Annotated in this window: 46 protein-coding genes (2 of these 46 only partly in view); 30 read left to right on the top strand and 16 right to left on the bottom strand. The window is 45.3% G+C overall.

The window, feature by feature from the left end; translation table 11 throughout:
- The 12 genes from M3636_RS10200 to M3636_RS10145 form a co-directional block, all read left to right on the top strand.
- Positions 1-41, top strand: partial view of an iron-containing alcohol dehydrogenase gene (locus tag M3636_RS10200; protein ID WP_251382380.1) — the end only. Its footprint begins 1,111 nt before the window's first position; only the last 41 of its 1,152 coding nucleotides appear in the window; its start codon lies off the left edge, out of view; it ends in the stop codon at positions 39-41.
- Between the two features lie 553 nt (positions 42-594).
- Positions 595-1,764, top strand: a complete 1,170-nt coding sequence (locus M3636_RS10195) for a glucose-1-phosphate adenylyltransferase (protein ID WP_285858651.1) — start codon at positions 595-597, stop codon at positions 1,762-1,764.
- A gap of 26 nt (positions 1,765-1,790) precedes the next feature.
- Positions 1,791-2,894 (top strand): glucose-1-phosphate adenylyltransferase subunit GlgD, encoded by a 1,104-nt coding sequence (glgD, locus tag M3636_RS10190; RefSeq protein ID WP_128101618.1) that lies wholly within the window; start codon positions 1,791-1,793, stop codon positions 2,892-2,894.
- Positions 2,895-3,368: 474 nt separating this feature from the next.
- Complete coding sequence (locus tag M3636_RS10185) at positions 3,369-5,801, top strand: glycogen/starch/alpha-glucan phosphorylase (RefSeq protein WP_251382379.1); 2,433 nt, start codon at positions 3,369-3,371, stop codon at positions 5,799-5,801.
- A 240-nt stretch (positions 5,802-6,041) separates the two neighbouring features.
- On the top strand, positions 6,042-6,908 hold the full coding sequence (locus tag M3636_RS10180; protein ID WP_251382378.1) for an AraC family transcriptional regulator: 867 nt from the start codon (positions 6,042-6,044) through the stop codon (positions 6,906-6,908).
- A gap of 44 nt (positions 6,909-6,952) precedes the next feature.
- Entirely contained in the window at positions 6,953-7,405 is a 453-nt protein-coding gene (locus M3636_RS10175; RefSeq protein ID WP_251382377.1) for a VanZ family protein, read from the top strand.
- A 283-nt stretch (positions 7,406-7,688) separates the two neighbouring features.
- Entirely contained in the window at positions 7,689-9,377 is a 1,689-nt protein-coding gene (locus M3636_RS10170) for a glycoside hydrolase family 13 protein (RefSeq protein WP_353056279.1), read from the top strand.
- Between the two features lie 121 nt (positions 9,378-9,498).
- The gene (locus M3636_RS10165) at positions 9,499-10,191 is read left to right on the top strand and encodes a metal-dependent hydrolase (protein WP_251382376.1); all 693 of its coding nucleotides are present in this window, start codon (positions 9,499-9,501) and stop codon (positions 10,189-10,191) included.
- Between the two features lie 701 nt (positions 10,192-10,892).
- A complete protein-coding gene (gene treC, locus M3636_RS10160) occupies positions 10,893-12,614 on the top strand; it encodes an alpha,alpha-phosphotrehalase (protein ID WP_251382375.1) in 1,722 nt (573 codons plus the stop codon).
- Between the two features lie 85 nt (positions 12,615-12,699).
- A complete protein-coding gene (gene treP / locus M3636_RS10155; RefSeq protein ID WP_251382374.1) occupies positions 12,700-14,721 on the top strand; it encodes a PTS system trehalose-specific EIIBC component in 2,022 nt (673 codons plus the stop codon).
- Between the two features lie 187 nt (positions 14,722-14,908).
- Entirely contained in the window at positions 14,909-15,763 is an 855-nt protein-coding gene (locus M3636_RS10150) for a chemotaxis protein (protein WP_251382373.1), read from the top strand.
- A 27-nt stretch (positions 15,764-15,790) separates the two neighbouring features.
- Complete coding sequence (locus M3636_RS10145; RefSeq protein ID WP_251382372.1) at positions 15,791-16,057, top strand: YkgJ family cysteine cluster protein; 267 nt, start codon at positions 15,791-15,793, stop codon at positions 16,055-16,057.
- 181 nt (positions 16,058-16,238) lie between these two features.
- On the opposite strand, the gene M3636_RS10140 is transcribed toward M3636_RS10145, so the two are convergent.
- From M3636_RS10140 to M3636_RS10130, 3 genes are all read right to left on the bottom strand, one after another.
- A complete protein-coding gene (locus tag M3636_RS10140) occupies positions 16,239-17,333 on the bottom strand; it encodes an AbrB family transcriptional regulator (protein WP_251382371.1) in 1,095 nt (364 codons plus the stop codon).
- Between the two features lie 166 nt (positions 17,334-17,499).
- Entirely contained in the window at positions 17,500-18,816 is a 1,317-nt protein-coding gene (locus tag M3636_RS10135) for an MFS transporter (RefSeq protein WP_251382370.1), read from the bottom strand.
- Between the two features lie 90 nt (positions 18,817-18,906).
- Entirely contained in the window at positions 18,907-19,596 is a 690-nt protein-coding gene (locus tag M3636_RS10130) for an O-methyltransferase (protein ID WP_251382368.1), read from the bottom strand.
- Between the two features lie 129 nt (positions 19,597-19,725).
- Between M3636_RS10130 and M3636_RS10125 the strand changes: the two genes are divergently transcribed.
- Positions 19,726-20,628 carry a LysR family transcriptional regulator gene (locus tag M3636_RS10125; protein WP_251382366.1) on the top strand — a complete coding sequence of 301 codons (903 nt, stop codon included), beginning with the start codon at positions 19,726-19,728 and terminating at the stop codon, positions 20,626-20,628.
- An 8-nt stretch (positions 20,629-20,636) separates the two neighbouring features.
- Here M3636_RS10125 and M3636_RS10120 read toward each other — a convergent pair whose 3' ends face one another.
- Entirely contained in the window at positions 20,637-21,359 is a 723-nt protein-coding gene (locus tag M3636_RS10120) for a YoaK family protein (protein WP_145409502.1), read from the bottom strand.
- An 83-nt stretch (positions 21,360-21,442) separates the two neighbouring features.
- Positions 21,443-22,255, bottom strand: a complete 813-nt coding sequence (locus tag M3636_RS10115; RefSeq protein ID WP_251382364.1) for an alpha/beta hydrolase family protein — start codon at positions 22,253-22,255, stop codon at positions 21,443-21,445.
- 307 nt (positions 22,256-22,562) lie between these two features.
- Between M3636_RS10115 and M3636_RS10110 the strand changes: the two genes are divergently transcribed.
- Positions 22,563-23,309: a GTP pyrophosphokinase gene (locus M3636_RS10110; protein WP_128104422.1), complete on the top strand. Its 747-nt coding sequence runs from the start codon at positions 22,563-22,565 to the stop codon at positions 23,307-23,309.
- 4 nt (positions 23,310-23,313) lie between these two features.
- A complete protein-coding gene (locus M3636_RS10105) occupies positions 23,314-24,546 on the top strand; it encodes a multidrug effflux MFS transporter (RefSeq protein ID WP_251382362.1) in 1,233 nt (410 codons plus the stop codon).
- Positions 24,547-24,663: 117 nt separating this feature from the next.
- Here M3636_RS10105 and M3636_RS10100 read toward each other — a convergent pair whose 3' ends face one another.
- Positions 24,664-25,269 (bottom strand): hypothetical protein, encoded by a 606-nt coding sequence (locus tag M3636_RS10100; RefSeq protein WP_251382360.1) that lies wholly within the window; start codon positions 25,267-25,269, stop codon positions 24,664-24,666.
- A gap of 273 nt (positions 25,270-25,542) precedes the next feature.
- On the opposite strand from M3636_RS10100, the gene M3636_RS10095 reads away from it, so the two are divergent.
- The 6 genes from M3636_RS10095 (at position 25,543) to M3636_RS10070 (ending at position 33,329) form a co-directional block, all read left to right on the top strand.
- Positions 25,543-26,538: an ABC transporter substrate-binding protein gene (locus M3636_RS10095; RefSeq protein ID WP_251382359.1), complete on the top strand. Its 996-nt coding sequence runs from the start codon at positions 25,543-25,545 to the stop codon at positions 26,536-26,538.
- A 166-nt stretch (positions 26,539-26,704) separates the two neighbouring features.
- A complete protein-coding gene (locus tag M3636_RS10090) occupies positions 26,705-27,322 on the top strand; it encodes a flavin reductase family protein (RefSeq protein ID WP_251382357.1) in 618 nt (205 codons plus the stop codon).
- A gap of 179 nt (positions 27,323-27,501) precedes the next feature.
- On the top strand, positions 27,502-29,667 hold the full coding sequence (locus M3636_RS10085; protein WP_251382355.1) for an MMPL family transporter: 2,166 nt from the start codon (positions 27,502-27,504) through the stop codon (positions 29,665-29,667).
- A 110-nt stretch (positions 29,668-29,777) separates the two neighbouring features.
- Complete coding sequence (locus M3636_RS10080; protein WP_251382353.1) at positions 29,778-30,803, top strand: alpha/beta hydrolase family protein; 1,026 nt, start codon at positions 29,778-29,780, stop codon at positions 30,801-30,803.
- Between the two features lie 69 nt (positions 30,804-30,872).
- Entirely contained in the window at positions 30,873-32,048 is a 1,176-nt protein-coding gene (locus M3636_RS10075; protein ID WP_251382351.1) for a rhamnogalacturonan acetylesterase, read from the top strand.
- A 366-nt stretch (positions 32,049-32,414) separates the two neighbouring features.
- Positions 32,415-33,329: a phosphotransferase gene (locus tag M3636_RS10070; RefSeq protein ID WP_251382349.1), complete on the top strand. Its 915-nt coding sequence runs from the start codon at positions 32,415-32,417 to the stop codon at positions 33,327-33,329.
- A 97-nt stretch (positions 33,330-33,426) separates the two neighbouring features.
- On the opposite strand, the gene mnhG is transcribed toward M3636_RS10070, so the two are convergent.
- From mnhG to M3636_RS10040, 6 genes are read right to left on the bottom strand one after another with little or no spacing between them, the layout of a single operon-like run.
- Complete coding sequence (mnhG, locus tag M3636_RS10065; RefSeq protein WP_145409494.1) at positions 33,427-33,819, bottom strand: monovalent cation/H(+) antiporter subunit G; 393 nt, start codon at positions 33,817-33,819, stop codon at positions 33,427-33,429.
- Entirely contained in the window at positions 33,803-34,087 is a 285-nt protein-coding gene (locus M3636_RS10060) for a Na(+)/H(+) antiporter subunit F1 (protein ID WP_056692373.1), read from the bottom strand. Before M3636_RS10060 ends, mnhG begins: the two co-directional genes overlap by 17 nt.
- On the bottom strand, positions 34,087-34,563 hold the full coding sequence (locus M3636_RS10055; RefSeq protein ID WP_251382348.1) for a Na+/H+ antiporter subunit E: 477 nt from the start codon (positions 34,561-34,563) through the stop codon (positions 34,087-34,089). The genes M3636_RS10060 and M3636_RS10055 overlap by 1 nt, the downstream gene beginning before the upstream one ends.
- Positions 34,564-34,569: 6 nt before the next feature.
- Positions 34,570-36,048 (bottom strand): Na+/H+ antiporter subunit D, encoded by a 1,479-nt coding sequence (locus M3636_RS10050; RefSeq protein WP_251382346.1) that lies wholly within the window; start codon positions 36,046-36,048, stop codon positions 34,570-34,572.
- Positions 36,041-36,379, bottom strand: coding sequence for a Na(+)/H(+) antiporter subunit C (locus M3636_RS10045; RefSeq protein ID WP_024631879.1), 339 nt, complete (start codon positions 36,377-36,379; stop codon positions 36,041-36,043). The genes M3636_RS10050 and M3636_RS10045 overlap by 8 nt, the downstream gene beginning before the upstream one ends.
- Position 36,380: 1 nt before the next feature.
- Positions 36,381-39,335 (bottom strand): Na+/H+ antiporter subunit A, encoded by a 2,955-nt coding sequence (locus M3636_RS10040; protein ID WP_251382343.1) that lies wholly within the window; start codon positions 39,333-39,335, stop codon positions 36,381-36,383.
- 298 nt (positions 39,336-39,633) lie between these two features.
- Between M3636_RS10040 and M3636_RS10035 the strand changes: the two genes are divergently transcribed.
- Together M3636_RS10035 and M3636_RS10030 are read left to right on the top strand one after the other, a co-directional pair.
- A complete protein-coding gene (locus M3636_RS10035; RefSeq protein WP_251382342.1) occupies positions 39,634-41,277 on the top strand; it encodes a diguanylate cyclase domain-containing protein in 1,644 nt (547 codons plus the stop codon).
- Between the two features lie 62 nt (positions 41,278-41,339).
- Positions 41,340-41,861, top strand: coding sequence for a hypothetical protein (locus M3636_RS10030; protein ID WP_251382339.1), 522 nt, complete (start codon positions 41,340-41,342; stop codon positions 41,859-41,861).
- 103 nt (positions 41,862-41,964) lie between these two features.
- Here M3636_RS10030 and M3636_RS10025 read toward each other — a convergent pair whose 3' ends face one another.
- Entirely contained in the window at positions 41,965-43,044 is a 1,080-nt protein-coding gene (locus tag M3636_RS10025) for a GGDEF domain-containing protein (protein WP_251382338.1), read from the bottom strand.
- 290 nt (positions 43,045-43,334) lie between these two features.
- Between M3636_RS10025 and M3636_RS10020 the strand changes: the two genes are divergently transcribed.
- The 4 genes from M3636_RS10020 (at position 43,335) to M3636_RS10005 (ending at position 52,420) form a co-directional block, all read left to right on the top strand.
- The gene (locus tag M3636_RS10020) at positions 43,335-50,060 is read left to right on the top strand and encodes a DUF7507 domain-containing protein (protein ID WP_251382336.1); all 6,726 of its coding nucleotides are present in this window, start codon (positions 43,335-43,337) and stop codon (positions 50,058-50,060) included.
- Complete coding sequence (locus M3636_RS10015; protein WP_251382334.1) at positions 50,057-51,751, top strand: DUF11 domain-containing protein; 1,695 nt, start codon at positions 50,057-50,059, stop codon at positions 51,749-51,751. Before M3636_RS10020 ends, M3636_RS10015 begins: the two co-directional genes overlap by 4 nt.
- Positions 51,752-51,944: 193 nt before the next feature.
- On the top strand, positions 51,945-52,205 hold the full coding sequence (locus M3636_RS10010) for a YolD-like family protein (RefSeq protein WP_128102472.1): 261 nt from the start codon (positions 51,945-51,947) through the stop codon (positions 52,203-52,205).
- A gap of 95 nt (positions 52,206-52,300) precedes the next feature.
- Positions 52,301-52,420 carry a hypothetical protein gene (locus M3636_RS10005; protein ID WP_056692350.1) on the top strand — a complete coding sequence of 40 codons (120 nt, stop codon included), beginning with the start codon at positions 52,301-52,303 and terminating at the stop codon, positions 52,418-52,420.
- A 58-nt stretch (positions 52,421-52,478) separates the two neighbouring features.
- Here M3636_RS10005 and M3636_RS10000 read toward each other — a convergent pair whose 3' ends face one another.
- Positions 52,479-53,738 carry an amino acid permease gene (locus M3636_RS10000; protein ID WP_251382333.1) on the bottom strand — a complete coding sequence of 420 codons (1,260 nt, stop codon included), beginning with the start codon at positions 53,736-53,738 and terminating at the stop codon, positions 52,479-52,481.
- A gap of 171 nt (positions 53,739-53,909) precedes the next feature.
- On the opposite strand from M3636_RS10000, the gene M3636_RS09995 reads away from it, so the two are divergent.
- The 3 genes from M3636_RS09995 (at position 53,910) to M3636_RS09985 (ending at position 56,525) form a co-directional block, all read left to right on the top strand.
- Positions 53,910-54,413, top strand: a complete 504-nt coding sequence (locus M3636_RS09995; protein WP_056692344.1) for a ferritin — start codon at positions 53,910-53,912, stop codon at positions 54,411-54,413.
- A 391-nt stretch (positions 54,414-54,804) separates the two neighbouring features.
- Positions 54,805-55,542, top strand: coding sequence for a polysaccharide deacetylase family protein (locus M3636_RS09990; protein ID WP_128102471.1), 738 nt, complete (start codon positions 54,805-54,807; stop codon positions 55,540-55,542).
- A gap of 56 nt (positions 55,543-55,598) precedes the next feature.
- Complete coding sequence (locus M3636_RS09985; RefSeq protein ID WP_128102470.1) at positions 55,599-56,525, top strand: hypothetical protein; 927 nt, start codon at positions 55,599-55,601, stop codon at positions 56,523-56,525.
- A 149-nt stretch (positions 56,526-56,674) separates the two neighbouring features.
- Here the strand turns inward: M3636_RS09985 and M3636_RS09980 are convergent, their stop codons facing one another.
- Together M3636_RS09980 and M3636_RS09975 are read right to left on the bottom strand one after the other, a co-directional pair.
- Positions 56,675-57,274: a response regulator transcription factor gene (locus M3636_RS09980; RefSeq protein WP_128102469.1), complete on the bottom strand. Its 600-nt coding sequence runs from the start codon at positions 57,272-57,274 to the stop codon at positions 56,675-56,677.
- Positions 57,274-57,671, bottom strand: the 3' portion of a protein-coding gene (locus M3636_RS09975) for a sensor histidine kinase (protein WP_128104498.1). 748 nt of this gene lie beyond the right edge of the window; only the last 398 of its 1,146 coding nucleotides appear in the window; its start codon lies beyond the right edge, outside the window; it ends in the stop codon at positions 57,274-57,276. Before M3636_RS09975 ends, M3636_RS09980 begins: the two co-directional genes overlap by 1 nt.

Below are 57,671 nucleotides of genomic sequence, written 5' to 3'. Positions count from 1 at the left end.
CCAAGGACGAAGTGATGGAGCTGTTCCGTAAAATTATATAATAAAATGTGCACACAAGCCGGGAATACAAGTTCTCGGCTTATTTGTGATTTAATTGTATTTTTAATTACTTTATTTTCCATATTATATTTCCTTACAAAACAAAAGGAGTTTGATTCCTTCTTAGCGAATACAATTCCTAAGTAATGACAAAGTGTATTGGAAGGAGTGAATGCCCGGAGAGAGGAGTAGTTGAGCTTTTAGGAAAAATGACTCAGTACGTTTCGTGTTTCTTGTTTGTGTTTAATGTTTAGTCAGGCAAGAGACTCATATTCTACGCAACAATAACGATTGCCACCCTGCAAAAACACCTCAGCTTAGCTAGTTAGATGACTCTTCACTTTTTATTTTTCATTTTAATTTCGTTTCTGACATGGCAGGGATGCCAGCTTATTTACAATGTGAGTTCTTCACCACTTTCGTATACGTAATGAACATGAACGCGGTTTATACAGCATGCTCCTGATCATGACAACAGTGTCCACTCATCCACAGAATAAGACATGGGCGACTGAATGAAAGAGAGAATGAATGCAAGTGGAGGAGGCTGTAATAATGGCGAAAAAAGAAGTTGTAGCAATGCTGCTAGCCGGAGGGCAAGGCAAACGATTGAAGGGACTTACCAAATCACTGGCTAAACCAGCTGTTTATTTCGGTGGTACGTATCGAATCATTGATTTTCCTCTTAGTAACTGCTCTAACTCTGGCATTGACACCGTTGGTGTGCTGACCCAATATGAACCTCTTGTGTTGCACTCCTATATTGGAATTGGCAGCGATTGGGATTTGGATCGCAAAAATGGTGGAGTGTATGTACTGCCCCCACATGAACGTGAGGATGGAAGCAACTGGTATCGTGGAACAGCCGACGCCATCTATCGGAATCTCAACTTTATCGAACAATTTGACCCTGAACATGTACTCGTTCTATCAGGGGATCATATTTATAAAATGAATTATGAGAAAATGCTTCAGTATCATAAGGAAAAGGACGCGGATTGCACGATTTCAGTCATTGATGTACCACTGGAAGAGGCAAGTCGGTTCGGGATACTGAACACTCATGATGACTACCGTATCTACGAATTCGAAGAAAAACCTTCTCAGCCTAAGAGTACACTCGCATCTATGGGCATCTATCTCTTCAAGTGGGATGTACTGAAACGTTTCCTGATCCATGACGAACAACAGGCATCCACCTCTTATGATTTTGGCAAAGACATCATCCCCTTATTGCTTGAACATGAAAAATCACTTTATGCATATCCATTTGAAGGCTATTGGAAAGACGTTGGTACAATTCGCAGTTTGTGGGAATCCAATATGGATCTGCTGAACGATGAGTCACCATTTAATCTGAATGATCCAGACTGGCGTATCTATACGCGCAATCCGAATCAGCCTGCACAGTATATTTCTCCAACGGCGAAGGTGCGCAATTGCATTATTAGTGAAGGCACGGTTGTGCACGGTGAGGTGAACCATTCGGTATTATTTTATGGCGTCGAGGTCGGTCAGCACAGTGAAGTCATTGACTCTGTTGTCATGCCAAAAGTGAAGATTGGGCACAATGTGCGCATTCATCGCGCTATTATATCGGAAGGACTCGTCATCCCTGATGGTGCACACATTGCCCCTATACCTGGAGACGAAAGTGATATTGTACTTATTGATCAAGAAGAATTGGAGCGCCAGCTCCGCGAGGGAATGACAAGCAAAGCCTAATCTAAGGGTAAAGGACGGTGCATGCGATGAAACCATTGATCGGAGTTATTAACCTTGACCATGAGCTTGAAGAATTGAAGGAATTGACGTACTTTCGCTGCGGAGCTGCGGTGCCCTATGCCGGACGTTACCGTCTAATTGATTTTGTTCTATCCAACATGATGAATGCAGGCATTGAAAGTATTGGTGTATTTGTAAGGCGTAAATATCGCTCACTCTTAGATCATCTGGGGGATGGAAAGCCATGGGATCTGGATCGTAAACACGGAGGTATGTTTATTTTGCCACCGGATTGGAATGATCCAACGGATACCTCACAGGGCGATTTACAGCATTTTCACAATAACCTGGATTTCTTCCACCGGGGTGCGGGACAATATGTTGTTCATGCCGGTAGTCGTCATGTGACCAAGGCGGATCTTCAGGATGTGTATAGGTACCATATAAGCACAGGAGCGGACGTTACGCTGGTCTGCAAAAAAGTAGATCAATTGTTACCTGAGCATAATGCATGTGTCAAAGTTGAACATGACGGGTACGGTAATGTGGTGGACATTCACCAAAGTGCCGATCATCCGAATATATATACAGAAATTTTTATCATGGAAAAAGAACTGTTCTTGCGCCAAGTACAGCGCTGCATCGATCACGGCGAGAGTCATTTTTTCCGTGATGTGATTCAGAAAAATCCGGATGGTTTGAAGATTGCCGCATATGCGTATGACGGATATCATGCAGTAATCAATTCAATCGACAGCTATTATCGGAACAGTCTGGATCTGTTGAACACAGGGCTATATGAACAGCTATTCAAAGAGGAACCTGTTCAGACGAAAATCAAATATGAAGCACCTGCCAAATACCTCGATACAGCCGATGTGAAACATTCCTTACTTGCGAATGGGTGCATCGTAGGTGGAGAAGTAGAGGATAGCATTCTATTTCGTGGGGTGCACGTAGCCAAAGGTGCCAAAATTAAGGGTTCCATTATTATGCAGAAGTGTTACATTGGTGAGGGAGCTGTACTGGAGAATGTGATCCTCGATAAAGATGTGAGGCTGACGGGTGGGCAAACGTTAATTGGAGATCCTTCGAACCCATATATTTTGGCAAAAAGCACTATTATTTAATCTGATGGCATAACCGATATCATCTATAAATGAATCTATTTCAGCCTGAATTTCCTTGTTTTAATCAGGAGTAGATATAGATCCAAGTGGCAATTCGCCGACAATCGTCTTTTAACTAGCTATAGCTACCATCATCCTCATTTATATGAGAGATGAAATTGTTTCTATAAATATATAAAATAAAAATCCTGTAGGATGGATTTAGGTTCATACATTAGCGGAAATTAAATTTTGCTCTATTTCTGAAGATTCTTGTTTATATGCAAACGTAGTGAAGGGGACGAAATCAATTCTGAAGAAGCGAAGCGTTCGCCTTTGTCTCCAAATTTCAACCTATTAAATAGGTTGAAATTTGGGAGACAACAGCGATCGAAAGAATGATTCGTCACCGTAACGACCACTTTGCAGAATGCTAGTCACTTCAGTGTATGAACCGTCACCACTCTACAGGATTTCACCGGGAGGAACCTACTTTTGTTTGACAACAAAGAAACGTTCAAGAGCATATTTCAACGGAATCTGGTCAGCAAATTGGGCAAACCGCTTGAAGAAGCAACGCAGGAAGATGTCTATCACGTACTTGGAAGTATGATTCGCGAATACGCGGGGCAAGATTGGGCGACCTCGAATCAAGGATTTAAGCAGCGGCAGGATAAACAGGTCTATTACTTCTCGCTCGAATTCCTGATTGGACGTCTGCTCGGCAATAACCTACTCAATGTCAATGAATTGGAACTCGTGCGCGACAGCTTGGCTGATCTAGGCTTCTCGTTAGAGGAAGTGGAGGAACAAGAAGCGGACGCTGGACTTGGTAACGGTGGATTAGGACGACTCGCAGCCTGTTTTCTGGATTCATTAGCATCCCTCGGTTACGCAGGTCATGGCTGTGGTATTCGTTATAAATATGGTCTGTTTGAACAAAAAATCATCAACGGCAACCAGGTAGAGCTACCGGATAATTGGCTGGAGAAGGGCAATGAGTGGGAAGTCCGCCGTCCAGACAAGAAGGTCGAAGTAAAGTTCTGGGGACGCGTAGAAACGCACGAAGAGAATGGACGGTATCAGTTTGTAACGAAGGATGCCGAATCCGTCGTGGCGGTTCCCTACGATGTGCCGATTATCGGATATGGTCACCCCCATGTAAATACACTTCGACTTTGGAGTGCTGAGCCGAAGCGCGAAAGTTCACTGGATACGCCTTCGAACTATTATGGATATCTCGATTACAGTCGTTCGGTTGAGTCCATCTCGGAGTTCCTGTATCCTGACGATTCTCAGTATGAAGGCAAGCTGCTTCGCTTGAAGCAACAGTATTTCATGTGTTCGTCTGGGGTGCAGAGCGCCTTGCGGACGTTTAATAAGCTTGGTCTGTCCTATGACCGATTGCCGGATAAGGTTGCTTTCCATATTAACGATACGCATCCAACTCTCGTCATTCCTGAATTGATGCGCATCTTAATGGACGATCAGGGGTATGGATGGGATGAAGCGTGGGACATCACGACCCGCACGGTTTCGTATACAAACCATACTACACTCAGTGAGGCACTTGAAAAATGGCCCGTCTCCATGATTAGCAAGCTGTTGCCACGGATCTACATGATTATTGAAGAGATTAACAAGCGCTTCTGTAGCATGCTTCTGGATCGATATCCTGGAGATCAGGAACGTATAACACATCTAGCCGTTATTGCACATGATCAGGTTAGAATGGCACATCTCGCTATCGTGGGCAGCCACAGCGTTAATGGTGTAGCGGCACTGCACACCGAAATTCTCAAAGAACGTGAGATGGCTCCGTTCTATGCACTTTATCCAGAGCGTTTCAACAACAAAACCAATGGAATAACGCATCGCCGCTGGTTAATGCATGCCAATCCCAAACTATCCAATCTCATAACAGAGACGATCGGCAATGCTTGGATAACCGAGCCTGGCAAGTTAAATGAGCTGTCAAAAGTTTCGCAAGATGCATCGTTCCAAGACCAATTCCGTGCCATTAAACGAGGCAATAAGGAACGACTTGCAGCTTATATTTTGGATCATACCGGAACACCGGTGAATCCCGATTCTATTTTTGATGTACAGGTGAAACGATTGCACGGCTACAAGCGGCAGTTGCTGAACATTCTGCATGTCATGCATTTATACAATAAACTCAAGAATGATCCGACGTTCGATATCGTACCGCGGACATTTATCTTTGGAGCCAAGGCTGCGCCGAGTTATTATTTTGCCAAAAAGATCATTAAGCTCATTAACAATGTAGCAAGCACAATCAATCAGGATAAAGCGGTCAATGATCGTCTGAAAGTATTTTTCCTTGAGAACTACTCTGTCTCATTGGCAGAGAAGATCATTCCGGCTGCAGATGTCAGTGAACAGATATCGACGGCGGGTAAGGAAGCTTCGGGTACGGGCAATATGAAATTCATGATGAACGGAGCGTTGACCATCGGAACGATGGACGGAGCCAATGTTGAGATGGCAGAGCAGGTTGGGGAGGATAACATGTTTATCTTCGGTCTACGGGCTGATGAGGTGTTAAACTACGTTCATTCCGGTTCCTATCGTCCTGGTGAGGTAGTTAGTCAGGATGGTCGAATCCGTGAAGTGGTAGAGCAACTCATTCATCCGGGAGCATTTTGCCATCGGGAAGGGGAGTTCTGGGATATCTATGATTCACTGGTTGCCCATGGCGATGAATATTTTGTACTGCGAGATTTTGCCGCGTATGCTGAGGCACATGCTGCAATTGATGTGGCATACCGTGATATACCGGATTGGACTCGCAAGGCTGTGCTGAATACAGCACAATCAGGCATATTCTCAAGTGATCGTACCATTAGCGAATATGCGACAGATATCTGGGGCATTGAACCGGTATCTGGATATTGGAAAGGGTAAACATGTAAAGAATCCCCTCGGTCAAACGAGGGGATTCTGTCTGTTATATAGATGCCCTTTGAGTTGTCTTCAGGATGTAATGTCATTTGCATACTTGGAGAAATGAGTTTTATACGATAAGTAGGCATGAACCACATGTCCGCACAGAAAATCAAAAAAAACCGTGTCAGCTCAGTCATAATGATGGAGAAATCGTTTATTTCATATCTGCAGCATAGCTTAGAAAGGAAAGGATGCACCATGGACCATTACACACGTATCCAACTTGCGATTACATACCTAGAGGAACATCTACAAGAAGAATTTAATGTGAAACAGACGGCCGCATGCGCCGGCTTCTCTGCGTTTCATTTCCAACGTTTATTTCAGGCTATTACAGGCTTAACCGTGTTGGAGTATGTACGCAGACGTAGGCTTAGTGAGGCGGCTCAACATGTAAGGAATACGAGCGAAGGTATACTCGACATCGCTTTGAACTGGGGGTACCAATCACAGGAAGCATTTACACGGGCATTTGCAACGTACTGGGGCGTGACACCTGCCAAATTCCGCAAGTTGGAGGATGAGTCCTATTCCTTGAAGCTCCAGCAGATGATTGATTTCAACGATTATCGAACTCAGCTTGGAGGAGAATTTTATATGAACACACCACGCATCATAACTCTTGATCCAATTCACATTATCGGGTATGAGTACAAGACGAATTTGAATGACAATCAGCATTATGGAGAAATTCCTGGCTTCTATCATCAGTTTGGAACAGAGCAGAAATTCATGGACATTCCAGACCGTTCACGTCCGGATTTAGCGTATGGCATTGCTTGCAACTTTCAGGAGGATGGTCAATTTTCTTTTATAGTAGGTGAGGAGAGCGCTAGTGTAACGCCATTGTTGAAGCCCGGTTATGTGGAGTTTGAAATTCCAGGCGGTGTGTATGCAGAGTTCAAGGTTGATGGTTCGGGTCAGGATATTCGCAAAATGATCTATGGTAGCTGGTTACCGCAATCCAATTATGAGCGAGGGGAAGGAGCAGACTTTGAAGTGACCGATGTATGGAAGTCGACTCCTGAGCAGTTGGACATGAAGATCTATATTCCGCTAAAATAAACAGAACCGCTTCGCGGTAATAAAGGCCGGAGGGCTTCAGGAATATGAGCGGAGATTCATGGATTAACGCCAAACAGTGTAGAATCATTGTGGTTGTACTCACCGTAATCTATGTGCTGTTTATGGGCAATTTACTTTTTTTCAAAGGCAGAACGGTAGGCTTAAGCTATCAATATAACTGGATTCCCTTTGATACGATCAGACCACTTCTTTTGGAGAGAGACAAGTACAGCACGGAGGCTTGGGTAAAAAATTTATTTGGCAATATTGTATTATTTATTCCCTTAGGTGTGTGCATCCCGGTGTTGTTTCGCAAATGTCGATCCTTCCTGAAGCTTACATTAGCTGTGATCCTTATTTTATTCGCGGTAGAGTTAACGCAGTTAGTGACTCGGGTTGGGGCATTTGATGTCGATGACATTATACTGAATACATTCGGGGCATGGATTGGATATGTAGGTTTGCAATTCTTGATGTATGTTGGAAGACTTCGTTAACCGTCTATATAGATTGAACAGCGATCGAAAGGTTATTCTTTCATTGGAGTGCTCAGTGTAAATATTTATAGTTCAATCTATGTAGTCCGCATAATTCAGAGTTTAAGTAAATCACAAGTTGAATAGCAGGATCGGGATAGAGTGTGTTTACCGAAAGGTTGTCACTTATACCGATCCTTTTTGCGTGTAATTGAATAGCGGGTGTTTATCGAGGGGACATTTCGGATAAAACATATTAACGGGTTATTGAACGACCTTTAGATAACAAGACCATGGAAATGAGGTGGCTGACATCGTTTGGTGGAAAGAGAGTGTAGTATATCAGATCTATCCGATCAGCTTCATGGACTCGGACGGAGACGGTCATGGGGATCTGCGTGGAATCTATGATAAGCTCGATTATCTCACGGATCTTGGAATTGATGTGATCTGGATCTGTCCGATCTACGAATCACCTGGTCATGATAATGGGTACGACATTAGCGATTATTACGCCATTATGCGTAAATATGGCACGATGGAAGACTTTGATCGATTGCTGGAAGAGGCACATAAGCGTGGACTTAAAATCATGATGGATCTAGTGTTGAATCATACTTCGGACGAACATCCGTGGTTTGTGGAATCACGTTCCATGAAAGACAATCCGAAACGGGACTATTATATCTGGCGATCAGGTAAACATGGTCAGCTTCCTAACAACTGGGAGTCTTATTTTGGCGGTTCGGTGTGGAAGCTTGATCCAGAGACGAATGAGTATTATTTACATCTGTACTCGGAACATCAGCCTGATCTCAACTGGGATAATCCTCAGATGGCAGAAGAGATGTATGAAATGGTTCATTGGTGGCTGGAAAAAGGGGTCGATGGTTTTCGTTTCGATGCAGTTGCTCATATTGCAAAGGCGGAGGGTCTGCCCAGTGCGCATAATCCTGATAATCTGCCTGTTGTGCCTGCATATCAGCTATTCTCGAACCTGCAACAGGTTCATTCCATCTTAAATAAGCTGAACGATATGATTCTTAAACCATACGGCCCCATGACAGTAGGTGAAACTTCGGGGCTTGGTCCTGAGCAGGCTCTTGCTTATGTGGGAACGGACCGTAATGAGCTTAATATGGTGTTCCAGTTCGAGCACATGTTTGTGGATGCTCAATCCTCAGGGATCGGGAAGTGGGATTACCGGAAGTGGAAGCTACCCGAACTGAAAGAAATTATGAGTCAATGGCAGACTGTCCTGCATGGGCGGGGGTGGAATGCGAATTATATGGGGAACCATGACCAGCCTCGTCCGGTATCCCGTTTTGGAGATGATGGCAAATATAGAGTGCGCTCAGCCCAGATGCTGGCGACATGGATGTTGACTCTTGAAGGTACACCCTACATTTATCAAGGCGAAGAGATTGGCATGACCAACATTGCTTTCTCGGACATTGAACAATATCGAGATATTGAAACGATGAACTATTACAGACATCATATCGGTCAGGGCAGATCCAAGCAGGATGTCATGGAAGCGATATGGCGGAAAAGTCGGGATAATGCACGAACACCCATGCAGTGGGATGATAGTGAGCAGGCTGGATTCACGAAGGGCGAACCTTGGATTCAGGTGAATGATAACTTCACAGAGATTAATGTCGCTGCTGCTGAGAGTGATCCACATTCTATTCTACATTATTATCGGAAGCTGATTGCGCTACGCAAAAAAAACAAAGTGCTAATCTATGGCGCGTATGAACTACTCCTTGCCGATGATCCTGATATTTATGCATACACACGGACATTAGATGACGAGAAAGTGCTAGTGATCCTAAACTTTAGTTCACATGAAACTGAGATGCATTGGCCGGAGGGATGGGCAGCAGAACAGGCTAAACTCATGATCTGTAATGTGAACAAACGTTACTCGACAGATGAAGGCACTATTCTATTGCAGCCTTATGAGGCGAGGGTTTATCGGATGCAATGAATTGTTTTAATTTTGATTTGTATGTTGGCTATGGACTATACTTATAAGCGTAACTTGTGAAATCATGGATGTGAAGCAAACTACATGGGTGTGTATATTAATTTGTCAGGAGGCTGCCGAGATGCTACAGATTACTTATCATGGACATTCCAGTGTTCAACTAGGCACAGAGGAGAAATCACTGATCATTGATCCTTTTCTACGTGGCAATGAGCTGGCCGTTACCAAACCGGAAGACATTAAGACAGATGCTGTATTATTGACTCATGCTCATATGGATCATATTTTGGACGCTGAACCGATCGCTAAAGCGAATAACGCCAAAGTGGTTGCGATTGTGGAGCTGGCTACATACATGTCTTGGAAAGGGTTGGATACGCTGGGCATGAACATGGGCGGAACCGTGGATCTTGATTTTGCACAGGCGAAAATGATCCAAGCCTTCCATACATCGGGAATTGTGCTGGAAGAGGAACAACGCATTATGTACGCAGGATTGCCTGCGGGATACATTATTAACATTGGTGGTAAAACGATATTGCATGCAGGGGATACAAGCTTATTTGGCGATATGAAAATGATTGGAGATCGTCATAAAATTGATGTTGCCTTCCTACCAATTGGTGGACATTTCACTATGGGGCCAGAAGATGCACTTCAAGCCGCAGAATGGTTTAATGCTAAACTGACCATCCCTGTGCATTACGATACATTCCCAGTGATCCGTCAGGATGCGGAGAAGTTCGTGCAGCAGCTAGCTTCCAAAGGATTGGAAGGTCGCGTAATGGCACCAGGTGACTCCTTTAACCTATAGCAATACGTATAGATGAGTCGCGCTATACTGGTATAGATTGCAAATATGTCTAACTCAATTCTTGATGTTGGAAGAAGCTGTAGTCTGAATAAAGGCTTGGAATATAAAAAAGAAGGCGAGTAACACGTTAGGGAAAATGACGTGAGGCTCGCCTTCTTTTTGCTGTGAAATTTGACGGAACGTTCGTAGTACGAAGATATTGTTGGCATATCGTTATAAGCCATAACGAAGTAATTGCTCTTTTCAATTCAAGTCACGGATATCATAGCGTTTTCGAACGTTAGTTTCAAAATAAATGTTACATAGTCAACATTTATGGGGAATGTGTAGAAAGGGTATATAGCGGTTTTCACGAAACTTTACCTCATGTCACTCAGGTTAGCAAATCGACGTTGTAAACACGAACTTATAGAGGTTGTTCAAAAAGTCCACTTTTGATTACGAAGGATGCCTCACGGCATCTCAGCGTCGAATATGGAATTCAGCCGAAATGTCCGTTGCTCACGTAGTTTTCCCTACGCTCCGCTACTCCATTCCTATCTTCATCCCATCTTCTCGGTACTGAAAATCGTCCTTTTTAAACACGAACTTATAAGAAAATTATAGTTTCAACTTGTATATACAGGTTTACTTATGTAATATATACATGAAGTTAACTGATGAGATAGACCAATACGTATTAAACTTTTGGAGGCGTTAACATGAGTTCAACCGACACAACTTCCTCATCGTGGTGGAAAACGTCCACGGTGTATCAGGTATATCCCAAGAGCTTCAATGATACGACGGGAACAGGCACAGGGGATATTCGAGGCCTGACAGAAAAACTGGACTATTTGCAGCATTTGGGTATCGATATCGTATGGTTACAGCCAGTATATGTTTCTCCTCAACATGACAATGGGTATGATGTGGCTGATTATTACAAAATTAATCCTGACTACGGCACGATGGAGGACTTCGACGAACTGTTGAAGGGGCTCAAGGCACGAGATATGAAATTAATGATTGATATTGTGGTGAATCATTCATCAACGGATCATGAGTGGTTCCAGCAGTCGAGGTCTTCCAAGGATAACCCGTACCGGGATTATTATATTTGGAAAGATCCAGCTCCAGATGGCTGTGTGCCGAACAACTGGCAGTCTAAATTTGGTGGGCCGGCGTGGCAATACGATGAGCATACAGGTCAGTACTTTCTCACCTTGTTTGACAAAACACAGGCTGATCTGAATTGGGAAAATGAGCAGGTACGCAAAGCTGTCCGCGATATGATTAAATTTTGGGCAGACAAAGGCGTAGACGGATTCCGGATGGATGTCATTAATCTGATCTCTAAGGATCAGCGCTTCCCGAATGATGACGGCAGTGTATCTCCGGGAGATGGTCGTAAGTTTTACACGGATGGGCCACGCGTACACGAATACATCACCGAGATGTATGAAGAAGTATTTGGTCCGTACAATATGGTCACGGTGGGGGAGATGTCTTCCACAACGTTAGAGCACTGCATCCAATATTCCAACCCGAATTCGCGAGAATTCTCGATGACCTTCAATTTCCACCACTTGAAAGTGGATTATCCGAATGGTCAGAAATGGGAACTGATGCCATATGATTTTGAAGCAATGAAGCAACTATTCAGTGATTGGCAGACTGGTATGCAAGCAGGTGGCGGCTGGAACGCCTTGTTCCTCAATAACCATGATCAGCCTCGGGCATTGTCCCGTTTCGCGGATGATGGTGATTATCGTGCCGAAAGTGCGAAAATGCTGGCAACCACGATTCATGGCATGCAGGGGACTCCATATGTGTATCAAGGCGAAGAAATTGGGATGCCGAATCCCGTATGGAACGATGTAAGTGAGTTCCGTGATATTGAATCGACCAATATGTATCGATTGCTGCAGGAGGAACGCGGCAAATCTGCTGAGGAAGCTTTTGAGATTGTGAAGCAGCGCTCACGTGATAACTCAAGAACGCCAATGCAATGGGATGCCAGTGAGAATGCAGGATTCACAACAGGTACACCATGGATTAAGGTCGATGAGCGTTATCCTTCCATTCATGTGGCTGAACAGCTTGCTGATCCTGATTCAATCTACTACCACTATCGCAAACTGATTGCTCTGCGTAAGCAAGTACCTGTGCTGATCGACGGATTGTATGAACGTCTCGATGATGCACATTCAGAAGTATTCGCATATGCACGCACGAATGGAAGCGATACGCTGATTGTGGTATCTAACTTCAGTGAGCGAAGTACGAACTTTACATTCTCTGATGCGATCTGGAAAGAGCATATTGCTGGCAAGTCACATGAATTATTAATCGGCAATACGGAAGAGGCGCCTGATCTGCAGCAAGAACTACCATTAAGCCCTTATGCATCTTATATGTGGCTAGTTCCACAAAAGAATTAGTAATCATTGTTCCAATAGTCCTTATTGGAAAACCAGGCTTTTGGAACATGAGTATATACACATTAACTAAGTGGGAAGTGACATTATGGCAATAGATCGAAAACAGGTAGAGGAGATTGTACGCGCAGTTGGCGGCAAAGAGAATATTGAAGCTGCAACGCACTGTGTTACACGTCTCCGGTTTGCCTTGGTGGATGAGAGCAAAGTTGATGCGGCAGCTTTGGACCAGAATGATTTGGTTAAAGGTCAATTCTCATCCCAAGGTCAATTTCAGGTCGTTATCGGGCCAGGGATAGTGGATAAAGTATATGATGAAATGATCCAGATTACGGGCGGTGACCGTTCTTCCAAGGATGATGTGAAGGCGGCAGCGGGTAAGAAACAAAACCCGATTCAACGTGCCATCAAAACCCTTTCGGATATTTTTATACCGATACTGCCAGCGATCATTACAGCAGGTCTACTGCTCGGGATCAATAACATCCTGACAGGGCCGGGCATATTCTTTGATAAACAATCATTAGTGGATGTGTATCCGGCATGGAAGGACTTAGCATCGATTATTAATACGATTGCAAGCACAGCCTTCACGTTCCTGCCAGCTCTAATTGGTTGGGCAGCTGTTAAACGATTCGGCGGCAGTCCGCTGCTCGGGATTGTGCTCGGGCTGATCCTTGTACATCCTGATCTGCTGAGTGCCTATGGTTACGCTGATGCAGTGAATGATGGTACTGTACCTACCTGGAATTTGTTTGGTTGGCATATTGAGAAGATCGGTTATCAAGGGCAGGTTCTGCCGGTATTGGTATCCGCTTATCTGCTCGCCAAGTTGGAAATTTTCTTAAACAAAAGGGTGCATGATTCCGTCAAATTGCTTGTTGTGGCACCCGTAACACTGCTTATTACTGGATTTCTGGCATTTACAATCATTGGACCGGTTACATTTGCGATTGCAAATGCCATTACATCGGGTCTAATTTATATCTATGAATCGTATGCAGCATTAGGTGGACTAATCTATGGTGGATTATATGCTTTGCTTGTTATTACGGGGATGCATCATACCTTCCTCGCTGTAGACGTACAATTAATTGGTAGCCAGGGCGGCACATTCCTGTGGCCGATGCTGGCGCTATCCAACATCGCTCAAGGTTCTGCTGCACTTGCGATGATGCTTGTACTGCGTGAACAGAAGATGCGCGGACTTGCGGCAACATCCTCCGTATCCGCCTTCTTGGGGGTAACGGAGCCAGCAATCTTTGGTGTTAACATTCGTTATCGTTATCCGTTTATCTTTGGTATGGTCGGTTCGGCTATTGGCGGTGTATTACTTACCATGAATAATGTTCAGGCTACCTCAATCGGGGTAGGTGGCGTACCTGGATTCTTATCCATTTTCCCGAACAAATGGGGCGTTTTCTTCATCGGTATGGCTATTGTACTCATCGTACCGTTCCTGTTAACCGTTATTTTCGGAAGAGCCAAAATGAGAAAGCAAGATCGTGAAACGGACAATGGTTCTGTGACAGCAGATCATGCAACTACGTCAACTTCTGCTTCCAAGGATAACCGCACTTCGGCAAGTCAAAAGACAGCTTCTAGCGATGCCTCTGCGGTGACTCCCAATGCGCAAGCTTCAATTAATATTCTTGAAGTGATGGCTCCGTTAACGGGTAAAGCTGTATCGTTGGAGCGAGTTCCTGATCCTGCCTTTGCAGAGAAACAAATGGGAGAAGGGATTGCCATTGTACCTTCTGGCAATAAGGTCGTTGCTCCGTTTGATGCACAGGTTGCCCATGTCATTAAGAGCAAACATGCTGTCATTTTGGAGCATGCGAGCGGTGTTCAGATCCTCATCCACGTCGGTATTAATACTGTGTCAATGAAAGGTGAAGGTTTCAACATGCATGTGCAAGCTGGGGAACATGTGCGAGCTGGGCAAACCTTGCTTGAATTCGATCGTCAGGCGATTGAAGCAGCGGGTCATCCACTCATTACGCCGATTATCGTTCCTGACGGTCAGGACATGGTAGACCGAGTTGAAGTGACAACAGGTGATGTTACATCGAATCGTAACGGCGTGTTGAAGGTACATCTGAAAGGGTAACTTGATGTTAGAGTAGAAGGGAAGCTCACATGATGAGCTTCCTTTTTATTTGGATTTAACTTCTAGCAAATAAAATATTTTAATAAAAATTTAAAGGTTATATTACGTTAAACTAGTATCGTTGATCCAAATTTCCTTTATAATCGTCTTAGTTCAGGTAATGTGAGAGGGATGAAGGAGGGGAGCCATGACACGCATTGCGGTAATGATCATTCATGGACTTGGTAGGCAAAAAGAAGACTATGCGGATCAGCTTATCTTACGATTGCAGCATGAATTCGATCAGGTCATGGTCATGCCGGGAGCAGCCAAGCAGTATCTCGATATTGAGCCTGTATATTGGGCTGATGTATTTGAAGAGAGGGAAGAAGAACTGTTCCAGCAGCTTGTAGTTTCACCTCAACTGAATTACCAGGTGCTGCGCCGATTCGTCATCCATTATCTCGCTGATGCTGTTGCTTATCAACCTGTGGAACAGCAAGGACACCATTATGATGCTGTACACCGTACACTAAGCGAAGCCATGCACAGCCTTTCTCATCGTAACGGACCAGAGACACCTCTTTGCGTGCTGGCTCATAGTTTGGGGGCGGTCATTGCGAGTAATTTCTTTTATGATCTTCAATATCCTTCCAGTCGAACGCCTTATATAACAGATGTTACATCGGCTTTGGAGCGGGGAGATACCTTAACTAGCTTTTATTCGTTTGGAACGACACTGCCACTATGGAGTTTACGTTATCATGATTTTAGTCAACCCATTCAGGTTCCTGCGAAACTGGCTCAACAGTTTTTTCCGGGAATTGAAGGGGAGTGGGTTAACTTTTATGATAAGGATGATATACTTGGTTATCCCTTGCGTCCGATCGATCCGGCCTATGAAGTGGCTGTGAAGGAAGATATCGAAATTAACTCAGGTAACTGGATACAGAGCTGGAATCCGCTCAGCCATAGTGGTTATTTTGATAATAAAACCATGAATCATAGGATAGCCCAGGGACTGGCTCGAATGTGGACCTGGGTGAATCGTGAGTCACCATAAGACTTAGAACTTGAAGGAGACATTATTTTGGAATGCAGAACAGGTTGTGCCGCATGTTGTATTGCCATATCGATATCTTCACCGATCCCTGGAATGAAGAATGGCAAGCCGGCGGGTGTACGTTGCGTACAACTCACGGAAGATAATCGATGCAGTATTTTTGGACATCCAGACCGTCCTGATGTGTGTAGTGGATTACAGGCTTCATTAGATATGTGCGGCAGTACAGATCAAGAAGCTTTTCGTATCCTTAGCTGGCTCGAACAGGAAACGAGTCCGAACCCTCAAAACTAAGGGATACACATAATAGCCTATAGCTCGTAGCTGAATAACTTATAACTGATCCGAATCCATGTAGCTTTTAAGAAAAAAATTGAATCATCAAGAGTACCTCTGGTCAGATGCCGGGGTACTCTTTGGTGTGAGATGAATGGTCTCATTTAATTGGATGATCGTGAACATGACTCTGATTGCCTTATTTTTGTCTCAGTAATCGAGTGAGGATGATCTTTAGAACAGAAGAGACGATGAAGAAAATAAACAAAATCCGGAACAACTGATATCCCGATACGACCGAGAGATTGGCGTTTACCTCATGAGCCATAATACTCATCTGATCCATACCTCCGGGTGCCATACTAAGTAGGGAAGTAGCGGCCGATAGGGAGTACACATGCATGAGGATATAGCCTAGCCCAAGAGAGCCAGCAATGAGAAGTACACTACTTAACAGAGCAAGTGTGACCGTTTGAGTTTTGCGCTGTAGCTGCTCTGGTCGAAGCATCAAACCGACATGACTTCCAATCATCAACTGCGATAGATTGAGGACTGAAGAGGGCAGTGCAGGTGTATGCCACGACGTGGTCAATTGAATCACACACATCACAATCATCGGCCCAAGCATAAACGCAGTGGGGAAACGTAGTTTACGTGCGACCCAAGCCCCCATGACACATAGCGGAGCATAGATCCATATTTCCGGGAATAACGCTGTCCATAAGGCACTTGTCCCCTGCACAGGATCTGTTCCTGCAACACTCGCTCCACCAACCCATGGACTGAACAGCAGAAAAGGAACACAGAACACAATCATAATCAACCGAGTCACCTGCAAAAAGGTAACCAGAGTCAGATTAATGGATTTCATCTCCTCAGCTAAAGAAACCATCTGGGACAATCCACCAGGGATACTCCCAACAAGCAAAGACGGAAAGTCAAACGGAGTAAGCTTCGAAGCGAGATAGGCCGTTAATGTACAGAATCCGATGAGCAGTAGAGTCATGAGCAGCATCATAGGAAGCTGATGCAGTATTCCTTGTAATGCATCTTCAGTAAGGGTTAGGCCGATCGAATAACCAACAATCAGAATTCCGTAATCGCGTACGCTTGAAGGCCACATTAACGGGAGCTTAAGCACCTGTGCACCAAGAAGCATAAACACCATTGGCCCTAGTAGCCAGGGGATTGGCGTGTGGATCGCAGTGAACACGATACCTCCCAGTACGGAGACGCTTAAACTGAGCAAAAAACGAAAAACAACGGAGGGACTATGCTTATGCATCAATCCCATCCGTTCCATTTCCTTATATTTGTTGGCACAAGCCCTATACGTAAGTCGGTATATAGGTTTAAGTTGCAAAGTTGTTTCATGTAAGATCACTCCTGATGATAGGCGCTTATTTTGCTTCAAGGAATCTCCGACTCTTCAACTAATCTCATTCTACCTTACTAGCATATCAATGAGTTGTCACTTGTGCAGCAGGTTTGGCTTCCCTAAACATCACATAGTACATCAGGGACGAAATAACATACAGGCTGCCTGTGATACTGAACGTGATCGCATAACCCCAGTACGTTCCATAGGTAGTCACCAGATAAGATTGTACAGGACCCATGGTAGCCCAACCGATCATGAAGGCCGTCTGCATTAATGAGTTCGCAATCCCACGTCGCTTATCAGAGATTTTATCAACCAGAATAGCGGAGTGAATCGGATTAGCCGCATTCATCAGTGCCTGCCTAAACAGGAAGCTGATGGAGGCGATCACCAGCAGATTCGTGAATCCGGTAAGCAATAGGAACGGCAAGGACATGATCTGGAAAATGACGACAGCTCGAACGCTCCCCACCTTTGCAGCAAGCGTTGGCCCTATAAGCATCGAGACAATGGTCATGATCTGACCTAAGGAGATGAGTAGACTCATCCCGCTGAGAGAAACAGAAAAGCGATTCGTAAAGTATAGATTCAGATAGGGTACGACAAGACCAGAACCGAATCCAATCAATAATTGAGTGATAACAAACTGACCGATCAGTCGGGAATCCTTCTTCTTGAGCTGGACATCAGACTCACGTACTACCCCAGAGGATTCTGAGATAACTCCTTCAACGCTTTGCTTCAATTGAGCAGTTGCAGGAACTGATTGGTTTCCTTGGGATGTAGCTGAATGATCATTGATAAACAATAAAGGAATAAATGCGGCTAGTGTAGCCACGCCTCCAATAATTAACACCGTTTGTAAACCTGTGACCACAGCGAATCCTGCTGAATGAAGCAGATCAGCAAATACGCCGCCTCCCAGACTTCCTAGCACCTGAGATGCAAGAACAAGTGAGGAGTAATAACTGAACATTTTCAAGCGCTGACTCTTCTTCACATTTTCAGCCAGGAAAGGGATCGCGAGCACTTGGAATACCCCGGCAAAAAGTCCAGAGAACACGGCAAACCAGATTAATCCACTGGCAGAATAGTCGAACGAGCGACCAATTAAGAACACTCCGCTGAACAATGCTCCGACGATGAGCAACCGTTTACGGCTGAAGCGATCACCGCCGAGTCCTATAGGCACGAACATAATCGCGGTTGCTAGCGATTGGATACTGACAATCTGACCATTCATGGTGTCGTTGTAGCCAAGACCTTGAATGTACAGATTATACAGGACAGAGAACATGCCATTACCGATCTGATACAGAATACTAGCTAGAAAAAAAAGTTGGATATTGCGGGACCAACCCCGAATTTCCGAAACGATCTGTCTTAGAACTTTCAAGTGGTTTCCCCCAGTCGATGCTGTGCAGTGTTACCAGTTTAACAGGAATGGGGAAATTTCGGAACAATTGACCACTGTTTATTTTTTGCTCTATGACAAAACGCGTGCAAGCATGAATCCATCGTACCCTTTGCTGCCTACCGTTTGCAGCGCAGTTGCTTCAAGTTTAGGATGGTTTGCAACCATATCTAGGAAGGTGCGCACACCCTTGACTCTCTCATCTGTGCTGTTTGGATTGACCACTTCACCATCTCGGACAATATTGTCGCCAATGATAAGACTTCCAGGACGTGCTAAGCGTAGAGCCCATCGGAGATAATCAGGATTGCTTGGTTTGTCAGCATCAATGAAGATGAAGTCGAAGGGTTCACGGTACTCTTCTTGTATGTCTGGGAGAGTGGTCAGAGCTGCTCCGACGCGTAGATCGACTTTATCCATAAGCCCTGCATGGCTTAGATTATGACGAGCAATCTCCGCATGATGTGGATCGGCTTCAAGAGTCACAATTCTACCTTGCTCAGGTAAGGCACGCGCCATCCAGATCGTACTGTAACCGCCCAGTGTTCCAATTTCGAGCACGCGAGTTGCTCCCTGAATCTGAAGCAGGAGTTGCAGAAATTTGCCCTGATTCGGTGTGACATCATGAGCAGGTAATCCAGCAGCGGTATTGTGATGTAAGGCTTGCTCAAGTAATGGATCGGCGGGAATCAATCGTTCGTTCAGATATTGGTCTACTTGAGTCCAGGTGTGTGGTAAGGATGAAGAATTCTTATTTTTCATTAAGCAGGTTCCTTTCCGGATAGAGGTTTTGGGATTTCTTAATTCCACTATACGGCTTGCAGGATTATAAATAAAATATATATATTATATTAAATTATAAATTTTAGTTATGTTTAGAAAGGGGTTCACATGAATCTACACGGACTAAGGTTATTTCATGCTATTGTGCGATATGGTGGGGTGACACGAGCTGCGGAAGAACTTAATATTAGTCAGCCGGCCGTTTCATCACAGGTGAAAAAGTTTGAACGAGAGCTGAACATTCAGTTATTTGTCTCGGAGGGCAGAAGACTTGTTCTTACGGATGCGGGTGCACAGCTTATCAGTTATGCAGAGCGCTTATTTATGCTGGAACAAGAAGTAGAGCATTTTGTGGAGGATTTTCGGGCAGGTAAGAAAGGGATGATCCGGATTACAGCTACATATCTCCCGGCTAATTTTCTGCTTCCAGCATGGATTGCTCGATTCAAGCAGATGCATGAAGAAGTTGAGGTCGTTGTGAATACAACGAATACACGGATGGCATTTGATCAATTGCTTCGATATGAAGCAGAAATTGCGGTATACGGTGGAAGTGGGATCACACATAACGGGGTTGACTGGGACGAGCTGTTTGAGGATGAAATGTGGTTTGTCGTTCATCCAAAGCATCCATTTGCAGGACAGGAGGTAGAGTTAAGAGATATGATGGCAGAGCCATTCATTATGCGTGAAGAGGGAAGTGTAACCAGAGATCGGCTCGTATCACTCTGTACAACCAATAATTTGCCTGCGCCTCGGATCGCTCTTCAATTCAATGGGCTGAATGAAACGATTAGTGCAGTAAAAGCAGGATATGGAGCCAATTTTATCTCTTCACTGGTTGTGAAGCAGGATGTTCGCGAAGGCAGACTGGCACGGGTATTCGTCCAGCATGAGCAATTAAAGAATACACTCGCAGTATGTACACGAGCAGGGGAAGTATTGTCACCCGCTGCTCGAAAATTGGTTGAACTAATGAAGCAGGAAGCTTCCAACATGCAATCTAGTTGACTGACTTCTTAACTACCGCTTGCTGTATCTCGTACATTGCTGAATTGAGTCCGAGCATACAAGGTGATGCCTCCAACGAGCAGAACAGGAATCCAGACAGAGACAAGAGGCCAGTGTTGGAACAGAAGTGCGGCAGCAATGATACCAACCAAATAAATGAGAACTGCACCAGCACGTAGGTATACATCACCAGATAGTGATCTAAATAACGATTTGGCAGAGGTGTGTCTCATTCTGTACATAATGCTTACGGTATCTTCCACAACAGCGGCGAGATTATTCGTTAGAACGGTTGTGGATATGCCGGCAATGCCGATCCGGCGAGCTGCTGTAGTTTGCATTCCCATCGCCGCTGCTAAGACGAGAATCAATAGATACGTGAGTTGTTCTGCATAGGGACTGATCATGGCGACAGCAAAAAAGAGCAGTAAGCTGCTCTCAACAACAAATACAGTTGTAATTCGCTTCGTCCAGCCACTTTCGCTTCGTCCCCATCCAATCATGCGAGCTGCTATTGCATTTCCGATGATAAATCCGATAAGTGCGATTAACGAACGGAGTACAACAAACTCCTGAGCGCGAGCAATAGCAATACCCAGCAGAACGATGTTGCCGGTCATATTTGCGGTTAGTACATGACCTAAGGCTAAGTAGCCAATGAGATCGACCATACCAGCAGCCATGCAAAGAAGGAGCAATGCGTACTTTTGGAGGGTTACTTGATGGTGCATGTGACTTTCATCCTTTCACGAAAAAGCTACCCCTCTAGTATACAGTAACATTTACACGAATGAATACCGTAGTTAAGATTCGATCATGACAGTGTGCAGAGCCAATCAAACATATGGCTGATCGCGGTCTGTTGAACTGCACCGTGAAAATGATGATTTTCTCCTCCATAAGCATGAAACGTAACATCCGCACCTTTGCGTTTTAATTCGTTATACATACGTGTACCATGACTGTACTTCACCTGTGTATCGGCGGTTCCATGCATGATCAGGACGGGGCAGTGAAGCTCCGTAACTTTGAAGAGTGGCGAACGGGCAGTGTACGCTTCAGGAGCGCGCTGCGGAGAATGGCCGAGAATCCTTTTCAATGTTCTTCTCAGATCGGTACGTTCCAGATAGGTTTGAGCCACATCAGCAACACCGCTCCATAATACGAGTTTGTGAACACCATGAGGCTGTTTATTGTAAGTCGCTGCTGCGTGCACAGCATTGATCGCCCCTCTAGAGAAACCCATGACAGAGATCCGTGACAGATCGGCAAAAGGCAACCCATGCACCAACTGATAAGCGGACACAACATCTTGCAGATCACTACCGCCATACTCATCACGTCCTTCACCACCTTCATTGCCGCGATAAGCAGGGGCGAACACGATATACCCGTAGTTAACAAATTGTTCGATCCAAGACGTATTAACCCCGCCATAGTTACCGAGTCCACCTCGGCAGTAGATCAGCACTGGCCATAATGTTTTTTGTTCGGTGTGCATTGGTTTCCAATGACCACTGGAATAACGGCTAGCCAGTGCCGTAAGTTTTACAGGTTGAAGCGTGGAGGATAAGGTTGGCGAGGCTGGTAGACTATCAACATCTGCTGGTACGGAGAAGGAAGACAACGAACAGCCATCCGGAAGACCGAGATATGCTTTGACACGATAAGAATCAGAAGAATAAGTAACGTGATAGAGCAGCAGAATCGCTCCCTTTCTTCGAGAGTGTCCCTTTATGGAGCAGTGGAATAGGCTTAGCATATGTCAAAATAAAGATCTCATCCGTCATCTTCCTTAGGACGCCATCGTTTAGAAATTCGTTTATTGGCTTCAGATGATTTATAATGAATACAAAGACATGCGGATGAACCCATGTTATCTTCACATTTCATAAATTTACTCTAGTGTCCACGGAGAAAGGAAGAACATAATGATGAACGCACCACATCCAATTGATCAATTCAAGAAATTTAAATATGAGATTACGCGGTTTATGATGATTTATAAATTTGCACTTGATCAGATGGAAACGAAGATTGAAGTGCTTAAGGAAGAATTCCAGTCTTTGCATGATTACAGCCCTATTGAACATACCAAATCAAGATTGAAATCGCCTGAAAGTATTATGAATAAGATGTTCCGCAAAAATCATGAATTAACCTTCGAAAGTATTAAGAAGAACATTAAGGATATTGCAGGAGTTCGCATTACCTGCTCGTTTATTTCCGATATTTATCGTATTAAGGATATGCTCTGTAATCAAAGTGATCTACGTGTTCTAGAAGTGAAGGATTACATTCAAAATCCGAAACCTAACGGTTACCAGAGCTTGCACTTGTTGGTGGATGTGCCTGTGTACATGTCCAATGGGGAAGAGCGAGCTTGCGTGGAAATTCAGATTCGCACGATTGCTATGGATTTCTGGGCCAGTCTGGAGCATAAGATATTCTACAAATACAACAAGGATGTTCCAGAGCATCTGACAAGAGAGCTGAAGAGTGCTGCGGATTCTGCGAATGCGCTTGATCAACAGATGGAGAGATTGCACCGCGAGATCCAGGAGATCAAGGATGCGGAGAATGACCGGACTGAAGAAGAGCTGCGCCGTATTATAATCAACAATCAGCAATTTACGTTGCCTAATAATTTGCTCAAGTTACTTGGAAACGGAGAGCAGTAACGTTATGCGTGCAAAATCGACATCGGCTTCATTAACCAACAATTCAACCTCGCGTATACGCATGGCACTAATTCTAGGGACATTATCGGCCTTCGGGCCGTTGTCTCTGGATATGTATCTGCCCGCACTGCCAACGCTGGCAGCGGATTTTCAATCTTCAACGTCTTATGCACAGCTGAGTCTAACTGCTTGTATGGTTGGACTTGCTCTAGGACAACTGCTCGCTGGACCATTGAGTGACGTTCGAGGACGCCGCACTCCGTTGATTGCTGGATTGTTACTCTACACGATCGCCTCTATTCTTTGTTTGGTTAGCCCAACGATGGGCTCTTTTGTTGTATTACGTTTCATTCAGGGTGTTGCAGGAGCGGCAGGCATCGTGATTTCTCGTGCAGTCGTCCGAGATGTTTATGACGGACCGGAATTAACACGATTTTTCTCACTGCTGATGTTAATTAACGGAGTAGCGCCAATTGCTGCGCCAATTATAGGTGGTCTATTACTAGAATACACGTCATGGCGAGGCGTATTTATTTTATTAAGTCTTATCGGGGTACTGACATTATTAGCAGTCATTTTTGGCTTGGGAGAAACCCTGCCAGCAGATCGAAGATCCAGTGGTGGATTGAAGCAGACGCTGGTCACGTTCCGCCAAATTGCAAGTAATCGTTTATTTATGGGTTATGCTCTGACTCAGGGATTTGTAGGTGCAGGTATGTTTGCGTACATATCAGGTTCACCATTTGTGTTGCAGAAAATATATGGCATTTCGCCACAGATGTTTAGTCTCTGCTTCGCGATTAATGGCCTCGGAATTATATTAGCTAGTCAGATTGCAGGAAGGCTTGCTGGAAAGGTATCCGAGACTCGTTTGCTAATTGCTGGCTTAAACGTTGCCGCATTGGGAGGAACTTCTCTATTTATCGCAATTCTAGCGAAAGGCAACCTGATCTCAATACTCATTCCATTATTCCTAGTGGTATCGAGTGTGGGTCTTGTTAATACAGCTTCATTTGCACTAGCGATGGCTAATCAATCCAAGTCTGCGGGAAGTGCCTCCGCACTGATTGGTGTAATGACCTTTATGTTTGGAGGAATTGTGGCTCCACTTGTTGGACTAGGTGGTGAGGGAACGGCGGTCCCTATGGGGATTGTTATTCTCTGTGCTGATCTTGGGGCAGTGCTTATCTACCTCTTGATGGTTAGAAAAACAAGTAAACAGCAAGTGGCACACTGAGACATTAAGAGAAGCAACGCCCCATTCGGAGAGATCATCTCACCGGATGGGGCGTTTGTTGTTCTATGTTCTAGCGCGGATCTATAACTCCGAAGGAAGCGAGTCTTGAGACACGTCCTAGCAGAGGGAGAACAAAATTTGTGTGTTCAGCAAAATACCTGGGGTCTGGAATGGATAGAAGTAACCAACCACGAATCCGAACAAATTAATGGCAGGCCACATCAGATAGACATCATTGTATGTGAATACAAGAGACCAGCGATTGTAACAGAACGGGTTCAGCACGCGCTCTTCATTGTTCCGAGGTGCCGATACGCCTGATTGTGCAAATTGCACAGCTTGTGTCAGGCTTTGTGGCTGCTGCTGGATAAAGAATGGAAGTAGGCCGGGACTGCTTTTAATTAAATTGTATAAGAAAACCATCTCTGCTGGAGGCTGACCCACTGGCCGAGGATACGCGCTTAGTAAAGTGGGGAGGTTACCTTGTGCAAGTTGGGCAGGAACGCCTGGCGCTGTACCAGGAATCCCTCCTGGAAAGTAAGGGGGCTGACCACCTGTGCCTCCACCTGGAATAAAAGGAGGCAAGCCGCCGGGAGCGCCGGGAATGCCCGGGATCGGTTGACCTGGGATGCCAGCTGGCGTTCCTCCTGGGAAAATAGGTGGTAATTGAAATGAGCGATCTTCCGCATAGGTGGAATATGTGTTATATGGGTAACTCATCATCGAACATCCTTCCTGTCTGCTTAGTCTGAAATCAGCATATGAAGGCATCTGCCCATAGGTGATGAAGGATGTTAAATTTAACTTGATGTCACGCTTTGAAGGGACGACTGTGATATCGACGATATTGACTTCTTTTATGATAACGATTATCATTGTCGATGGAATCGCATAAAAGTATACGTATGTATAATATGTGCTGATGTTTAGGGGAAATCGGATTCGTACGAAAGTATTGCGGTTTTAGAGAGGTACATATCGAAAGGGGATATTTACGTGTTTAACAAGAACAAAAAAATGATCGTACTCCTCATTACAGTGATGATCATGTCCATCTGGTTAGCAGCTTGCGGAGCGAAGCCTGCAGACCAAGAGCCTTCTACGGCAGGAGAGAATACAGCATCCGAGTCTGAGACGCAGACAGAAGCACCCACAGAACGAACCATGACAGATGCTATGGGGCATGAAGTCCAGATTCCTGCTAATCCGGAGCGTATTATCGCTTCTTATCTAGAGGATCATTTAGTTACGCTTGGTGTTAAGCCAGTAGCTCAGTGGTCTGTAACTAAAGGGGTACAGCAATATTTGCAAAAGGATCTAGAAGGGATTCCACCTATCGCATCGGATCTTCCATTTGAGGCTGTAGTCAGCTTCAGTCCAGATCTAATTATCATTGGTACCGAGGACATGGTTGAAGGTGAGAAATATGAGCAATACAACAAAATTGCACCTACCTTTGTGCTGGGTGAAGAGGTTTATAAAGACTGGCGCAAGACGTTACTAAAAATCGGTGAAATTCTGAACAAGAGTGACGAGGCACAACAAGTGCTGGACAATTACGATCTCAAGGTAAACGAGGTTAAGGAGAAAATAAACACGGTTACAGGTGGAACCAAATCGGCTGCTGCCATTTGGTTAGTCAACGGGAAGTTCTTTATGGTTAGTGACAATGTATCCAGTGGAGAAGTTATGTATAATGAGCTTGGTTTGGCTAAACCTGAGGTCGTGAAGGAAATATCAGCTACAGCAACAGGCAACTGGTCAGCTATTTCCCTGGAGAAGCTTGCAACTATGGATGTTGATTATCTGTTCTTCGTTAACAGTGATGTGGGCACAGGGGCAGAGGCTTTGAAAGATCCGGTATGGCAGAACATACCTGCAGTGAAGAACGGTAACCTGTTCGAATTCACTCGTGAAAGTAGCTGGTTGTACAGCGGAGTTCAGGCCAACACGCAAATTATGGAAGACATCCAGAACAGCATTGTTAAATAAAAAATAAATTACGCTACGGCTATGTCAGTAGTCGAATCGAACTCTTTGGTGCAATGATGCCAAAGAGTTTTTGTTATTCCTGTACGGCGTGTTATATAATAACGGAGCAGTACATATGAGTTTTGTTTTAAATAAACGATGGATATAGAGGAGAGGCGTTGACAGCATGTATACATTAGATCCACAGCAATTAACGGCTAAAGATAATTATAAATTCATGAGTGGCTCTGTAGTGCCACGGCCAATCGCATTTGTCACGACGTTATCGCAGGAGGGAATTGTGAATGCTGCACCGTTTAGCTTTTTCAACGTAGTCAGTTCAGATCCCCCACTGTTATCAATCTCAATTGGTCGCAAGGCTGGTGAAATGAAGGATACTGCTCGCAATATTTTGTCTGGTAAAGAACTGGTTGTACATATCTGTGATGAGTCAATTGTAAGCGACATGAATGAAACGGCAGCAATGTTAGAGCCACATGAAAGTGAACTTGACCGAACCAACCTCACAACTGTGCCAAGTACAGTGGTTGCTGTACCGGGCATACAAGAGGCGCTTATTCGAATGGAATGTACATTGCATCAGCATATTCCCATTTCCAACGATGAGGGTGCACCTGTCAGCGATCTCATGTTAGTACGGATTGTACAATATCATTTCAGTGAAAATGTGTATGATCCTGCCACGAAGTACCTTTTGATGGATAAACTGAAACCAGTCAGTCGACTGGCAGGCAATGACTATGCCAAGCTTGGGGAACGATTTACAGTAATTCGACCTGTGTGAGTGGGAAATACCTTTAAGAGGAAATTGCTATAAGTGATATTAATCTGGCGGGCATCATGTGCAAATGTACATGGTTGTCCGTTTTTTCGTTGTTTGCCAAACATAAAGAGATTTCGGTCTGAATAGACTTGTACTATATTCTGTCAAGGTTTCCAATCTGATATTAGAGGAGCATGGGTATGGGGTATCGCAGCCTAACTGTGCTTGTGAGCCGTTATCCCCGGTTCATTATATGGTGCTGGCTTATTATTATTGGGATGTCTGTCACTTGGGCGATGAAATTACCCAGTGTTGTTGACGATCATGGATTGAAGTTGATGCACGGGGATGCTCATCAGGTTGAGCTTATGCTTCATGAGCAATTCAATATCCCTGTTGATCCGGTCGTGGTTGTTTTTGAGAAGAAAAAGGAAGCATCACAAGCTGAGTTCCAAGTATGGATTCAGGCTCATCTCGAACACGCACAGCAAGTTCCCGGTGTCCATGCGATCATCTCTCCGCTTGAACTACGCGGAGCACACATGCTACGTGAAGATATAGCTTACGCGTTGCTAGAGCTGAATGCTACAACCGATCAGAAGAGTGACGTAATTCAACAATTGCACTCCGTGTTAACGGAAGATAATACAGGGACTGTTCAATTGACTGGCAAGCCTGTCGTACAGCAGGACGTGAACCGTTTGAGCTTTCGTGACCTGGAGCACGCTGAGGTGGTTGGTGTGCCACTGGCTCTAATCATTCTGTGGTTCGCCTTCAGGGGATGGAATGTCGCTCTGATCGCAGTCATGATGGGAATATCCAGCGTGGTGATTGCCATGGGAGTAACGACGCTCATAGGTCATCAGGTGGAATTGTCTAACTTTATTATCAATGTCATTCCGATGGTGGGTATGGCGCTAAGCATTGATTTTGCCCTCATCATTCTAAGCAGGTATAGAGAAGAGCTAAGTAAGGTTCGAGACATGCACTCCGAAGTATATCGGGAAGTCCTTCAACGTACCATGCAAACGGCAGGTAGAGCCGTGTTATTTTCTGCTGCCTGTGTATTTCTAGGCTTATTGGGTCTGCTCTGGATTCGATTACCTATGTTCATGAGTGTTTCACTAGGAGCAATAACCGTCTTAATCATTGCGGTGCTTCTTAATATAACGCTACTACCTGCGATTCTCTCGTTATATGCTAATCTTATTTTCAAACATATCAAAATCTCGTCATCCCAACTTTCGGATCAAGGTAGCAGCATGTGGCGTCGATGGTCAGGTGCTGTCATGAAGCGACCCATTCGGATGGTCATAATCGGAACAGTGGCTTTGTTATTATGTGTTTTACCCGTGTCTAAACTAGACATTGCCGTTCCTGATGCAACATCCCTACCTATTCAGACCGAATCACGTCAAGCGATGGAGAAGGTGCAGAGCGTATTTGGTCAGGGAGAGGTTTCATCCGTCGATCTTGTCATTGGTGGCACGGATAAGTCATTAAGTAAAGCCCATTGGAACAGTGCTTTGTATAAATTTCAGGAGCTTCGACAAGATCCGAATGTCGTTGATATTGATTCACCTTGGAGGCAGATGAACCCTGGTGTGGTGAATTCAGTTTCAACCTTGGAGAAGCTGGGTTATGTCTCGGATCGTGCGATTCGGATTAAGGTAACTGTGAAGGGAGAACCCGGTTCAGATCAGGTAGCCGCCTGGATTGAACGGATGTATCGACATGATGCTGTAAATGGTGTGAAGCAGGGTGTGCCCATCCATTATGGTGGAGAAGCTGTTGATCAGTACGAAATTATGAAAGAGCTCGTTACTAAGCTGCCCAAAGTGATTGTTTTTGTCGTGGTATCCAACTACATGGTCATGCTGGTTGCTTTCCGATCATTAATTATTCCCATCAAAGCGATTGTAATGAATATACTAAGCCTGATCGCTTCCTTTGGCATTCTGGTCATGATATTTAACCAAGGACACTGGGGTATGGAGCCTTCGCCTATTGCTATTATGATTCCTGTTTTTATTGCTGGCTTGGTATTTGGCATATCCATGGACTATGGTGTATTTATGCTGACACGTATTCAGGAGGCATACCGCCGAACAGGAGACAGCGATTTGGCTGTGCAGGAAGGCCTTTCCTCAACAGGTCGACTTATTACGTCAGCAGCAGCCATTTTGCTTGCGGTGACCATTCCGTTTGCTTTTGGTGATGTAGCGGGAGTGAAGCAACTTGGAATCGGGATCACGGCTGCAGTTCTGATTGATGTCACGATTATTCGTCTATTGCTTGTTCCTGCATTAATGAAACTGATGGGGAGATGGAATTGGTGGTTTCCTGGCCAAACGAACAAGTTATAAATAGCATGAATTGGCGATAAAGGAACAATAATGTTCAACTCCCAGGCTATCATTGTGATTTATAATGTAGGTTAGAACGATTAGCTGAGTGTAGGAGGGAGTATTCGGAGATGTCTACGATTGAATCCTATTTGAGAGAGCGAACAAGCCAGCAGGGACGTTCAACATTTCAGCCCGGTGATTCACTGGAGCAGTGGAGTAGTCAGTTAAGATTACGGATAAAAGAAAGGCTTGGTGGGTTTCCAGATATCGCATCTGCATTAAACCCAGTACAACTGGAGCATACCGCATGCGACGGATACACTCGTGAACGAATTGAGATCACAACGTATGAGGGGCTACGTATGCCTGTATACCTATTGATTCCGACTGAAAGTGATGCTTCCTCTGAAAACAGTATTCGACCTGCAGTCATTGCTTGCCACGGTCATGGGTATGGTAGCCGAGAAGTGACTGGAATGGAGCCGGACGGCACTCCGCGTGTAGGTGATCCGGGATTACACAAGGATTTTGCAGTATCTCTCGTGAAGCGAGGGTATATCGTTGCCGTTCCAGAATTGCTCGGTTTTGGCGACCGTAGACTGGAGGAAGATCGCGACGCAGCACCTGGCGTAAGCTCCTGTACGAAGATCGCTGCTCATCTGTTGATGGTTGGGGAGACGCTGGCTGGGCATCGGGTCTATGAGATGATACGTGTGTTTGATTATTTATCTGAGAGAGCTGATGTTGCTTCAGATAGGATTGGAATGATGGGTATTTCGGGTGGTGGGCTTGTGACGGCATTTACGGCTGCACTGGATGAAAGATGCCGTGCGGCGGTTGTGAGCGGGTATGCCAGCACGTTTCAGGGCAGCATATTAGATCGCAATCATTGTTTGGATAATTACATTCCGGGAATTTTGCTGGAGTCAGAATTACCAGACATTATCGGATTAATGGTACCCAGACCATTATTTATTGAAGCGGGCAGTGATGATCGGGTATTTCCACTATCTACAGCGAGAGAAGCTTATACTCGGTTAACCGAGATCTATGAGCGACAAGGAGTAGCAGACGTGCTGGATGCAGATTTTTTTGCAGGTGGACATGAGATCAGTGGTGCGAAGGCCTATGACTGGCTAGAGAGAGTGTTGTAAGAGGTGCTTCGGAGATTGTGTTAGCTTGAGATGAAGATGAAACCTAATATGCCTTGGAGGAGATATGCAATGAACAGATGGGTGAGGTCGGTAAGAGTTCTGCTCAGTGTTACTTTGTTTGCTGGGGTGTTAGCTAGTGGGTTCGGATCAAGCGAGAGAACAGTTGCGCATGCGGCAGGTAATGAATACAAATTCGACTTTGGTGCTGGTTCGGTTGAGAACGGTTACATTGGCGTATCTGCCTCGGATGCGTATACATCTGCAAGAGGGTATGGCTTCAATACCCCGTCACAAATGCGCAACGTGTCAGCATCAGGTACAGGCGTTGCCAAGGATGCTGTACAGTTTCTCACATACGGTACCAAGAGCACCAATACATTCAATGTGGATCTGAACAATGGCCTCTATGAGGTGAGGGTGACCCTAGGCAATACAGCAAGAGCAAGTGTCGCTGCGGAAGGAGTCTATCAAATCATAAACATGACGGGCAATGGAGCTACTGACCGGTTTCAAATACCGGTGACCGACGGTCAGCTTAATTTGCTCGTAACGGAAGGCAAGGAAGGCACTGCATTTACGCTGAGTGCGCTTGAAATACGGAAAATCTCAGATCAGGCGGTAACGAAGCGCACCATCTATATTGGTGGCGATTCAACGGTAGCGAACTATTATCCCTTGAGCAGTAGCATCCAGGGGGGATGGGGGCAGTTATTGCCTTCCTATGTCAATAACGATACGTTTCAGGTGCGTAACATGGCTTCTGGAGGACAAATTGCACGAGGATTCCGTGACGATGGACAGATGGAAGCGATTCTGAAGTACATCAAGCCAGGAGATTACTTCATCCTGCAGCTGGGGATCAATGATACCAATGCGAAGAACAATACCACGGAGGCTAAATTTAAGGAGATCATGCGAGATATGGTGGTGCAAGCCAAGAACAAGGGAGCCACGGTTATTTTATCTACTCCGCAGGGAAGAGCAACGGACTTTAATTCCGCCAACGTGCATAGTGCAGAGAATCGGTGGTATAACCAAGCTACACGAGCACTGGCTCAGGAAGAGAACGTAACACTCGTTGAACTAAACAAGCTGAGTTCAGCTTACTTCACCTCCATTGGTCCTCAAGCAACGCTGGCGCTCTATATGACTGGAGACAGCCTGCATCCTAATCGCCAAGGGGCATCAGAGCTAGCACGCATTATGGTGAATGATCTGAAAAGACAAGGATTGAATGGCTTCTAGGTTAAGTTAAAGTCTCAGATGGACACTCCCATTGAAAATAATTAATCATATAAAAGAAACGGCGCTTTTTTCTACATAATGTAGCGAACAAGCGTCGTTTCTTTTTCTAAGTGGCAGTTATGCGAAACTTTTAAGTGCGTGTTCAAAAAGGGCGGTTTTCAGTACCAAGAAGATGGGATAAAGATAGAAATGGAGTAGCGGAGCGTAGGCAAAACTACGTGAGCAACGGACATTTCGGCTGAATCCCATATCGGGCGCTGATCATGCCGTTAGGCATGCTTCGTAATCAAAAGCGAACTTTTTGAACAACCTCTTTAAGGAATGTAAACATCTAAATAACGTAAGGAACGAGGAGGCAGACAATTCATGGGAGGAACGAATGTATGGGATGCAGAGTGGGAGGTTAACGAAGAGCAGGCACGGACACTGATCGGCAGACAATTCCCTCAGCTGTCATCGAAACAAGTGAAGCGATTGGGCTGGGGCTGGGACAATACGGTTTTTCTCATCGGTGAAGAGTATGTGTTCCGGTTTCCAAGAAGAACGATTGCAGTTGGCTCGATTCGTATGGAAGGGAAGCTGTTACCGAAGCTGGAGACATATATGACCATCCCCTATCCGAAACCGTTGTTTTATGGTGAAGCAAGTGACGAATACCCGGCACCGTTTCTTGGTTATGCCTACATGCCAGGAGATTTCCCAATCGGTTTGACGGAAGAACGCCGGGCTTTATCGGCAGATACACTGGCGAAATTTTTGCGGAGATTGCATGAGTTTCCGGTGCAGGCGGCGCTGAAGTGCGGAGTTCCGCAAGATCATCGAAACTTGACGGATATAGCATCGCGCAAAGTGAAAATGGAGGGCTTTCTATCGAAGCTGATTGAACACTTGTCGCCGGAGGAGTCTGATGTGATTGAAGCCTATATTAGCAGGCTGCAAAAGGACCGTGTCGAGGCGGTGAATACACTGCTACATGGCGATCTTCATTTCAAAAATATGCTCGTGAATGAGAACGGGATCGTTTCCGGTATCATTGATTGGGGCGATCTGAGCGTAGGTCATCCGGCTTGCGATTTGAGCGTTGCTTATAGCTTTTTACCACCTTACGCTCGCGGCGTGTTTTTCGAAACGTACGGAGGAGCGGACGAGGAAACGAAGCTGCTGGCGCGGCTGATCGCGGTATACATCCCCATTCTGATCTTAATGCAAGCGATCGATGACGGGAATGAAGCGATTGCGGTAGAGGCGAAATCCAACATCATGCGGGCACTGTCGGATTAGATTAAGAAATGAAGAAGATACGCACTACTAGTATTAAAGCAAATACACTACATAAAAAGACCTGCATCATCGCAGGTCTTTATTTCATGTTATGAGGTTACTCCATCATGTCCTTCTCTTCATGGTTAACCTTCTTACCTTTCAGTAATGGTTCGAGTTCATCTTGAATGCTCTGTTCCCAGAGAGGTACATCTGTACGGTAGGCAGCACGCCCGTTGAGATGCCCTGCAACAGGAGCAGTGATGAATACAAACAGGATACCTAATAATACGCGTGCACTGATGTAGTTATCGAAGATCCAGAAGAAGAAAAAGGCTCCGCTTAACACACACAGGACTCCAAGAGTCATACTTTTGGTTGCGGCATGCGCTCGTAAATAGACATCCGGTAAGCGAATGAGGCCAAATGCACTGAAGGCACTCAGTAACGCCCCCAGCAGAACGAGTAGACCAATGATAGTTTCAGCGGCTCCATTAACGATCTCCATCATTTTTGAACACCGCCCCCCGTTCGATATAACGTGCAAAGGCTACCGTACTTAAAAATGCGAGAATGCCAATCAATAAAATAATATCCAAATAGGCTTGTGTCTTAAGCATCATGGATAATACAGCTACAATGGCAATGACATTAATGCCTATCGTATCTAGGGCTGTGATCCGGTCTGCCATTGAGGGTCCTCGAAGGACACGATACAGACAGCCGAGAATAGCTAGCGATAGAATAAGCAACGAAATAAACAGCAGTGAGGACAACATTAACGTGTCACCTCCATGATTGCTTTTTCAAACGTGTTCTTGATATCATCTCTGAGCTTTTGTTCATCCTTAATATCCAGAGCATGGATAAACAGTTTACGTTGATTTCCTGAGATTTCGAGTGGCAAGGAACCTGGTGTTAGCGAGATCAGCAGACAGAGCAGGGTGACTTCCCAATCGGAAGATAGTTCTGTTCGATAGGTGAAGATACCTGGCCGAATATCAAGCTTAGGTTTAATGATCTGACGGATGACCTCAATACTGGCTCGCACCAGTTCTTTAAGCAGCAGTATAAGCAACTTGATGATCGCCCAGACGCGTACACCATACAACCGTTGCGGGAAGAAACGTCGCATGCCGCCAATGAGCAGCAAACCAAGTAAATAACCAGTAATAAAACCAACACCGTTCCATGCATTGTTCAGAAACATCCATACAAAAGCGATAATAAGATTGAGTATTATCTGAAAGGCCATACGCATCTACTCCTTCAATACGGCATCGATATACAGATTCGGATGCAGTAGAATGTCGCCTGCGCGCGAGGTTAATTGGAACATGCCTTCAGCCCCCACACCCATCACGATGATAAAAATAAACAGGATACCCGCAGGAATCAGCAAACCATTCACCGGATAAGGTCGGCGTACAACGCCTGCTGGTGGCTCACCCCAGAACGCCTGGATAAAGATACGTAGGACAGAGTAGAGCATTAACAAGCTGGAAAGTACCGCTATTCCTGTTAGTCCGTACAAGCCGGTCTGCAAGCCGCCTTCGAACAGCAGCAATTTACCTGGGAAGCCACTGAATGGCGGTATACCCGCTAATGCAAGTGCGCTAATGAAGAACATCCAGCCAAGCATTGGATAGCGTTTAATGAGGCCGCCCATATTGTCGAGTCTGGATGTGCCTGCGACTGCAATCAATGCGCCGCCTAACAGGAAGAGCAATGTTTTGATCAGCATATCATGCAACATGTAGAAGAGCAGACCTTCAAGTGCCGTACGACTGGCCGATGCCATGCCGAAGGCGACAAAACCGACACCTGCGATAACGTTGTAGATCAAAATTTTGTTCACGTCACGATAGGAGATTGCCCCAATAACTCCCAGGATCATGGTAGCTCCGGCCATCCAACCAATTAAGGCGTGGAAGAAATCCGGATCATGATAAAAGATTAGAGTGAACGTACGCACAATCGCATACAGACCTACTTTGGTTAATAGTCCAGCGAAAAGTGCTGTAACGACGGCTGGCGGAGCCGCATAGGAACCGGATAACCAGAAGAACAGGAACAATCCAGCTTTGATACTAAAAACAATTAAGAACAGTACAGCAATAAGTGTAACGACACCACTCTGACCGACCTCCGCAATTCGAACCGACAGATCAGCCATGTTTAATGTGCCAGTGATGGAATATAAGAAGCCGATGGAAGCAACAAAGAGTGCAGAAGAAACGATGTTAATCAGGACATATTTAATCGTTTCCTGTAATTGTCGCTCCGTACCTCCAAGCACGATTAAGGCATAGGAAGAGATGAGCATCAATTCAAAACTTACGAATAAGTTGAAGATATCCCCCGTAAGGAATGATCCGTTTACTCCAGCAATCAGAAAGTGAAAGAACGGATAGAAGTGATGCTCTTCCCGTTCCTTGTTGACACTGCGGAAAGCGTAGAGAAGGCAGGCTAACGCTATAATGGATGCGGCAACAACGAGCAGTGCTGATACCATGTCGGCAACAAGGACTATACCGTAAGGGGGCGCCCAGCCTCCCATATTCAGCGTTTGAATGCCTGATTGGGCTACTTGAACAATTAACACCGTTGAAGCTGCGGCGGTAAGCAGAAGTCCAACAACACTGACGAACCGCTGAATGCTAACCTTGCGGAAAAAAAGGATAGCGATAACGCCTGTAATCAGGGGCAGCAGAATCGGTAGAATAACAAGATTATTCATATGGCCGCCCCCTTACTTCTTCCATATCGTCCGTCTTCAGTTTCAAGTAAGAACGGTAGGACAGAACAAAGAAAAAGGCAGTTAGACCAAAATTAATAACGATTGATGTCAAAATAAGCGCCTGGGGCAGCGGATCAACATAACGTTCCGCCTGTTCCCCAAGTAGAGGTGGAGCTCCGGTCTTGAGGCGAGACATCGTAATTAACAACAGATGCACGCCATGTGTAAGAATCGACATGCCAAGTACAATCCGGAGCAGGCTCCGCGATAAGATTAAGAAGACGGCGACCGCAAACAGAATGCCAACGGCTACACACATCAATATTTCCATATCAGCGATCCTCCCCGATCTGTAGAATAATAGTCATGGTGACGCCAAGGACGGCTAGATACACGCCTATATCAAACAGCATTGCCGTGGCAAGTTCAGTCTCTCCGAGTAAAGGGAGTTCAAAGTAACCAAAAGTTTGGCTGAGGAACGGAGCACCGAACAAAAATGACCCCGCCCCCGTCAATAAGGCAATTGCCAGACCAATCGATGTCAACACACGAAAATCAATAGGCAACGCTTTGCGAATCGTATCTGTACTAAATGCAAGGGCAATGAGCACGAGTGCAGCAGCTGTAACGAGACCGCCGATAAATCCGCCACCTGGATTGTGATGCCCCGCGAAGAACAAGTGCAAGGCGAAAGTCAAAATAATAAATACGACAACCTTGGTCGTGGTTTGCAGCAATACATCATTACTTTGCAAAGGAACCGTATCCCAGGAAGATGTAGTTCCTTCCCGATTTCCATATTTCTTGGTGTTATCGTCATTATCGTCAAGCTCGACCTCATTCTCATCTGTTGTTTCTTTCTTACGGAATTTCAATCGTGCGCCCAGATCTTTCGCTTCTAGATTCAGATTGATCATGGAGTAGATGGATAATGAAGCCACACCGAGCACCATAATTTCAAGTAACGTATCGTAACCACGGAAATCTACGAGTAATACGTTAACGACATTTTTACCACCAGCCGAGTTGTAAGCTTCTTCAAGGAAGAAGGTCGAAATGCTCTCCAATGAGGCTGTTCCGCTCGCCGCTAATGCTACAAACGTCATGACAATCCCGACAGCTACTGCCACAACTCCGTTTACAGTGAGATATCGACGGCTTGACTTACCCCGCTGAAGCTCAGGCAAATGATAGAAACAGAGTAGGAACAGAGCTACAGATACGGTCTCTACGATCATTTGAGTCAATGCCAGATCCGGTGCTCGAAACAGAACAAAGAGCAGGGTTACGAGGTATCCGACCGCTCCGGTCATAATAACCGCGGATAGCCTATTCTTGGCAAAAGGAATGGATACAGCCGCAGCAATAAGCGTAATCAGTAATACGGCTTCATAGAACGAGAAGGGCGCATTGCCCTGGAAGTTCCAGGTTATATTTTCACCAGAACGGAAGAACGCATACACAAGAAGTGCAACCGTGAACGAAAAGATGTACACCAAGTAATTGCGCACAGAGCCGTTCATATATGCTTCCGTCCATTTACGAGCATAATGTTGTAAGTTATCAAGCACGACATGATACATATTGTTAATGGTTAAACCTTGTGGATAATGCTCATACAGGTTTCTCCATTTAGGCAACAGTTTATATAATGTAACACCCAGTGCAATGACACCGGCGGTCATAATTAGTTCTGGCGTGAGACCATGCCAGAGGGAGAAATGCACATCGAATCGTTCGTTGCCACTCAGCAGTTGAGGCAATACTGCAGCCATCGCAGGTTCAATCAGTGTCATTGCGACTAGGTTCGGGAAGAGACCGAACACAACGACCAGAATGCCAAGCGTGACTGGTGGAATGAGCATGCCGATCGGAGCTTCATGCATTTTCTCAGCAGGTAGCTCGCTGCGGGTGCTTCCTAGGAAGGTTTTGAAAGCAATAATCAGTGCATAAATTAACGTGAACACACTCGCCAGCCATGCAAACACGGGTAATAGGATGCTCCAAGAGCCAAGTCCAAAAATTCGCAGATGTGTGATTTCCACCATGGCTTGGAAGAACAATTCCTTGCTCAGGAAGCCGTTGAATGGCGGAATACCGGCCATCGCAAGTGAGCCGATAAGAGCAACTGTGAAGGTGATTGGCATAAATGAAGCGAGCCCACCGAGCTTGCGAATGTCACGTGTTCCGGTTTCATGATCGACAATACCAACGACCATAAAGAGTGCCGCTTTGAACGTGGCATGATTAAACAAGTGCAGTAAAGCCGCCGTTGTGGCCACCGTATACATTGCGGAGGATTCACCGTATCCGAAGTACAGAGCGGCTGACCCAACACCGAACAGGGACATAATTAAGCCAAGCTGAGAAATCGTAGAATAGGCTAAGATCGCTTTAAGATCATTCTTCTTAACCGCTAAAAAGGAGCCATAACAGAGAGTTAGTATACCTACCCCAGTGACGAGCCAAAACCACAGTCCTTGGCCGCCAAAAATAGGCGTAAATCGTGCAACAACATAAATACCGGCTTTGACCATCGTTGCGGAATGTAGATACGCACTAACGGGAGTAGGGGCTTCCATCGCATCCGGTAGCCAGATGTGAAACGGGAACTGTGCCGATTTGGTAAACGCACCAATGAGTATGAGTACCAATGCAGGCAGAAATAATGCGTTTTCCTGAATCTGTCCCCAATCTGCAATGGTGGCGCGAATGCTGAATGTACCTGTCATCAGATACATCAGCATGAAACCGGCAAGCATCGCGAAGCCGCCAAATACAGTAATCAGAAATGATTTTTGCGCACCCGAAGTAGATGCTTTACGTTTGTAATGAAAGGCAATCAGCAGGAACGACGTAATACTGGTTAATTCCCAGAAGCCATACAGCACAATCATATTGTCTGACAATACTACGCCGAGCATGGCACCCATGAACATTAATAGATACAGGTAGAAACGATGCAAGGCTTCCTTCTGATCCATATAATAAATCGAATAGAGTACAACGAGTATGCCGATACCAGTGATTAAAAGTGTCAGCAGAAGACTCAGACCATCCAGATAAAAGTTAAAACCGATATCGAGTGATGGGATCCATGGAATTAATCCAGACACATTGTTACGTTCAGACACGTCAGAGATGAGACTGACAAAATAAACAAATAATGAAACTGGAACGAGTAGAACTGCCCATCCCATATGTACTTTTCGGAAAAAGCGATGTAGCATGGACAGCAACATACCTACAACAAAAGGCAAAATAACAGCAACATGAAGCAGGCTCAACATTACACCCCCAAATTCTAGTTGAAGTTCTTCTGTGTGTGACAAACATGCTAAATGAACATTGTATTACATGCTTGCTCTCTAAATACATAACCCAAGTATGTATATACAGAATCGTGACTATTCTTTGAATGGAAGAAACTCGTACGAATTTACGCAACATATTGTATGGGAATGTATAATAAAAAAGCACATCAATTCCGATAAATATGAAAACGAAATTGGTGACATCCCATGTACCTTTTGCAACATGATTATGTTATAAAAGCAAGATGGTTTCACCGTTTTACTGGAGGCAATGATGTCATTCAAACTTAGAACTGTACTTACTGCAATCTTTGCTACGTTATCTTTGCTTGTATCGTTAACAATCGGTTATATTTTCAGTCAAAAGTCGTTCCTTGCAGTGGAGACGGAAATCGGACACTCGTTAATGGGTACTGCTTCACAAGCATCTGACAAATTAGATCGTTTTATGTGGTCACGTTCAGGTGAACTGGATCTGCTAGGTCGAATGGCTGCGCTGGAGGATCGATTCGAGCCTAGTGAAATTCAGATGTTATTGGATCAGCTTCAGGATAGCTTTCCCTCTTATTCCTGGGTAGGATACATGAATCCTAAAGGAAAAGTTCTTGCTGCAACCGATGGTATTTTGTTAGGGGAAGATTTATCCGAAAGACCTGTGTATCAGGAAGGGATTAAGGGTAAATTCATTGGAGATGTTCATAATGCGGTGTTGCTTGCGAAACTTCTGCCTAACCCCACAGGTGAACCGCTGCAATTTGTCGATATAAGCTTTCCAGTAAAGGATAGTGATGGCAATACCCGTGGTGTTCTCGCTGCACATTTGAGCTGGGCTTGGGCGAAGGAAGTTGAAGACTCCATTCTTGCTCCGTTGCTTTCTGAGGAGAAGGATATTGAATTTTTTATTGTGAGTAAGAAAGAAAACACGGTGCTATTAGGACCGAAAGATTGGTTGGGTAAACCGTTAAAATTAGCTCAAATCCAACAAGCACAAATGAACAAAAGCAGTTGGACAACCGAAAAATGGCCAGATGGAAAAAAATACGTTACTGGATTTGCGTATAGCCAAGGGCATTTGGATTATCCAGGACTCGGATGGACGGTAGTAATCCGCCAGGTTCAATCCACCGCTTTTGCGTCTGTATCAGATATGCTCTGGTTCAACATCTGGTCAGGGCTTGCAGTTACGCTGTTATTTGCACTGATTGGATGGTGGGTTTCCCGTAAAATTGCGGCTCCATTGATGCGCCTTACACGAGTAGCTAATCAGCTTCGTGCTGGAGAAGAAGTACAGATTCCAGAAAATAAGGGGTTTGGAGAGATTGAAGAACTATCTCGTTCCCTCAGGGAGATGGTCGTTTCACTAAAAAATAAAGACTCTGAGCTTGTTGTAATGCAGAATTTGGCGCACTTCGATCAATTAACCGGTTTACCAAACCGGACGGCTCTTGAATACTACCTGGAAGAGTCGCTGGAGACAGAAAGCGTGGATCACACACTCACCTTCCTCTATCTTGATCTGGATGGATTCAAAAGCGTGAATGATTCCCTTGGTCATCAAACGGGGGATGTCTTGTTACAAAAAGTAGCTCAACGTCTCAATGCGCTAAGTCAGGAAAAAGGGATAACTGTCAGATTGGGCGGAGATGAGTTTCTGATCGTGCTTCGTTCAGTGGGAAGCAATCCACGTGAGGAAGCTAGAGTGTATGCGGAGGACATTATCCAAAGTTTGAACAAACCTTTTGTAATTGAATATGAGCGTATTCAGATTGGATGCAGTATCGGTGGTGCGGAGTATCCAACCAACAGTAACAATCCAAGCGAAATTATTCGGATGGCCGATGAGGCATTGTATGAATCCAAGCGTGCAGGTAAAAATCGGATGACATTTTATTCGGATTTGAAAAGTAACGGGTAGTCCATAATAAACATATGTTACATGCTTCTGTGAAGCAATCGATTAAGGAGGGTGGGGGAAGAATGGCTAATTCGTATACTAACGTGCCATACGGTTACGAACCCCCGGCGGCGAGCCGCAAGGGTACACTCATTTTTTATGATACATTCGAGCAGATCACAGACGAACAATTGGAGCATGCGTTGAACCTCGCGAACAGTCGTGCTTTTGCACAATTAGTGCTCTATCCGCTTCATGAAAGTACATTTAAACGGATGAGATCAGGGAGCATACTGCCTTACTTCAAACGAGAGGATCGGCTGCACGAATGGAGACGGGAACATACAGATGCCCGTATACGTGTAGAAGCGCTTGAGGGAAAGCGGAAGAAATACACACCGATGGATACAGCCTTACGTCATATTAAAGCCGAGTATCCAGCACCTCATTTTTTGTATCTAACCACTGAAATGGCGAATCTGTTCGCTTCCTTCGACTCCTTCAAGGAATGGATCAAAGAAGTGCGAATTATTATTTATGGCCCAGCTACAGAACTTCATCCCAGATTGGAGCAAAATAAGAATCGCTGGGATTGGGCGGAATAACCGCCAAAATGCCATGAATCGAATACATGCTAAATGCCAAAAAAGTTGTGCTGTTAACCGTAATGCGGTTAATCAACACAACTTTTTTTGATTTTGACCATTCCTATACACCGGATACGTCAGACTTTAGATTTGGCAGATCAAGGGAGGTGACGGTTTTGTTTTTTCCTGTCCGTTTGGCGGCATATAGGCACGCATCAACCTCTTCAAACAACTTGTCCTTTGAGAGGTGCGGGCTATAACTCTTGAGACCAACACTAACGGTAACAAAAGCACCATCAAGTTCGAGATGTCCCATATTCGCAATTTTTTGCCGAATCTGCTCTACCATCGCATAAGCTTGCTCAAAAGACTGCTCGAACATTAAGATGGCAAACTCTTCTCCACCGTAACGTGCCGCAATATCACTTGAAGTTATATTTTCTTGAATGATTAATGAAACTTTCTCTAAAATAACATCGCCCACGCGATGTCCGTAGGTATCATTAATCGCTTTGAAATCGTCGATATCGATTAATGCGAGGTGAAGACTCATGCCGTTATTGGCGTATTCATACGCTTTATCATAATAATCCTTGAATGAACTTTGATTATACAGGTTGGTTAATCCATCTGTTTTGGATTGTTTGGCCATAATAGCATTTCTAACGATCAGGTCTTGTTTAGCTAACATGCTGTCCTTGAGATCATCCAGAACTTCAATACTGCTGGTAACAATGACTTGAGCAACATAAGTGCCGGCAAGCAGGAATACAGGTATGGAAACGATATCAAATGAACTTAAAAACTGGCGATAGCTAGGCACTCCAAGTAATAGAAGATAACCTATCATCTGCATGACAAAAGAGACCCATACTCCTTTTTTGTTGAAGAACAACACGGAAGAAAATATAGGCAACAAACATGCAGCTATAATAATCCGAATGTCATAATTGACATGAATGATCGTCCAAGCAATGATGGTGCTGGCTGCCGACATGGCATAAGAGGAATAGGAGCTCAACCGTCGATCAATCCAACTTGCGAAGAGAATACCTGCACTTCCCGCCGCCGTAGGCCAAATGACTACATTCACGATGAAATCGGCTGGAGTGCGATCATAAGCGAGGAATACGTAGCAAGCAATCTGTACGAGTGCATGGAGGCTAATAACAAGCCAGTAGGCTCGTAATATTTTCTTCATCCACTTGGAATGTTTGAACTCATAATCTGTAGGTATATGACTACGTTGTGTAAAGGGAATTTTCAATATATCACCGCTGACTGCATCATAATGATACGAAACTTCTTCTCTCGTATATGATGATTATAAATCACATTGGACAAAAGGCAATCATTAAATTTGAAATAAAATGTACAAGTATACACCAAAAGAAAGAAATTTTCACCCTAGAATAAACAAATTTCTGAAGGGTGCGTCATAGACTTTTACAAGGCTCCATATCAAGGAACATGATTTTGGATGAAGGGGAGGTGAACTCCATTCCTCTTGTCGTTCGCTCAACCGTTAACGCTACAGGAGCAATCACTTTTACGGGCAATACCCTTGGTCTAAGTCGTTCAGATACGGCAGGGGTACCTGGAACGCAAGACAGTATCGGAGGTTTTACGACAACGAATGCGGGTGTGCAATACGGAACATATCCTCTTGGGACTACGAGTGCATACCAGAGCAACAGTTCCGCAGCCATTCTGAATCTTCCTGCTGGCAGTACAATCTTGTACGCAGAATTAATCTGGGGAGGAAGCTATATTAATGGCACGGTCAATCTCAGTGCAGCCATTAATAACCCTGTAACCTTTACTACTCCGGCGGGGACTTTTAGCATTACTCCCGATCCACTTACGTACAATCAATTCGATCTAGGAAATAATGCTGCGGGGTACGTACGTTCAGCGAATGTAACCACATTAGTCGCAAATGGTGGGGCAGGTACATACATCACGGGGGCTGTCGTAGGCACGATTGTCATTACAAACGATGCTACAGCAAATCACGCGGGTTGGACACTAGGGGTTATTTACCAGAACGGAAATCTTCCGTTTCGAAACATGTCTCTTCGGGCTGGTGGTGTGCTTGTACAATCCACTTCGGCGCCAGTAGTCACCACACTGACTGGGTTTGCTACGCCACTATCCGGTACGCTTGGGGGCAGGGCTTTATTCAGTGCACAGGAGGGAGATGCCAACCGAACCGGAGACCAGGCGCTCTTTGGCCCGACATCAGCGACTTCGGTTGCTTTATCTGGCCCGAACAATCTGGCAGCGAATTTTTTTGCGTCTCAAATTAACGGGGATACCGGAGCACTGAACACAACAGGTACGTTTGGCACACGTAACCAAGTGAATGGAGCTCCTGGTTCCAACATCGTTGGTGGACGCCAAGGCTGGGATATTACGAATGTAGACGTCTCGGCTCGGTTGATAAATAACCAGTCCTCAGCGGTACTGACGCTCACCACTTCGGGAGATGCCTACATCGTTAATGCCAATGCCATACAGGTTGATATCAATGCACCCCGAATTACAGTTGCTAAGGCTTCCGTCGCCACCGGAGCTGTAGCAGGGGATAGCATCCTGTATACAGTAACGATTAGTAACGGAGGTACAGCTAGTGCCGCTAGTGTGGTGCTTTCGGATACATTGCCACCGGGTCTCACCTTTATTCCAGGCAGTGTCACTGTGGCAGGAGTATCTAGGCCAACGCTGGATGTGACAACGGGTATACCTCTGGGCTCATTGAATCTATCTAGTAGTATTGTCGTCACATATCGCGCATTAATCGGACCCGATGCTAATATTTTGCAACTAGTCAATTCTGCTAGTGCGGCCTTTACTTTTCAGAGTGTAGCAGGTGGTTCGGTCATCACGGGTGTAATTCCGTCCAACAGCTCTGTATTACCGGTATATTCTCCTAACCTGTCTATTGTGAAATCAGCGAGTACTACCAATGCTACGGTTGGGGATCAAGTGACCTACACTCTTCAAGTTAACAATGGAGGCAATGTAGCGGCAAACGTGACCCTCACGGATAACATTCCTGCAGGCAGCTCTTATGTTGCAGGCAGCTTTCGTGTGAATGGCAATGTGGTGGCAGGAGCCAACCCGGCGACAGGTGTGAATCTTGGAAGCCTTGCAGCAGGAAGTGTAACGACAGTAACCTTTCAGGTGCTTGTAACGAATCTGCCTTCGCCCCCAACACTGGTGGATCAAGCTACGGCTACCTATACCTTTAATTCGCCTGACGGACGAACGATTAACGGTTCAGTGGCATCGAACATTTTATCTATTCCTGTTACGTTACCAAATGTTGTCGTGGTCAAATCAGCAACGATTACGGACGTTGCCGTTGGCGAAACATTTACGTATTCCATCGTTACATCGAATGGTGGCATTCAGGCGATCAACAATGTCGTACTTACGGACATTCTTCCCGCTGGCACAGCATTTGTACCTGGCAGTGTGGTCGTTAGAGGAACGAATGTACCTGCTGCCAATCCAGGCAGTGGCATATCTCTTGGCACACTGGCAGCCGGCACTTCAGCTACAGTTACGTTTCAGGTTAATGTGCAGTCCCTACCTGTGTCGGGATCACTAGGTAACCAGGCAGTCGTGTCGTATAGTTCCGGTGCGTTCTCAGGGATTTCGAACTCCAATTCAATAAGTACACCTGTATTTCAACCTGTAATATCAATCAATAAGTCGGCTAGCGCAACAAATGCAACGTTGGGTGACCAGATTGGATATACGTTGGTTGTTAGAAATACAGGGAATCTAAGTGCTCAAGTGAATGTAACAGATACGATTCCGGCAGGTCTTACCTTTATTGCTGGATCTGTAACCGTGAATGGCTCGGCTCGACCAGGAACGAGTCCAGTAACAGGAATTTCATTGGGAACTCTTGCGCCAGGAGGGATCTCGACGGTTGTTTTTCAAACAACATTGAGCTCGATTCCTTCACCACCGACCTTGCAGAATCAGGCAACAGCCAGTTACACGTATCTACTGCCAAGTGGTCGGAGTCTATCGGGAAGCGCAGCGTCTAACCAAGTTCAGATTGCGGCTTCTGCTCCCAATGTCACCATCACCAAAACCGTGAATGCGCCTGATGTTACAGTGGGGGAAATTCTAACCTATACGGTGGTTGTTACAAATGCAGGCATCGCTGCTGTACAAAATGTCATCGTCTCGGATGCCCCATCCACAGGCCTAGAATTTGTGTCAGGCAGTGTAACCATTAACGGGACTGCTGCGAGATCCGCAAGTCCAATTGCAGGGATTTCGATAGGCACATTAGGTAGCTCCAGCAGTAGCTCTAACAGTGCAACCATCACGTATCAGGCAAGAGTTACAGCGGTACCCACCACAGGTTCTGTTAGCAACCGAGCGGGAGCTGCATTTACAACCGGAAGTTTTAATGGCGTATCTTCTTCCGTTGTTGTCACGACTCCCGTATTTCAACCGATCATACAATTGGTGAAATCCGCGAGTACAACAAATCTGACGGTTGGAGATTCGTTTAACTATACAATCCAAGTTAATAACAGGGGTAATATCGCTGCAGTAGTGACGATAAACGACCCTGTACCCGCCGGTGCAGTATTTAACACCAACAGTGTCATCATTAACGGTGCTCCAGCCCCAGGCGTAAGTCCGAATACCGGAATTAATATAGGGCAAGTCCCAGCCGGGGGCAGCGCTACGGTAACCTTTGTTGCCACCGTAACAAGTCTGCCAAGTTCAAGGCAATTAACGAACCAGTCAGGAGCGGTATACAACTTTACTCTCCCAAGCGGAAGAGTCATTACAGCTACTTCCTCCTCCAACACAGTTACTGTTCCGGTATCTCTTCCCAATGTAACGGTTGTAAACAGCGATAATCTAGACTATGCCGTATCTGGCGATACCGTTATTTATACGTCAGTCATTCGTAACAATGGAACGGTTGCTGTCAACAATGTTGTATTTAACAACCCACTTCCAGCGAATACCCCGTTTGTACCCGGAAGCGTCATTGTGAACGGGGTTTCATTCCCGCTCTCCAATCCGTCAGCCGGTATTCCAATCGGTACTCTAGCTCCAGGAGCGGAAGCTACCGTAACTTTTGAGGTGAGGATTACTATGCCGGTTCCTTCGCAGATTAGCAATCAGTCTACGGTTAGCTTTACATCAGGTACATTCTCGGGATCATCAACGTCCAACACAACAGTGACCCCGGTTATACAACCGCAGATCTCGCTTGTGAAAACGGCTAACACAGTCAATGCAACTGTAGGGGATACGATTGTCTACACAGTAACTGTAAGTAACGCGGGAAATCTTGAAGCCATCGTCACGTTAACGGACGCAATTCCTGCGGTGACTACCTTTGTACCCAATAGCGTCGTTGTCGCTGGAGTACCGCAACCCGGAGCTTCACCTGTAACGGGAATTCCGGTAGGTAATGTAGCTGCGGGAGTAACAGCTACTGTAACGTTTGCTGTTATACTGTCTTCCTTGCCAACACCTCAACAGCTGAGCAATTTTGCTACAGCATCATTTACATTCACTCCGCCCGATGGACGGACATTAACCGGCTCAGCCACTTCTAACACACTTACATTCCCTGTGTCTGCTCCGAATGTGGCTGTGGTCAAAAGTACAGTATCTACAGCAGCAGCAGTTAACGATATAGTAACGTACTCTATTCTCGTCACGAATAGTGGTATTGCACCTGTAAGTAATATTCAGTTTTCTGATCCCATTCCTGCCGGTGCAACCTTTGTTGCAGGAAGTGTTACAGTCAATGGTGTTGTCCAACCGGCGGCTAATCCGGCAGGAGGAGTAGCGCTTGGCACACTGGCACCAGGAGCGAGTGCTACAGTTACCTTCAATATTAGAGTCAATGAAATTCCACCAGGAGGACAGTTAAGCAATCGATCGACAGTAAGTTTCACCTCAGGTGCATTCTCAGGTACGACCTTCTCCAATACGGTAGTGACACCTGTATTCCAGCCCATTCTGTCTGCCGTTTTAACCGCAAGTACACAGAATGCAACGGTAGGAGACACAGTCAGTTATACGGTAACGGTGAGCAATCAGGGGAATTACGGTGCTCAGATTAACTTGTCTGCAGCATTACCTGCGGGTACAATTTTTGTTCCCAACAGCGTTATTGTGAATGGTCAGCCATTACCAGCAGCCAATCCTGCAACAGGTATTCCAGCCGGGAATGTGGCTGCAGGTGCAACAACAACGATTACGTACTCCGTTGTTATTGATAGTCTGCCAACGCCACAGCAATTGGTTAATCAGGCTACTGTAGCACTATCCTTCACACTTCCAGATGGAAGAAACATTACAGGCTCGATTCAGTCCAATGTTGTCACGATTCCTGTGTCTGCTCCAGATATCGCTGTAGTTAAATCAACAACGTCTACGGCGGTCTCCGTTGGCGATACGGTAACCTATAGCATTGCTGTGCGGAATAACGGAATTGCGAGTGTTAGCAATGTCATATTTACAGATGCAATCCCGGCCAGTACAGCACTGGTAGCAAATAGTGTCTTTGTAGATGGGGTGCTACGTCCCGGAGCTAATCCATCAACTGGACTTTCACTGGGTTCTATTGCACCAGGCGCAACAGTAACCGTTGTGTTTAGCATAAGAGTGACGGCTCTTCCAGCGAGCGCGGTACTCAACAATCAATCGACTGTCAGCTTCACTTCGGGAGCTTTTTCTGCAACCACCTTCTCGAATACAGTAACAACGCCGGTATATCAGCCTATTTTGACTGCGGTCAAAACAGGAGATCAGGCTCTTGCTACCGTTGGGGATACCGTCGTGTACAGCATCGCCATCTCCAACGCTGGAAACTATGGAGCAACGGTGACGCTTACCGATACGATTCCTGCTGGCACCGAATTGGTTCCAAACAGTGTCATCATTAATGGAGCAAGTGCGCCAGGCGCTGATCCTGCATCGGGTATTCCTTTAGGCGTCATTTCTACAACAACGATAGTAATGTTTTCGGTTGTCATCGTAACATTGCCACTCAGTCAGTCGATTGTTAACCAAGCTTCTGCAACGTTTTCATATACGTTACCTGACGGTAGAACGCTTGGAGGAAGTTTGACGTCTAATACACTTGCGATTCAGGTATCCGCTCCTGATGTTACGGTTGTCAAAACAACACCTGCGACTGACGCTGTAGTGGGGGATACCATTGTTTATGAGATGGTCATAACGAACAACGGAATAGACCCCGTCAACAATGTGTTATTAACAGACCCTATTAGTCCAGCTGTAACCTTTATTACAGGGAGTGTGTTAGTAGACGGCGTTGTTAGGGCATCGGCAAACCCTGCGTTAGGTATAGCTATAGGCACGCTCGCACCAGGTGCTTCTGCTGCGGTGTCTTATACCGTACGAGTTAATACATTACCTACACCACCTCAGGTGAGTAGCCAGTCTTATGTAAGCTTCACATCTGGAGTTTTCTCTGGTGCTTCATATTCCAATACAGTCGTTACGCCAATCTATCAACCGATTGTTGCTGTGACCAAAACTGCCAGTACTTCAAATGCCACAATTGGTGATACCATTATTTATTCTTTCTCCTTAACCAATACAGGAAATCTCCCTGTCCAGTTAACATTGACCGACTCTATCCCAGATGGAACAGTATTGCTGCCGAACAGTGTGCTGATCGATGGTGTGCCACAACCTGGAGCTGATCCCAATACAGGTATTGTCGTAGGTACGTTGTCTCCTGGTGCATCTGTTAATGTGACGGTTACCCTTGGCGTAACGGTCGATTCGTTACCACAGAATCAACAACTTATTAACCAAGCTGTTGCTGACTTCACGTATAGCCCGCCAGATGGCCGCCAATTAACGGGAAGTGTTGTGTCTAATGTTCTTGTCATCCCTGTGTCAGCGCCGAATGTCGTAGTTGTCAAGAGTACGAGTGCGATTGATGCAGTGGTAGGAGATGTGATCACGTATACCATTGTTGTAACTAACAGCGGTATTGAAGTTGTTAACAACGTCGTGATGGTCGATCCCGTGCCAGCAGGAAGTGTCTTTGTACCAGGTAGCGTAACCGTGGATGGAGCAGCGCGTCCAACTGCGAATCCGAATACCGGAATTACACTGGGATCCATTGCTGCAGGTGCTTCGGTTACGATTACATTTAGGGTTGAGGTTGTGGTGATATGAGTTCGACTTCCGATTCGTGGTCACATTGGCTGCAGAATCAATCCATGGTTCGATTCAATTCAGGTACAACTGAACAGGAGCAGGTAGCCTATTCTAATACGGTCGTTACACCGTGGGTAGGACCAAGACTTGAAGTTCGTAAACAGTGCAGTGCGACAGTGGCAACATTGGGTCAGTCCTTGATCTATCTCATTGAAATTATCAATTCAGGCAATTGCACGGCTACGGTCTATGTATCGGATTCATTATCCGCAGATACCTCTCTGTTGCCAAATAGCGTACTTCGTGATGGGATTCCGTTGCCTGGCTCATCCCCAGCACAAGGGTTGCCACCGAGTGAGATTGCGCCCGGAGCGAGGTTGCGGTTTCATTTTCAAGTCATGATTATCCGCTTACCCGAAAGCTTGAAGCTGCTCAATCAGGCTCTTGTTCGTTATGAGTTTGTGACATCAGAAGGGAGAACGTACAGGGGGGAGGAGCGTTCGAACACGGTGGAGGTCAGTCTTGTCTCCCCTCGTCTTGAGATTGCTCTGCAAGCAGACCATGTTCAGACTTTTCCAGGTGACATTGTAACGTATAACATCATTGTACGTAATCCTGGTTTTGTAACGGCGACAGATGCCCAAGTGACGGTCGTGTTGCCTTCAGGAGTTCAGTTTATTCCTGGAAGTGTTGTTGTGAATGACATGTTCGTTCCTCAGATGACACCAGAATCGGGAATAATAATTGGGGATGTGTTGCCAGAACGTTCAATACAGATTCAATACCGCGTGCAAGTGACAGCTGCGTTGGACACAGAAGGGGTTACAAGCCAGGCTAGATTAAGTTACATCTCAGCAGGACAGAGAGAAACGATCTACTCTAATGAAGCAACACTTGAGGTCATTCAGCCTCGTATCTCCATTCGCAAAACGGTAAATCCTGAGGTCGCAACGGTGGAAGACACGGTGTGTTATGACATTACGGTTGCGAACGAGAGCCGTTACGCCGTAGATGCAACAATGCTGGATGTGCTACCCAACGGAGTGCGATTTGTGGAAGGAAGTCTTGGGTGGAATGGAGTCAAAAGGCCAGGTGCTGATCCGAGTCGTGGATTCAACCTTGGAACACTGACTGCCCGCTCTACTATGCATATTCAGTTCGAGGCACAACTTATGGAGATGGATCAAGTGAATCCTCAGCAGCTTGAAATCGTGAATAAGGCACGTCTGCTCTACACGTTTCGATTGCCAGATTCGCGAAATGTGCAGCGAACCGTGATATCAAATGAGGCAACGATTCAATTGAAGGTTCCTATAATCACAGTCTATGTGGAGGTAGCTCCGACACTTGTAGAAGCAGAGGGAGAGGTAGTCTTCCATGTTCGAGTTGCCAATCACGGCAGTTGGCCTGCGCGTGTACAATTAACGAATATACTGCCACCGGGAGCTAGATGGGTTGGGCGTGCTCATGGAGAGCTGCAAATAAATATCCCCGAATACGCTACACCACGAAATCTACATTTAGGGGATGTGGAGCCAGGCGAGGAGAAGGATATTTCGTATGTTGTTCAAATTACCTCCGATGGAGATATAACGAAGCAGCAAGGTACCCTAACCGCGAATTATTCTTATGAATGGAGAGGTCAGCGCAGAGTTGGGAAGTCCCTTTCGAATGAGTATACAATTATTGTGGAAGAAAGAGATGAGTAGTACGAGCGAGGTTCGCAATCCATTTTTGCATGATTTTGAGTCATAGGCTTGTTTCCAGAACTTGTTCGATATTTAGACCTTCGAATCTTCTCCAAAACAGTACACGAGCGTAAATGAATGGTATACTAATTGAATATGCCTGCAGTTACCCTGCGGATCGGGATATCGGATTAGTTGTAGAGGAGGCCCTATTTTGGCAAAAGCAAAAGTAGCAAAGCGACCCACGCGGGATGAATTTGAACTTGAGGAGCTGGGCAATCAACTCGTTGAAGCCTACCATGAGCGTTCAGAAGTATTGTTGACGGTGTGGGGGAAGGAAGAGCAGGTTCAAGGCGTTATTGTAAAGCTTGATTCACGTACTCGGCTGGTGCATGTAGAGCATACCGAAGAGGATTTTACGGCTAAGGTTCCTTTCTTGGATATAATGCGTGTAGATTCACCCAGATATTATTAAAATAGCCCATTATTTAAAATTGAGTATATTCGCCTAGTCAAAACCATCCATCCTGCATAAGATAACCCATACCTGTTGCAGAGGAGGTACGGTCAATGAGCGAAGTATTAGGCGGAGACACAAGAGGCTACGGATACGGAGGTTTCACTTCTGTAGGTGCCATTCTGGTTCTGTTCATCCTGTTGGTTATCATCTCCAAAGCGTTCTTGGTATAATTGCATAAAGGAACGAAAGTAAGCTCTGCCGCCGAGGCAGAGCTTTTTTATACTTCACTTATTCGATTGCCTTTCGATTACGACTAACCAGCCCATAGAGAATGACGATCACTACCGGATATAACACCGCCCAGCCAGCAAAAGGAAAAATAATCGCTGTAGCGATGAAGGAAATCCAGCTTATGATGACTCCAGTGCGATTACCTTTGAGCAATCGGATCCCCGCTGCACAACCTCCTAGATAGGTTAGGATGAAGGTTGCGTTCGGGAGCTGGATCAGTGTCGTTAAAGAAACAAGTCCCGAGCTATAGATACTGAGAACAAGGATAAAGCAGATGGCGAGAAAACCAAGTGCTGCAATCGGTGTATGGAAACGACCGGATAGACGTGTCAACCATTGTGGTGCAGCGCCTTGTCTTGCCAGTGCAAAGGCTACGCGAGAAGCAGCACCTGTATAGGCGATGACTGTCGCTGTACAGATAAATACACCTGTTAGACCTGCGATGAGACTTCCCCAGGAGCCAAGCGCTTGGCTAATAATCCAAACAAGGGAAACATCTGCTCCGCCATGCAGATAACTTTGGGTACCTACTGTGGCAAGAGCCGTTAGGAAATAGAGTATTCCAACAATAACGGCGGCAATGGTCACACCTTTGATTGCGGCTTTTCGGGGATCGGTAAATTCCTCAGAGAGATGAGAAACAGCCTCCCAACCGATGAAGCACCAGAATAATATAGCTCCGGCTTGTCCTACACTCATCCATCCATGAGGCATAAAGGGCTCGTAATGACTGGATTCCAGATGAGGCACGGCAAGAATAAAGGTCATGATAAGTACCGCAATGATTGCGATGACAACGCCGATTTGAACTTTGCCTGCGAGCTGCATCCCGACAATATTGATGAGTAGCCCTGCCGTCAACATGGTCGCTGCAATGGCAATACGAGCACCTTCTCCCAAACCAAGCGCCGCTGTCATATATCCTGCACCGGTTAATGAAGCAACTGGAGCGCCGATGGGTACTGACATGAGGAAGAACCAGCCGACCATTGCTCCTGCTCTTGGGCCAAAAGCAAGTGTAACAAAATGGGATACGCCACCTGCGTTCGGGTAACGAGCGGAGAGCAGACCCATGGACAAAGCGAGTGGAAGGATGAGCAGTACCATACCTCCCCAGGCTAAGAGTGATGCAGGCCCGGCCAGCTCGGCAGCAAGACCAGGAACGATTAGGACACCCGAGCCGAGGACTGCACTTACATAGAGTGCAACAGCTTGTGGCATGCCAATCGTTTTTTTGAGCTCGTTTGATGATTGCATAAGAGAGATGTACCTGCTTTCTAGATGAGAATAATGAACATATAACTATGACATTATATAGGAGAAACCATCGTTAAGTCATTGGCGAATTTTGTAGAAAAACGATGTTAGTCCCATGCACAATATGGTAAGATAGGAACATCCCTAGAGAAAGTAAGAGGTGTATTCACAATGAGTAAAGAACTGACAGAAGCGCTGAATGAACAGATGAACTTTGAGTTTTATTCAGCTCATGTATATCTTGCAATGGCAGCATATTGTTCCAGCAAAAGTCTAGATGGTTTTGCTAACTTCTTCATCGTACAAGCAGAAGAGGAACGTTTTCATGGTATGAAAATTTACAAATTCTTGAATGATCGTGGACAACGTGCGACACTTGCTGCACTGCCTGAGCCAAAAAATGAGTATTCTTCCATGTTGGATGTGTTCGAACATGGTTATGCCCATGAACAACAAAATACGAAAAAATTCTACAATCTGGCAGATATTGCATTGAATGAGCGTGAACACGCAACAATGTATTTCCTGAAGTGGTTCATTGACGAGCAGGTGGAAGAAGAGGCGTTGTTTGATAATATCATTCAAAAGCTTCGTCGCATCGAGAAAGACAGCAATGCGTTCTATATGCTAGATGCTGAATTTGCTAAACGCTCATTTACAGCTCCAGCAGAGTAATAGGTTCGATGGATTCGGCTCAAGTGATGTGAGAAATGTTTGAGATATTTGAGCCTGATCGCACATAGATCTACATACAAGAAGCCTGCGCTATGCAGGCTTCTTTGCGTTGTACCCTGAATTAATTTTACTGAGTCTATCAAATGGGTCAAATTAGGTTAATATGATAATATGTAAGTATTTATTTATCCTGCAGGGCATTATTCAACTCAAATCTATCATTTTCGTTTTATTTTTTCGGTTAATCTGACAAAAGTGTAACTCGACCGTAGCATTTAAAGCGAGATTGATAGGCATCTTTCTTGATAGAATTGGTGTTAATCGCCAAGGGATGCAGTGAGAGAAATTTCGACACCCGGGGAAATACAAGACACAAGGGAGACTTCAATTTATGTTACATATTCGCAGATCATGGATCACCGCACTTGCTATTTTACTTATTATTCCATTACTTTTACCACAGGCGGTTTCTGCCAAGGCTTCTTCCAAGGATAACGGAGCTAAGGCTAACAGCAAAATCATATATCTGACCTTTGACGATGGGCCAACTGCACATACAGGTCAGCTTTTAGATATTTTGGATCAATATCATGCCAAAGCCACGTTCTTCATGTTGGGACCTCACATGGAAACATACCCCAAAGCGACCAAACGTATCGTTGCTGACGGACACGGCTTAGGTCTTCATGGTGTAACACATGTTCCGGGCAAATTTTACAAAACACCGTATACTGCATTGAAAGAAATGCAACAAGCCAACGTTAGTTTGAATAAAGTAGCTGGTGTCAAAACAAGTTTGGTACGTACACCCTATGGCAGTAAGCCATATATGAAAGCTCCTTATCGGAACGTAATGCTTGCACAAGGTGGATTTCATATGTGGGATTGGAATGTAGACTCGGAGGATTGGAAATACAAGAAAGATCATCAGAGAGTATACAACAGTGTAATGAAGCAGATTCATAATGTGCAAAAAAGTGGAACAACTCCAATTGTGCTGATGCACGATCAGGAGGCGACTTTGAAAGTGTTACCGAAAGTGTTGAAAACACTGAAATCAGAGGGTTATCAATTCGAAGTGTTGAACAAAAGCGTGCAGCCAGTGAACTTCTGGAATGACAAACGATAAGACATACTAACCATTAAGAAATGACATTCACCAACGGATTAGAGGAGGAACACAACATGAGAAAACAAAAACGATGGGTCATTATTCCTGTTACGACAGCAGTTCTTCTTGCGCTTGCAGGATGCGGAGGTCAAGACACCAATACATCAGCAGCAGAGCAGACACCTTCGACAACCGCTGGGGAACAAATAGGCTCAGCAAATAACAGCACGGACCCGGCGGCTAGTCAAGGAAATGCGGGGGGAGCAACGAGTAACAATTCTACTTCTAGTGGAGATGCTTCTACTACATCTGATACAGAGACATCAGGAACGAAGACTGGAAGTGCAGGGACTTCACAGCATGAAGCTAGCATTAGCGATGTAGTTAAGGAAGTGCGTTCTCAGTCAAAAATGAAGAACGTTGTCTTGCCAACGGCATTCAATTTAGAAAAAGGCAAACACTTGGGAGCTTATATTGAGACCAATACAGCTAATCATTTTCAAGTGAACTTTTATGCTACCGATAAAGCTCTGCCAGTGAATGATCCATCACTTTCCTCCAGCGGAGGTTTAACATCACTGGCATCCTTCGAAGTCAAGAATGACAAGGATCCAGATTCCACGGGGATCTTCCCTGAAACGGATCTGAACAACATTCCACAGGAGATGACCGTTGATCTGGGTCACGGTATTAAGGGCATGGTTGAAGGTGCAGCAGGGAGCCAATACCTGACGTGGATGGAAGGTAGATGGACACTACAGATCCGCTCTGTATCAGAGGATAACATGAACAATCCGGGCATTGCGAAGAAGATGGTGGAGTATCTGGAGTCGCATACCTTACCAGCACCGAAAGACAAGGGATTCGTTAGCGTAAATTACCCGAGTGGCGGGAAATCGGTGAATGTCGTTATTTCATGGGAGAACGGTCAGCAGATTCAGCAATTGAAGACTTCTTTGGTACCTAATGAAGCACTTGGCATTGTGGCCTCTGTGAAATAAAGTCTGTTGCTCTAGTATCCTAAGGGGCGTGCATTCGATTTAATCGGATGGCTAAAGATCAAATAAAAAAGCTTGGCAGGCATCATGGGACTGATTCCCATCTCCTGACCAAGCTTTTATTTTGTTTTTAATGGGTTGAAGCGGTGCTTTCATTTAAACCAGCCCTTTTCTTTGGAGCGAGTAATGGCTTCAATACGGTTGCTTGCATTGAGTTTGTTGAGAATAATGGAGATATAGTTGCGAACCGTCCCTGTAGTTATAAATAAATGACCTGCAATTTCCTTGGTGTTCTTCCCATCAGCCATTAGACCAAGGACAGCATGCTCACGTTCAGTGAGTGGATTTTCTTCTACATAGGCTTCGTCCACTAAATCCGGTGCAAAGATTCGTCGTCCGTTCATCACTTGGCGGATGGCTTCAGCCAGCTCCTCAATTGGACTATCTTTCAATAGATAACCACGAACGCCACCTTTCAAAGCCCGCTCAAAGTAGCCGGTTCGTGCAAACGTAGTCAGAATAATAACTTTGCAGTTCAAACCTTTCATTTCTTCAGCGGCCTCCAGACCGCTTTTGACAGGCATTTCGATATCCATCAGGCAGATATCCGGTTTCAGCTCTTGAACAAGGCCAAGGGCTTCCTGACCATTACCTGCTTGTCCGACGACTTCCATATCCTCCTCCAGATTGAGCAGGGAAGATAAGGCGCCTAACATCATGCGCTGATCTTCGGCAATTACGATTCGGATCATTACTCTTCCTCCTTTATCGGTTTGCGAACCAGTTTAGGTACTTGAATGGCAATTCGCGTTCCTTCGATGTCGTCTCCAGAATGAATATCCAGACATCCATTGACGAATTCCAAGCGTTCTTTCATTCCCAAAATGCCGGTACCGCGCCGATCCTGTTTACGTGTTCGTTCTATACCTACGCCATTATCCTGAACCGTCAGAATATTGGCAGAAGGTGTTTCCTGAAGTCGGATGATGCATTCTGTTGCTTGACTATGCTTAACCACATTCGTAACAGCTTCCTTCAGACACATGCCCAGCACATTTTCGTTAAGCTGAGAGGTATCCTGCAATTTAGGATTGCCTTCCAATACAAACTCAATGGAGGCAGCCTTGAGAATTTGTTCGGCTCGGAATA

This window comes from Paenibacillus sp. MER 99-2 (assembly GCF_023714095.1).
GTDB lineage: Bacteria > Bacillota > Bacilli > Paenibacillales > Paenibacillaceae > Paenibacillus.
The sequence above is the reverse complement of the archived record's forward strand: the minus strand, read 5'-3'. Positions and strand labels throughout refer to the sequence as shown.

What these genes read in the sequence shown, in the direction of transcription:
- M3636_RS10180 (WP_251382378.1), top strand. Translation starts at nt 6,042, where the DNA reads ATGGACCATTACACACGTATCCAACTTGCGATTACATACCTAGAGGAA.
- M3636_RS10005 (WP_056692350.1), top strand. Translation starts at nt 52,301, where the DNA reads ATGAGCGAAGTATTAGGCGGAGACACAAGAGGCTACGGATACGGAGGT.
- M3636_RS10090 (WP_251382357.1), top strand. Translation starts at nt 26,705, where the DNA reads ATGTATACATTAGATCCACAGCAATTAACGGCTAAAGATAATTATAAA.
- mnhG (WP_145409494.1), bottom strand. Translation starts at nt 33,819, where the DNA reads ATGATGGAGATCGTTAATGGAGCCGCTGAAACTATCATTGGTCTACTC.
- M3636_RS10035 (WP_251382342.1), top strand. Translation starts at nt 39,634, where the DNA reads ATGATGTCATTCAAACTTAGAACTGTACTTACTGCAATCTTTGCTACG.
- M3636_RS09980 (WP_128102469.1), bottom strand. Translation starts at nt 57,274, where the DNA reads ATGATCCGAATCGTAATTGCCGAAGATCAGCGCATGATGTTAGGCGCC.
- M3636_RS10000 (WP_251382333.1), bottom strand. Translation starts at nt 53,738, where the DNA reads ATGCAATCATCAAACGAGCTCAAAAAAACGATTGGCATGCCACAAGCT.
- M3636_RS10175 (WP_251382377.1), top strand. Translation starts at nt 6,953, where the DNA reads ATGAGCGGAGATTCATGGATTAACGCCAAACAGTGTAGAATCATTGTG.
- glgD (WP_128101618.1), top strand. Translation starts at nt 1,791, where the DNA reads ATGAAACCATTGATCGGAGTTATTAACCTTGACCATGAGCTTGAAGAA.
- M3636_RS09985 (WP_128102470.1), top strand. Translation starts at nt 55,599, where the DNA reads ATGAGAAAACAAAAACGATGGGTCATTATTCCTGTTACGACAGCAGTT.
- M3636_RS10050 (WP_251382346.1), bottom strand. Translation starts at nt 36,048, where the DNA reads ATGAATAATCTTGTTATTCTACCGATTCTGCTGCCCCTGATTACAGGC.
- M3636_RS10110 (WP_128104422.1), top strand. Translation starts at nt 22,563, where the DNA reads ATGAACGCACCACATCCAATTGATCAATTCAAGAAATTTAAATATGAG.
- M3636_RS10075 (WP_251382351.1), top strand. Translation starts at nt 30,873, where the DNA reads ATGAACAGATGGGTGAGGTCGGTAAGAGTTCTGCTCAGTGTTACTTTG.
- M3636_RS10055 (WP_251382348.1), bottom strand. Translation starts at nt 34,563, where the DNA reads ATGGCCTTTCAGATAATACTCAATCTTATTATCGCTTTTGTATGGATG.
- M3636_RS10015 (WP_251382334.1), top strand. Translation starts at nt 50,057, where the DNA reads ATGAGTTCGACTTCCGATTCGTGGTCACATTGGCTGCAGAATCAATCC.
- M3636_RS09995 (WP_056692344.1), top strand. Translation starts at nt 53,910, where the DNA reads ATGAGTAAAGAACTGACAGAAGCGCTGAATGAACAGATGAACTTTGAG.
- M3636_RS10125 (WP_251382366.1), top strand. Translation starts at nt 19,726, where the DNA reads ATGAATCTACACGGACTAAGGTTATTTCATGCTATTGTGCGATATGGT.
- treP (WP_251382374.1), top strand. Translation starts at nt 12,700, where the DNA reads ATGGCAATAGATCGAAAACAGGTAGAGGAGATTGTACGCGCAGTTGGC.
- M3636_RS10060 (WP_056692373.1), bottom strand. Translation starts at nt 34,087, where the DNA reads ATGTTGTCCTCACTGCTGTTTATTTCGTTGCTTATTCTATCGCTAGCT.
- M3636_RS10165 (WP_251382376.1), top strand. Translation starts at nt 9,499, where the DNA reads ATGCTACAGATTACTTATCATGGACATTCCAGTGTTCAACTAGGCACA.
- M3636_RS10045 (WP_024631879.1), bottom strand. Translation starts at nt 36,379, where the DNA reads ATGGAAATATTGATGTGTGTAGCCGTTGGCATTCTGTTTGCGGTCGCC.
- M3636_RS10105 (WP_251382362.1), top strand. Translation starts at nt 23,314, where the DNA reads ATGCGTGCAAAATCGACATCGGCTTCATTAACCAACAATTCAACCTCG.
- M3636_RS10140 (WP_251382371.1), bottom strand. Translation starts at nt 17,333, where the DNA reads ATGGGATTGATGCATAAGCATAGTCCCTCCGTTGTTTTTCGTTTTTTG.
- M3636_RS10085 (WP_251382355.1), top strand. Translation starts at nt 27,502, where the DNA reads ATGGGGTATCGCAGCCTAACTGTGCTTGTGAGCCGTTATCCCCGGTTC.
- M3636_RS10130 (WP_251382368.1), bottom strand. Translation starts at nt 19,596, where the DNA reads ATGAAAAATAAGAATTCTTCATCCTTACCACACACCTGGACTCAAGTA.
- M3636_RS10030 (WP_251382339.1), top strand. Translation starts at nt 41,340, where the DNA reads ATGGCTAATTCGTATACTAACGTGCCATACGGTTACGAACCCCCGGCG.
- M3636_RS10080 (WP_251382353.1), top strand. Translation starts at nt 29,778, where the DNA reads ATGTCTACGATTGAATCCTATTTGAGAGAGCGAACAAGCCAGCAGGGA.
- M3636_RS10025 (WP_251382338.1), bottom strand. Translation starts at nt 43,044, where the DNA reads ATGAAGAAAATATTACGAGCCTACTGGCTTGTTATTAGCCTCCATGCA.
- M3636_RS10195 (WP_285858651.1), top strand. Translation starts at nt 595, where the DNA reads ATGGCGAAAAAAGAAGTTGTAGCAATGCTGCTAGCCGGAGGGCAAGGC.
- M3636_RS10120 (WP_145409502.1), bottom strand. Translation starts at nt 21,359, where the DNA reads ATGCACCATCAAGTAACCCTCCAAAAGTACGCATTGCTCCTTCTTTGC.
- treC (WP_251382375.1), top strand. Translation starts at nt 10,893, where the DNA reads ATGAGTTCAACCGACACAACTTCCTCATCGTGGTGGAAAACGTCCACG.
- M3636_RS10150 (WP_251382373.1), top strand. Translation starts at nt 14,909, where the DNA reads ATGACACGCATTGCGGTAATGATCATTCATGGACTTGGTAGGCAAAAA.
- M3636_RS09990 (WP_128102471.1), top strand. Translation starts at nt 54,805, where the DNA reads ATGTTACATATTCGCAGATCATGGATCACCGCACTTGCTATTTTACTT.
- M3636_RS10070 (WP_251382349.1), top strand. Translation starts at nt 32,415, where the DNA reads ATGGGAGGAACGAATGTATGGGATGCAGAGTGGGAGGTTAACGAAGAG.
- M3636_RS10100 (WP_251382360.1), bottom strand. Translation starts at nt 25,269, where the DNA reads ATGATGAGTTACCCATATAACACATATTCCACCTATGCGGAAGATCGC.